77 protein-coding genes and 1 pseudogene (2 of these 78 cut by a window edge) are annotated in these 51398 nt (G+C 40.6%); 52 read left to right on the top strand and 26 right to left on the bottom strand.

What is annotated here, in order from left to right:
• The 6 genes from LNM86_RS00695 to LNM86_RS00670 all read left to right on the top strand — a co-directional run.
• Positions 1 to 662, top strand: partial view of a phage tail protein gene (locus LNM86_RS00695; RefSeq protein ID WP_241438010.1) — the 3' portion only. It extends 445 nt beyond the left edge of the window; only the last 662 of its 1107 coding nucleotides appear in the window; its start codon lies off the left edge, out of view; the stop codon is at positions 660 to 662.
• Position 663: 1 nt separating this feature from the next.
• Positions 664 to 3807 (top strand): DUF4815 domain-containing protein, encoded by a 3144-nt coding sequence (locus LNM86_RS00690; RefSeq protein WP_241438009.1) that lies wholly within the window; start codon positions 664 to 666, stop codon positions 3805 to 3807.
• Positions 3808 to 3883: 76 nt separating this feature from the next.
• Complete coding sequence (locus LNM86_RS00685; RefSeq protein ID WP_241438008.1) at positions 3884 to 5200, top strand: Bgr_08870 family protein; 1317 nt, start codon at positions 3884 to 3886, stop codon at positions 5198 to 5200.
• Positions 5201 to 5208: 8 nt separating this feature from the next.
• Entirely contained in the window at positions 5209 to 5457 is a 249-nt protein-coding gene (locus LNM86_RS00680; protein WP_241438007.1) for a hypothetical protein, read from the top strand.
• Between the two features lie 101 nt (positions 5458 to 5558).
• On the top strand, positions 5559 to 5837 hold the full coding sequence (locus tag LNM86_RS00675) for a type II toxin-antitoxin system RelE/ParE family toxin (protein WP_241438006.1): 279 nt from the start codon (positions 5559 to 5561) through the stop codon (positions 5835 to 5837).
• A gap of 10 nt (positions 5838 to 5847) precedes the next feature.
• Positions 5848 to 6189 (top strand): HigA family addiction module antitoxin, encoded by a 342-nt coding sequence (locus LNM86_RS00670; protein ID WP_241438005.1) that lies wholly within the window; start codon positions 5848 to 5850, stop codon positions 6187 to 6189.
• Between the two features lie 66 nt (positions 6190 to 6255).
• On the opposite strand, the gene LNM86_RS00665 is transcribed toward LNM86_RS00670, so the two are convergent.
• Together LNM86_RS00665 and LNM86_RS00660 are read right to left on the bottom strand one after the other, a co-directional pair.
• Entirely contained in the window at positions 6256 to 6777 is a 522-nt protein-coding gene (locus LNM86_RS00665; RefSeq protein WP_241438004.1) for a Rha family transcriptional regulator, read from the bottom strand.
• Positions 6778 to 7105: 328 nt separating this feature from the next.
• The gene (locus LNM86_RS00660) at positions 7106 to 7291 is read right to left on the bottom strand and encodes a Rha family transcriptional regulator (RefSeq protein ID WP_241438003.1); all 186 of its coding nucleotides are present in this window, start codon (positions 7289 to 7291) and stop codon (positions 7106 to 7108) included.
• A 37-nt stretch (positions 7292 to 7328) separates the two neighbouring features.
• On the opposite strand from LNM86_RS00660, the gene LNM86_RS00655 reads away from it, so the two are divergent.
• From LNM86_RS00655 to LNM86_RS00620, 8 genes are read left to right on the top strand one after another with little or no spacing between them, the layout of a single operon-like run.
• Positions 7329 to 8720, top strand: a complete 1392-nt coding sequence (locus LNM86_RS00655; protein ID WP_241438002.1) for a phage tail sheath subtilisin-like domain-containing protein — start codon at positions 7329 to 7331, stop codon at positions 8718 to 8720.
• Entirely contained in the window at positions 8720 to 9226 is a 507-nt protein-coding gene (locus tag LNM86_RS00650; RefSeq protein WP_241438001.1) for a phage major tail tube protein, read from the top strand. The genes LNM86_RS00655 and LNM86_RS00650 overlap by 1 nt, the downstream gene beginning before the upstream one ends.
• Positions 9227 to 9228: 2 nt before the next feature.
• The gene (locus LNM86_RS00645) at positions 9229 to 9513 is read left to right on the top strand and encodes a phage tail assembly protein (protein WP_241438000.1); all 285 of its coding nucleotides are present in this window, start codon (positions 9229 to 9231) and stop codon (positions 9511 to 9513) included.
• Positions 9438 to 9626 carry a GpE family phage tail protein gene (locus LNM86_RS12895; protein WP_372712459.1) on the top strand — a complete coding sequence of 63 codons (189 nt, stop codon included), beginning with the start codon at positions 9438 to 9440 and terminating at the stop codon, positions 9624 to 9626. Before LNM86_RS00645 ends, LNM86_RS12895 begins: the two co-directional genes overlap by 76 nt.
• The gene (locus LNM86_RS00635; RefSeq protein WP_241438051.1) at positions 9623 to 11758 is read left to right on the top strand and encodes a phage tail tape measure protein; all 2136 of its coding nucleotides are present in this window, start codon (positions 9623 to 9625) and stop codon (positions 11756 to 11758) included. The genes LNM86_RS12895 and LNM86_RS00635 overlap by 4 nt, the downstream gene beginning before the upstream one ends.
• A 5-nt stretch (positions 11759 to 11763) precedes the next feature.
• Positions 11764 to 12144, top strand: a complete 381-nt coding sequence (locus LNM86_RS00630) for a phage tail protein (RefSeq protein ID WP_241437999.1) — start codon at positions 11764 to 11766, stop codon at positions 12142 to 12144.
• Positions 12141 to 12365, top strand: a complete 225-nt coding sequence (locus LNM86_RS00625; RefSeq protein WP_241437998.1) for a tail protein X — start codon at positions 12141 to 12143, stop codon at positions 12363 to 12365. Before LNM86_RS00630 ends, LNM86_RS00625 begins: the two co-directional genes overlap by 4 nt.
• Positions 12362 to 13672 carry a phage late control D family protein gene (locus tag LNM86_RS00620; protein WP_241437997.1) on the top strand — a complete coding sequence of 437 codons (1311 nt, stop codon included), beginning with the start codon at positions 12362 to 12364 and terminating at the stop codon, positions 13670 to 13672. The genes LNM86_RS00625 and LNM86_RS00620 overlap by 4 nt, the downstream gene beginning before the upstream one ends.
• 38 nt (positions 13673 to 13710) lie before the next feature.
• Here LNM86_RS00620 and LNM86_RS00615 read toward each other — a convergent pair whose 3' ends face one another.
• Positions 13711 to 14031, bottom strand: a complete 321-nt coding sequence (locus LNM86_RS00615) for an addiction module antidote protein (RefSeq protein ID WP_241437996.1) — start codon at positions 14029 to 14031, stop codon at positions 13711 to 13713.
• Positions 14012 to 14320: a type II toxin-antitoxin system RelE/ParE family toxin gene (locus tag LNM86_RS00610; RefSeq protein ID WP_241437995.1), complete on the bottom strand. Its 309-nt coding sequence runs from the start codon at positions 14318 to 14320 to the stop codon at positions 14012 to 14014. The genes LNM86_RS00615 and LNM86_RS00610 overlap by 20 nt, the downstream gene beginning before the upstream one ends.
• Before the next feature lie 159 nt (positions 14321 to 14479).
• On the opposite strand from LNM86_RS00610, the gene bgtA (LNM86_RS00605) reads away from it, so the two are divergent.
• Genes bgtA (LNM86_RS00605) through LNM86_RS00590 form a run of 4 tightly spaced genes read left to right on the top strand, consistent with a single transcriptional unit; the run spans position 14480 to position 15716 of the window.
• On the top strand, positions 14480 to 15142 hold the full coding sequence (gene bgtA, locus LNM86_RS00605; protein WP_241437994.1) for a gene transfer agent endolysin BgtA: 663 nt from the start codon (positions 14480 to 14482) through the stop codon (positions 15140 to 15142).
• Positions 15139 to 15366 carry a hypothetical protein gene (locus tag LNM86_RS00600; protein WP_241437987.1) on the top strand — a complete coding sequence of 76 codons (228 nt, stop codon included), beginning with the start codon at positions 15139 to 15141 and terminating at the stop codon, positions 15364 to 15366. Before bgtA (LNM86_RS00605) ends, LNM86_RS00600 begins: the two co-directional genes overlap by 4 nt.
• Positions 15299 to 15505 (top strand): hypothetical protein, encoded by a 207-nt coding sequence (locus LNM86_RS00595; RefSeq protein WP_241437986.1) that lies wholly within the window; start codon positions 15299 to 15301, stop codon positions 15503 to 15505. The genes LNM86_RS00600 and LNM86_RS00595 overlap by 68 nt, the downstream gene beginning before the upstream one ends.
• Positions 15498 to 15716 carry a hypothetical protein gene (locus tag LNM86_RS00590; RefSeq protein WP_241437985.1) on the top strand — a complete coding sequence of 73 codons (219 nt, stop codon included), beginning with the start codon at positions 15498 to 15500 and terminating at the stop codon, positions 15714 to 15716. Before LNM86_RS00595 ends, LNM86_RS00590 begins: the two co-directional genes overlap by 8 nt.
• A gap of 48 nt (positions 15717 to 15764) precedes the next feature.
• Here the strand turns inward: LNM86_RS00590 and LNM86_RS00585 are convergent, their stop codons facing one another.
• From LNM86_RS00585 to LNM86_RS00575, 3 genes are all read right to left on the bottom strand, one after another.
• Positions 15765 to 16043 (bottom strand): hypothetical protein, encoded by a 279-nt coding sequence (locus LNM86_RS00585; protein WP_241437993.1) that lies wholly within the window; start codon positions 16041 to 16043, stop codon positions 15765 to 15767.
• Positions 16040 to 16780 (bottom strand): antA/AntB antirepressor family protein, encoded by a 741-nt coding sequence (locus tag LNM86_RS00580; protein WP_241437992.1) that lies wholly within the window; start codon positions 16778 to 16780, stop codon positions 16040 to 16042. The genes LNM86_RS00585 and LNM86_RS00580 overlap by 4 nt, the downstream gene beginning before the upstream one ends.
• A 272-nt stretch (positions 16781 to 17052) precedes the next feature.
• Complete coding sequence (locus LNM86_RS00575; RefSeq protein ID WP_241437991.1) at positions 17053 to 18210, bottom strand: tyrosine-type recombinase/integrase; 1158 nt, start codon at positions 18208 to 18210, stop codon at positions 17053 to 17055.
• A 198-nt stretch (positions 18211 to 18408) separates the two neighbouring features.
• Between LNM86_RS00575 and LNM86_RS00570 the strand changes: the two are divergent.
• A pseudogene (locus LNM86_RS00570) lies at positions 18409 to 19422 on the top strand (contractile injection system protein, VgrG/Pvc8 family); the annotation flags it as partial.
• 38 nt (positions 19423 to 19460) lie between these two features.
• Here LNM86_RS00570 and LNM86_RS00565 read toward each other — a convergent pair.
• Positions 19461 to 19781, bottom strand: a complete 321-nt coding sequence (locus LNM86_RS00565) for an addiction module antidote protein (RefSeq protein ID WP_241437990.1) — start codon at positions 19779 to 19781, stop codon at positions 19461 to 19463.
• Positions 19762 to 20070, bottom strand: coding sequence for a type II toxin-antitoxin system RelE/ParE family toxin (locus LNM86_RS00560; protein WP_241437989.1), 309 nt, complete (start codon positions 20068 to 20070; stop codon positions 19762 to 19764). Before LNM86_RS00560 ends, LNM86_RS00565 begins: the two co-directional genes overlap by 20 nt.
• 159 nt (positions 20071 to 20229) lie before the next feature.
• Between LNM86_RS00560 and bgtA (LNM86_RS00555) the strand changes: the two genes are divergently transcribed.
• Genes bgtA (LNM86_RS00555) through LNM86_RS00540 form a run of 4 tightly spaced genes read left to right on the top strand, consistent with a single transcriptional unit; the run spans position 20230 to position 21466 of the window.
• Positions 20230 to 20892, top strand: coding sequence for a gene transfer agent endolysin BgtA (gene bgtA, locus LNM86_RS00555; RefSeq protein WP_241437988.1), 663 nt, complete (start codon positions 20230 to 20232; stop codon positions 20890 to 20892).
• Positions 20889 to 21116 (top strand): hypothetical protein, encoded by a 228-nt coding sequence (locus LNM86_RS00550; RefSeq protein WP_241437987.1) that lies wholly within the window; start codon positions 20889 to 20891, stop codon positions 21114 to 21116. Before bgtA (LNM86_RS00555) ends, LNM86_RS00550 begins: the two co-directional genes overlap by 4 nt.
• Positions 21049 to 21255 (top strand): hypothetical protein, encoded by a 207-nt coding sequence (locus LNM86_RS00545; RefSeq protein WP_241437986.1) that lies wholly within the window; start codon positions 21049 to 21051, stop codon positions 21253 to 21255. The genes LNM86_RS00550 and LNM86_RS00545 overlap by 68 nt, the downstream gene beginning before the upstream one ends.
• Positions 21248 to 21466: a hypothetical protein gene (locus LNM86_RS00540; protein ID WP_241437985.1), complete on the top strand. Its 219-nt coding sequence runs from the start codon at positions 21248 to 21250 to the stop codon at positions 21464 to 21466. Before LNM86_RS00545 ends, LNM86_RS00540 begins: the two co-directional genes overlap by 8 nt.
• Positions 21467 to 21516: 50 nt before the next feature.
• On the opposite strand, the gene LNM86_RS00535 is transcribed toward LNM86_RS00540, so the two are convergent.
• The 11 genes from LNM86_RS00535 to LNM86_RS00485 all read right to left on the bottom strand — a co-directional run bounded on the left by LNM86_RS00535 (position 21517) and on the right by LNM86_RS00485 (position 29223).
• Positions 21517 to 21795 (bottom strand): hypothetical protein, encoded by a 279-nt coding sequence (locus LNM86_RS00535; protein ID WP_241437984.1) that lies wholly within the window; start codon positions 21793 to 21795, stop codon positions 21517 to 21519.
• Complete coding sequence (locus LNM86_RS00530; protein WP_241437983.1) at positions 21792 to 22523, bottom strand: Rha family transcriptional regulator; 732 nt, start codon at positions 22521 to 22523, stop codon at positions 21792 to 21794. Before LNM86_RS00530 ends, LNM86_RS00535 begins: the two co-directional genes overlap by 4 nt.
• Positions 22524 to 23257: 734 nt before the next feature.
• Positions 23258 to 24301 carry a tyrosine-type recombinase/integrase gene (locus LNM86_RS00525; RefSeq protein ID WP_241438050.1) on the bottom strand — a complete coding sequence of 348 codons (1044 nt, stop codon included), beginning with the start codon at positions 24299 to 24301 and terminating at the stop codon, positions 23258 to 23260.
• Between the two features lie 2 nt (positions 24302 to 24303).
• Entirely contained in the window at positions 24304 to 24546 is a 243-nt protein-coding gene (locus LNM86_RS00520; protein ID WP_241438049.1) for a hypothetical protein, read from the bottom strand.
• Between the two features lie 110 nt (positions 24547 to 24656).
• A complete protein-coding gene (locus LNM86_RS00515) occupies positions 24657 to 25280 on the bottom strand; it encodes a lambda exonuclease family protein (RefSeq protein WP_241438048.1) in 624 nt (207 codons plus the stop codon).
• Position 25281: 1 nt separating this feature from the next.
• Positions 25282 to 26037: an ERF family protein gene (locus LNM86_RS00510; protein ID WP_241438047.1), complete on the bottom strand. Its 756-nt coding sequence runs from the start codon at positions 26035 to 26037 to the stop codon at positions 25282 to 25284.
• Positions 26038 to 26109: 72 nt separating this feature from the next.
• Positions 26110 to 26589 (bottom strand): hypothetical protein, encoded by a 480-nt coding sequence (locus tag LNM86_RS00505; protein WP_241438046.1) that lies wholly within the window; start codon positions 26587 to 26589, stop codon positions 26110 to 26112.
• Entirely contained in the window at positions 26586 to 27257 is a 672-nt protein-coding gene (locus LNM86_RS00500) for a hypothetical protein (RefSeq protein ID WP_241438045.1), read from the bottom strand. Before LNM86_RS00500 ends, LNM86_RS00505 begins: the two co-directional genes overlap by 4 nt.
• A 12-nt stretch (positions 27258 to 27269) precedes the next feature.
• Complete coding sequence (locus LNM86_RS00495; RefSeq protein ID WP_241438044.1) at positions 27270 to 27998, bottom strand: Rha family transcriptional regulator; 729 nt, start codon at positions 27996 to 27998, stop codon at positions 27270 to 27272.
• A 62-nt stretch (positions 27999 to 28060) separates the two neighbouring features.
• Positions 28061 to 28450 (bottom strand): hypothetical protein, encoded by a 390-nt coding sequence (locus LNM86_RS00490; RefSeq protein ID WP_241438043.1) that lies wholly within the window; start codon positions 28448 to 28450, stop codon positions 28061 to 28063.
• 170 nt (positions 28451 to 28620) lie between these two features.
• Positions 28621 to 29223 carry an XRE family transcriptional regulator gene (locus LNM86_RS00485; RefSeq protein ID WP_241438042.1) on the bottom strand — a complete coding sequence of 201 codons (603 nt, stop codon included), beginning with the start codon at positions 29221 to 29223 and terminating at the stop codon, positions 28621 to 28623.
• A gap of 99 nt (positions 29224 to 29322) precedes the next feature.
• On the opposite strand from LNM86_RS00485, the gene LNM86_RS00480 reads away from it, so the two are divergent.
• The 10 genes from LNM86_RS00480 to LNM86_RS00435 all read left to right on the top strand — a co-directional run bounded on the left by LNM86_RS00480 (position 29323) and on the right by LNM86_RS00435 (position 34565).
• Positions 29323 to 29568, top strand: a complete 246-nt coding sequence (locus tag LNM86_RS00480) for a helix-turn-helix transcriptional regulator (RefSeq protein WP_241438041.1) — start codon at positions 29323 to 29325, stop codon at positions 29566 to 29568.
• Positions 29569 to 29585: 17 nt separating this feature from the next.
• Positions 29586 to 30008: a hypothetical protein gene (locus tag LNM86_RS00475; RefSeq protein ID WP_241438040.1), complete on the top strand. Its 423-nt coding sequence runs from the start codon at positions 29586 to 29588 to the stop codon at positions 30006 to 30008.
• A gap of 91 nt (positions 30009 to 30099) precedes the next feature.
• A complete protein-coding gene (locus LNM86_RS00470; protein ID WP_241438039.1) occupies positions 30100 to 30567 on the top strand; it encodes a crossover junction endodeoxyribonuclease RuvC in 468 nt (155 codons plus the stop codon).
• Between the two features lie 3 nt (positions 30568 to 30570).
• Complete coding sequence (locus tag LNM86_RS00465; RefSeq protein ID WP_241438038.1) at positions 30571 to 30864, top strand: DUF1376 domain-containing protein; 294 nt, start codon at positions 30571 to 30573, stop codon at positions 30862 to 30864.
• Between the two features lie 40 nt (positions 30865 to 30904).
• Positions 30905 to 32038 carry a DUF1376 domain-containing protein gene (locus LNM86_RS00460; protein ID WP_241438037.1) on the top strand — a complete coding sequence of 378 codons (1134 nt, stop codon included), beginning with the start codon at positions 30905 to 30907 and terminating at the stop codon, positions 32036 to 32038.
• A 34-nt stretch (positions 32039 to 32072) separates the two neighbouring features.
• On the top strand, positions 32073 to 32444 hold the full coding sequence (locus LNM86_RS00455; protein WP_241438036.1) for a hypothetical protein: 372 nt from the start codon (positions 32073 to 32075) through the stop codon (positions 32442 to 32444).
• Positions 32445 to 32614: 170 nt separating this feature from the next.
• Positions 32615 to 32920 (top strand): hypothetical protein, encoded by a 306-nt coding sequence (locus tag LNM86_RS00450; RefSeq protein WP_241438035.1) that lies wholly within the window; start codon positions 32615 to 32617, stop codon positions 32918 to 32920.
• Positions 32921 to 33070: 150 nt separating this feature from the next.
• A complete protein-coding gene (locus LNM86_RS00445; RefSeq protein ID WP_241438034.1) occupies positions 33071 to 33337 on the top strand; it encodes a hypothetical protein in 267 nt (88 codons plus the stop codon).
• 223 nt (positions 33338 to 33560) lie between these two features.
• Complete coding sequence (gene ssb, locus LNM86_RS00440) at positions 33561 to 34013, top strand: single-stranded DNA-binding protein (protein WP_241438033.1); 453 nt, start codon at positions 33561 to 33563, stop codon at positions 34011 to 34013.
• Positions 34014 to 34022: 9 nt separating this feature from the next.
• Positions 34023 to 34565 (top strand): hypothetical protein, encoded by a 543-nt coding sequence (locus LNM86_RS00435; RefSeq protein WP_241438032.1) that lies wholly within the window; start codon positions 34023 to 34025, stop codon positions 34563 to 34565.
• Between the two features lie 3 nt (positions 34566 to 34568).
• On the opposite strand, the gene LNM86_RS00430 is transcribed toward LNM86_RS00435, so the two are convergent.
• Positions 34569 to 34991 (bottom strand): type II toxin-antitoxin system HicB family antitoxin, encoded by a 423-nt coding sequence (locus LNM86_RS00430; RefSeq protein ID WP_241438031.1) that lies wholly within the window; start codon positions 34989 to 34991, stop codon positions 34569 to 34571.
• 20 nt (positions 34992 to 35011) lie between these two features.
• Entirely contained in the window at positions 35012 to 35194 is a 183-nt protein-coding gene (locus LNM86_RS00425; protein WP_241438030.1) for a type II toxin-antitoxin system HicA family toxin, read from the bottom strand.
• A gap of 349 nt (positions 35195 to 35543) precedes the next feature.
• Here LNM86_RS00425 and LNM86_RS00420 point away from each other — a divergent pair, with 349 nt between their 5' ends.
• The 4 genes from LNM86_RS00420 (at position 35544) to LNM86_RS00405 (ending at position 38000) form a co-directional block, all read left to right on the top strand.
• Positions 35544 to 35864, top strand: coding sequence for a hypothetical protein (locus LNM86_RS00420; RefSeq protein ID WP_241439032.1), 321 nt, complete (start codon positions 35544 to 35546; stop codon positions 35862 to 35864).
• A 3-nt stretch (positions 35865 to 35867) separates the two neighbouring features.
• On the top strand, positions 35868 to 36449 hold the full coding sequence (locus LNM86_RS00415) for a hypothetical protein (RefSeq protein WP_241438029.1): 582 nt from the start codon (positions 35868 to 35870) through the stop codon (positions 36447 to 36449).
• A gap of 556 nt (positions 36450 to 37005) precedes the next feature.
• Complete coding sequence (locus LNM86_RS00410) at positions 37006 to 37725, top strand: Rha family transcriptional regulator (protein ID WP_241438028.1); 720 nt, start codon at positions 37006 to 37008, stop codon at positions 37723 to 37725.
• Entirely contained in the window at positions 37722 to 38000 is a 279-nt protein-coding gene (locus LNM86_RS00405) for a hypothetical protein (RefSeq protein WP_241438027.1), read from the top strand. The genes LNM86_RS00410 and LNM86_RS00405 overlap by 4 nt, the downstream gene beginning before the upstream one ends.
• Before the next feature lie 56 nt (positions 38001 to 38056).
• On the opposite strand, the gene LNM86_RS00400 is transcribed toward LNM86_RS00405, so the two are convergent.
• Positions 38057 to 39103: a Fic family protein gene (locus tag LNM86_RS00400; RefSeq protein WP_241438026.1), complete on the bottom strand. Its 1047-nt coding sequence runs from the start codon at positions 39101 to 39103 to the stop codon at positions 38057 to 38059.
• Between the two features lie 93 nt (positions 39104 to 39196).
• Between LNM86_RS00400 and LNM86_RS00395 the strand changes: the two genes are divergently transcribed.
• The 11 genes from LNM86_RS00395 to LNM86_RS00345 all read left to right on the top strand — a co-directional run bounded on the left by LNM86_RS00395 (position 39197) and on the right by LNM86_RS00345 (position 48205).
• Positions 39197 to 39757: a hypothetical protein gene (locus tag LNM86_RS00395; RefSeq protein WP_241438025.1), complete on the top strand. Its 561-nt coding sequence runs from the start codon at positions 39197 to 39199 to the stop codon at positions 39755 to 39757.
• On the top strand, positions 39750 to 41678 hold the full coding sequence (locus tag LNM86_RS00390; protein ID WP_241438024.1) for a phage terminase large subunit family protein: 1929 nt from the start codon (positions 39750 to 39752) through the stop codon (positions 41676 to 41678). Before LNM86_RS00395 ends, LNM86_RS00390 begins: the two co-directional genes overlap by 8 nt.
• Positions 41679 to 41681: 3 nt before the next feature.
• Positions 41682 to 41930, top strand: coding sequence for a phage head-tail joining protein (locus tag LNM86_RS00385; RefSeq protein ID WP_241438023.1), 249 nt, complete (start codon positions 41682 to 41684; stop codon positions 41928 to 41930).
• The gene (locus tag LNM86_RS00380; protein WP_241438022.1) at positions 41930 to 43483 is read left to right on the top strand and encodes a phage portal protein; all 1554 of its coding nucleotides are present in this window, start codon (positions 41930 to 41932) and stop codon (positions 43481 to 43483) included. Before LNM86_RS00385 ends, LNM86_RS00380 begins: the two co-directional genes overlap by 1 nt.
• On the top strand, positions 43476 to 44543 hold the full coding sequence (locus LNM86_RS00375; protein ID WP_241438021.1) for a S49 family peptidase: 1068 nt from the start codon (positions 43476 to 43478) through the stop codon (positions 44541 to 44543). The genes LNM86_RS00380 and LNM86_RS00375 overlap by 8 nt, the downstream gene beginning before the upstream one ends.
• Positions 44426 to 44806, top strand: a complete 381-nt coding sequence (locus tag LNM86_RS00370) for a hypothetical protein (RefSeq protein WP_241438927.1) — start codon at positions 44426 to 44428, stop codon at positions 44804 to 44806. Before LNM86_RS00375 ends, LNM86_RS00370 begins: the two co-directional genes overlap by 118 nt.
• A complete protein-coding gene (locus LNM86_RS00365; protein ID WP_241438183.1) occupies positions 44803 to 45171 on the top strand; it encodes a head decoration protein in 369 nt (122 codons plus the stop codon). The genes LNM86_RS00370 and LNM86_RS00365 overlap by 4 nt, the downstream gene beginning before the upstream one ends.
• A 12-nt stretch (positions 45172 to 45183) precedes the next feature.
• Positions 45184 to 46260 carry a major capsid protein gene (locus tag LNM86_RS00360; protein ID WP_241438020.1) on the top strand — a complete coding sequence of 359 codons (1077 nt, stop codon included), beginning with the start codon at positions 45184 to 45186 and terminating at the stop codon, positions 46258 to 46260.
• 1 nt (position 46261) lies between these two features.
• The gene (locus tag LNM86_RS00355) at positions 46262 to 46612 is read left to right on the top strand and encodes a head-tail joining protein (protein ID WP_241438019.1); all 351 of its coding nucleotides are present in this window, start codon (positions 46262 to 46264) and stop codon (positions 46610 to 46612) included.
• A gap of 586 nt (positions 46613 to 47198) precedes the next feature.
• Complete coding sequence (locus LNM86_RS00350; RefSeq protein WP_241438018.1) at positions 47199 to 47930, top strand: antA/AntB antirepressor family protein; 732 nt, start codon at positions 47199 to 47201, stop codon at positions 47928 to 47930.
• Positions 47927 to 48205, top strand: coding sequence for a hypothetical protein (locus LNM86_RS00345; protein ID WP_241438017.1), 279 nt, complete (start codon positions 47927 to 47929; stop codon positions 48203 to 48205). The genes LNM86_RS00350 and LNM86_RS00345 overlap by 4 nt, the downstream gene beginning before the upstream one ends.
• A gap of 42 nt (positions 48206 to 48247) precedes the next feature.
• Here LNM86_RS00345 and LNM86_RS00340 read toward each other — a convergent pair whose 3' ends face one another.
• From LNM86_RS00340 to LNM86_RS00330, 3 genes are read right to left on the bottom strand one after another with little or no spacing between them, the layout of a single operon-like run.
• Positions 48248 to 48370 (bottom strand): CopG family antitoxin, encoded by a 123-nt coding sequence (locus LNM86_RS00340; RefSeq protein WP_241438016.1) that lies wholly within the window; start codon positions 48368 to 48370, stop codon positions 48248 to 48250.
• A gap of 58 nt (positions 48371 to 48428) precedes the next feature.
• Entirely contained in the window at positions 48429 to 48746 is a 318-nt protein-coding gene (locus tag LNM86_RS00335; RefSeq protein WP_241438015.1) for a type II toxin-antitoxin system HicB family antitoxin, read from the bottom strand.
• Positions 48736 to 49008, bottom strand: a complete 273-nt coding sequence (locus LNM86_RS00330) for a toxin HicA (protein WP_241438014.1) — start codon at positions 49006 to 49008, stop codon at positions 48736 to 48738. Before LNM86_RS00330 ends, LNM86_RS00335 begins: the two co-directional genes overlap by 11 nt.
• A 59-nt stretch (positions 49009 to 49067) precedes the next feature.
• Here LNM86_RS00330 and LNM86_RS00325 point away from each other — a divergent pair, with 59 nt between their 5' ends.
• The 4 genes in view from LNM86_RS00325 to LNM86_RS00310 are tightly spaced (each overlapping or abutting the next) and all read left to right on the top strand, a layout consistent with a single transcriptional unit that may run on beyond the window.
• Positions 49068 to 49616, top strand: coding sequence for a hypothetical protein (locus LNM86_RS00325; RefSeq protein WP_241438013.1), 549 nt, complete (start codon positions 49068 to 49070; stop codon positions 49614 to 49616).
• Complete coding sequence (locus LNM86_RS00320) at positions 49597 to 50286, top strand: phage baseplate assembly protein V (protein WP_241439031.1); 690 nt, start codon at positions 49597 to 49599, stop codon at positions 50284 to 50286. Before LNM86_RS00325 ends, LNM86_RS00320 begins: the two co-directional genes overlap by 20 nt.
• Complete coding sequence (locus tag LNM86_RS00315; protein ID WP_241438012.1) at positions 50283 to 50624, top strand: GPW/gp25 family protein; 342 nt, start codon at positions 50283 to 50285, stop codon at positions 50622 to 50624. Before LNM86_RS00320 ends, LNM86_RS00315 begins: the two co-directional genes overlap by 4 nt.
• Positions 50621 to 51398 carry the 5' portion of a baseplate J/gp47 family protein gene (locus tag LNM86_RS00310; protein ID WP_241438011.1) on the top strand. The gene runs 50 nt beyond the window's last position, so 778 of the gene's 828 nt are visible here — the first part of the coding sequence; it begins with the start codon at positions 50621 to 50623; its stop codon lies off the right edge, out of view. The genes LNM86_RS00315 and LNM86_RS00310 overlap by 4 nt, the downstream gene beginning before the upstream one ends.

Below are 51398 nucleotides of genomic sequence, written 5' to 3'. Positions count from 1 at the left end.
ATGACGTGCAAGCTATGGAAGGCAATATGTCACGCCTTGATGACAGTCTGCTGGACTATGAGAGCGGTGTGCGCTTAACAGCGAGGGACACACTGTTTTCCTTTGGTCGCACAACAGAAATCAAGCACAGGCTGACAAAAGAAGAAGGCACACTAATTGGCAATTGGATGGATGACGGGGATGGGGAATTAAGTTGGGAGCAGATTGATTATCCATGGGATATGGCAAATTTCCCTTGGTGTTCTGTTAAAAAACATGAACGCGATATTTTGATGGCAGAGTGGTTTTGCAACCGTACCCTTTATCTCGTGTTAAAAGACAGTGAGGATGATGTCATTGGGTATCGCAGATGCAATATTGTCCAGCCGGTAGAACAGAATTTAGCGGGTGTGTATCACCATTTGGGCGATTGTTATCACCCCTCCTCGAGGGGCACAGCAGTTCTTATTGCAGCACGCACGGATTTTCAAGATGTTGACGGTAGAAAAGCTGCTTCTATTGCTGTTTTGGTTCATGCAACCCCCAAACAACACGTTCCTTTGGGTAAACTTTGGTGTGAGTGCAATGAACTGATTGGCGGGGTGGAGATCATCAAAACACCCGTTACTATTCCTTTGCGCGGTGATGTTCGCGAGCAATTCAAGATTTTATTGAGGTTTTAACATGAAGCATGAAAGTGGTTTACCCTTTGCAATTGACAGATCTTGCGGCAAAGACGAACAACAAAGCGTTGTCTTTTATGGGCAACGTCCCTTTATCCAAAGTGGTGAACTCAATGAGATGCAAACCATCATCAGGGGGCGCCATGACCGTTTGGGGCGCTTGGTCGCCAAAGAAGGAGACCGTGTTGAACGAGCCGATGCCTTTGTCAATAAAGACACAAAGACCGTTACTTTAACGGAAGGAAAAATCTATATCGCAGGCGATATCTTTCCGGTCTCACAAGCGGTTCTGAATGCTGTTTCTATGGTTGGGCGCCTTGAAATCGGTGTAAAGTTGCAAAAAACATGGATTACCCATGAGGATGATCCAGAACTGTTGGGACAAGTTCCCGGTACCTTGGCACAAGGAGAGCCCGGTGCGGCACGCGAAACGGCAAAGCTTGTTTGGGCACTCAAAGAGGATGGGCAGCAAGGCACGTTCTTTCCCGTTTATATCTTACAAGATGGCATTTTGATTGATCAAAAGTCCCCCTCACTGCTGGAACCCGCCATGCAAGCCATTGCGACTTATGACCGTGCCCATGGTCATTATATCGTGAGTGGATGCAGGGTGACAGCTCTGGGACCAAACAATGGTTGCCAAGTGTTTAGCATTCAAGAAGGAGAAGCCAATATCAATGGCTTTAAGCGCAAGCGCCTTGCTGCTTTGCGCCATGAAGAGAAAGAAGAGTTTTCGACAAGCGTTGTGCCTAGTGAAACCCATATTTTTGCCCCTCAAAAAGGCAAAACAAGCTTTACCTTTAAAAGCTATTATGCTCCCATTGCCGATATTCACTCTCTTTTGTTGACAAAAGAAAAAACCGTCACTGTCACCCGCGGTGCGGTCGTTGCTGGGCGTGATGGTGTTCCCGATAAAAGCATCACCTCTTTTCTCAAAGTCACACAAGGCAACAAGGAATTCAAAGAAGGAACGGATTTTAAAAAGACCGGTGATACCATTGACTGGGCACCGGTGGGAGATGAACCGCGTCCTGGCAGCAGTTACACGGTAACCTATCGCTATCGTGCACAAGTGACCGCCGATAAGGTCACGGCACAGGAAATCACTGTCTCAGGGGGTGCGCAAGGAGGGGATATCATTGTCAGTTACACCTACAAATTGCCCCGTATTGACCGTATAGGGCTTAATACACAAGGCACGGTTGTCTATATCAAAGGAATCTCCGCTGATCATCCCATGGCGCCCAGCGTTCCTGAGGATGTGTTGTCCCTTGCCACCATCACCAACAGTTGGTTGGATACCCCGCTTGTGGTCAATGATGGCACGCGTGTTGCCCCCTATGATGAGATGTGGCGTTATTTTCAACGGGTGCTCTCCCTTGATCGCTTGATGCAATTAGAGCGCATTAAAAGCAATGTTGACTCTAAAGAGCCCGTTGCCAAAAAAGGCATGTTTGCTGACCCGTTCCTTGATGATACTTACAGAGATGAAGGGTTCACGCAAACAGGGGCTGTCGGCAATGGCATTTTACAGCTGGCTATTGATCCAACCTTTTACACCGCCCCTTTAAAGGCTCCTGTCACCCTTGACTGGACCAATGAAGTGATCATTGCCCAAGAATTGACAACCGCTTGCGAAAAAATCAACCCCTATCAAAACTTTGCTCCTCTGACTGGTAGAGTAACTCTCACACCCGCAACAGATTTTTGGCATGTCCAGCGCACCGATTGGCTCTCAAGTGTCACCAATCAACTAAACATGGGATGGAACCGTGGTAGCACTATCCGTAACACAGAAGTGCGTGATGATCTCATCAATACGCATCAAGAACAAATCGATTTCTTAAGACAAATTACCCTTGGCTTTAAAATTGAAGGTTTTGGCAAGGGAGAAATTTTAGACAGTCTCACCTTTGATGGTGTAAGTGTCATGCCAGCGAACCGCCTTGCTGCCAATAGCACTGGCATTTTGGAAGGCACTTTCAAAATCCCTGAAAATATTCCTGCCGGCACCAAAAATGTTGTAGCACGAGGCAAAGGGGGAACAGTGGCGACAGGTCTCTTTACCGGGCAAGGTGTTATTGATGTGAAAGTGATGCGACACACCACAACAGTCAAGATCTGGACGCAAGTGGACCCGCAAGCGCAAGTCTTTACACCGGAAGAAACACGACAAATCACCGGTATTGACTTTCATCTTTGCAAAATCGGCAATCCCAATCATGATCTGGTCATTGATTTGGTCACAACCGAAAACGGCTATCCCACCGCCGATATCCAAGCCCAAAGCTTTTATTCCATGAAGGGGGCAAAAACCGGATGGGCACAGGCACGCTATGATGTCCCACTCCTCGTGCCCAATGACCGCTTAACGGCTTTTGTCATTAAGACCGATGATGCCGATCATTCTCTCTCCTTGGCAAAGCTTGGGGGGTTTGATGAAGAACAGCAAAGATTTGTCTCAAGCCACCCCTATGTGACCGGTCCTCGTTTTTCCTCTGTCAATGCGCAAACATGGAGTGCTCATCAAGATGAAGCTTTAGCTTTTCGTGTCTTGGCAGCACGCTACAGACAAACAACAAAAACCATTGATCTTGGCACCTTTGACCTTGTTGATTGTTCTGATTTGCAAATCCGTGCCGCGGTTGAATTGCCTTCTAGTGATTGTTCGGTGATCTTTGAAATTGAAAGAAACAATGGCACAATTTATCAACTCTTACCCTTTCAATTGTTAAGCCTTACCGAATATATCAGTGAGACAGTTCAATTACGTGCCATTCTTAAAGGCACGGAGAAACTCTCACCGGTTCTGTTTGCTCCTGTTCAGTTGATTGCCGGCAAGATCCATAACACAGCAACCTATATTACCCGTGCTTTTGCCTTTGGTGAGAAGGCAAGATTGACCAGCTATATCAAGACCTTTTTACCAGGCGGCTCCACATTCACCCTCGAGATGCAACTGGATGATGGTGCTTTTACCCCCCTCACCTTAGAGGAAACAGAACAACTTACGGAACCGCTTTGGACAGAGCGAAAATTTATCAGTCACGACCAAACAGCAAAGCAAGCGCGCTTGAAACTCACACTCACCGGTGGACCTTCGGCACGTTCAATGCTGCGTGATTTTGGTGCCGGTATTTTGTGATCCCTCCTCGCTTTGAAAGATGGAATTTGGGGGAAAGATGGGATGTTGGACCGCTTTAGAGACTTGGAGAATGGAAATGACAAAAACCAAAAAGCTTGCAATGGAATTGCCTAAAGAAGGGCGTTTTATCAGTTCTGAATTCCCTATTTTGCGTGAGAACTTGACAAAACTTGATCAAGCCATAATGGAAGTTGAGGAAAAGCTAGACGAAAAAGCCCCTGCAAAACACACACATAGCATAGGGGATGTTGCAGATCTTGAAACAGCCCTTAAAGGCAAAATGGCAGCAGACAAAACCTTCACCTTTGCTGATTTGGGCGATATCGAGGGCGCTAAGGATGCCGCCAACAATTATGTTCTCTACAAAGCTAGCAACAATCATTTTACCTTTGGCAGTGCTGTCTCGCTTCTTGGAGCACACCAACACAAAATTGAAGATATTGTCGGTCTTGATGCGTTTAGAGCCAAGATTAACGAAGATCTGACAAGCTATGGGCACTTAGCACAAGCCAATGAATGGCAAAATTACAATAAGTTTACCAGCAAAGTCACCATTGGTGATAGCTTAGAGCTTTTAGGCAACTCATCCCTGAACCTCATCCACAATGGTGAAGTGGTAACAAATTTAACTGCAACAGGAAGCACGCTTAAAGGACCACTAAAAGTTGATGGTGAAGCTGTTTATACGAAAAGTGAAATAGATAAATTGGTGGCTTCATTAACCAAAAAACCTGTCGAAATCCTCATGACAGAAAGCGGCACTATTCCGTTTCCTGAAGGTATGACCGATAACACAGAAATCGAAATATGGGCATGGGGTGCTGGTGGTAGTGGAGGGACTGGAGGCTGGTTAAAAAATACTTATAACGGTCGTGCCACGTATACCTACTACGGTGGCGGTGGAGGCGGTGGGGGAGAATGTGTACGCATTCAAATTAAAGGATCTCAACTTAGAAAATCAAGAAATATTCAAATTGGTTGTGGTGGTAAAAATGGTAATGGTGGGGCAACGATTATTAAAGATCTTCTCGTTGCAAATGGTGGAAATAGAGGCTCTGACGGTAGCGGAGTTACCAAAACAGTAGGGAGCGGAGGAAGAGGAGGTTACTCAAGTATTAAAAACTTTATTTTTTCTGGCGGTGATGGTGGAGATGGCGGAAGCTATAACGGTGGAAGCTCTATTTTTGGTGGTGCTGGTGGTGGTGGCGGATCTAGTAATGGCGGCGGTGGTTCTGGTGGTGAAAGTGATAAAGGTGGGAAAGGTGGCAGAGGCGGTAAAAACCAAGCTGATGCTGGCGGTGGTGGCGGTGGCTATTTTTCTGGAAAAGATGGAGAGAACTACAACAGCGGTGATGGTGGAGATGGAGCAATCTTGTTTAGATTTTTTATATAGGAGTTTTTATGGAATACGCAGTTGTTGAAAAGGGTGTGGTAACAAATATTATTGTGGCGCCAGAAGATTATGTCCATGCTTTTGATGGAGAGGCAATCGCCTCAAGTGAAGCGCAAATTGGTTGGACTTATAAAGATGGGGTGTTCTCTCCTCCCATTATTGATGAAGAAAATAATTCTTTGTCTTCTGAAAGGGTTGAGACAGACGCAGCGGTAGAATCTATGAAAGAACCGCAAGAGAAAGATGAACAAGTCTAATCTATCAGGCTTTCNAATAGGATATTTATGTTTTTTCCATTTTAATATTTATATTGTAAGCTATTTGTTGACACAAGTGGTTTTTTACGCTATATAAGGTAATGATTAAAACGTTTAAAAGCAAAACACTAGCAGAATTATTCAAAACGGGAAAATCATCTAAGATTGATAAAAGACTTATAAAACGTATCATTATTCGTCTTGATCGTTTAGATATTTGTGAAAGACCAGAAGATATGAATCTTCCAGGGTTTAACTTTCATTCTTTAATCGGATATTCACCTACCCGTTACACTGTTCACGTTAATGGACCATGGTGTATCACTTTTGAATTTGACTCGTGTAATGCTTACCGTGTTGATCTTGAACAATACCACTAAGGATACAGTTATGAATGACATTCCTGCGCAAAGAGACAAAAACCGTTGTCCTACTCATCCAGGAGAAATTTTAGCGGAAATTATTCCAGAGACTGGCAAAACAAAGTCAGAAATTGCACAGATGCTCGGTATATCACGCCAACATCTCTATGATATCCTGAATACAAAAAAGCCTGTCTCTCCTTCTATTTCTGCTTGTCTTGGCAAAATGTTTGGTGATGGAGCTTCCATATGGTTACGTATGCAAGCCAATTATGACGCTTGGCATGCCGAGCGTGATATTGATGTTTCTTCTATTCCAACACTAGAAGCTAGTAAAAAAGTCAATGTACAAATGGACCATAGTTGTTAATAAAATAGCTAGAGCTTTTATCATCTCCCCGCCTTTAAAGACGAGGAGATGATATTATGTTTTAATCTAAACTACTTTTGCAACAGGATTTGCTAAAACACGTTTGGCTTCTTCAATAAGCGTTTTATAATGTTTACTCTCTTCTGCTAATGTGAAGGCTTTAACAAGATGCATGTGGAGAGGTCCGTAAATGTAAACAGCCTTTTCAGTAGGTCCCATTTCATCCCAGTTGCTTGGAAAAGCAAATCGTGTATCACGGTCATTATCAATTAACTGGTTTTTTAAATCATAAAAAGCTTTAACAAGTGCTTTTTTAAATGCACGCACCATATCATTGTTACGCATATAGGTCATGAGTAAAGTTGCTTGTGGTTCGTTGAGGATTGCAACTTCTCTTTTTTGACCGCCTTTACCGTCTCTTTTACTCACTTGGATTTCAAATCCAAGTGAACCAAATTCTTCAAAATCCTTACGATTATTGCGTACAAGTTTGATGACAGTCGCATGGCTATTCCCCACACCCTCTGCAATTTTCAAAGAGGTTGTGACGGCAACACCAGCACTGTCGATGGTTACTAAATTGTTCATGATTAACTCCTAATGGTTTTAATGTCTCTATTGACACCCCTAAGGGTGCCGGGCGTTAGAAACACGGCCATTAGTCCGTCGCTATGCCTTCCCCTCGTGAGAAGGTATTGTATAGCATAGCTACACCCGACAAAATCGTTATATGCCAATAATAGCATAAAAGACAATCAGTATTTAAATGCATGGGAGAGATCTTACGTGACCTATCCGCTAATGGTTTAGTGTTTCTAGCACTTGTGATTCGAATAACATGAGGGTTTATTAGTGTCAATATGCTTTTAAAAAATTATTTCACATACTGCTATTCCAAAGGGTCGCATTTGAAATGCTACCCTTTTCTACTCACTCGCATTTCAAATGCGAGTGAACCAAATTCTTCAAAGTCTTTAATATTTTGACGAACCAGCTGCATAACTGTTTTATGAGTATGCCTCACCCCCTCTGCAATTTTCAAAGAGGTTGTAACAGCAATATTCGTTCTCAAAAACGGTTTTTTATCTCTCATTTTTTCCATTCATTTTTATTCACCAACCATGCAAAGGAGCATCATAATGACAACAGGTTTTTTACACGGTGTTGAAGTTGTCGAGGTGGACGATGGAACGCGTCCCCTTCGTGCAGTTCAATCGGCAGTTATCGGCATTGTCGGCACAGCACCCGATGCCGATGAACAGGCTTTTCCCCTCAATACGCCGGTGTTGGTTACCGGTTCACTTTCACAAGCAGCAAAACTGGATAAAACAGGAAAACGTCAAGGTACCCTACCCAATGCTCTTGATCTCATTTTCAAGCAAGTGGGTGCTATTGTTGTTGTCGTGCGTGTGCAAGAAGGCGACAATGAAAGTGCAACATTGACCAATGTTTTAGGCGGTGTGAATACAAATGGTGCTTATGAAGGTGTGCATGCTTTGATTGGAGCGCAATCCCTTCTTGGACAAACACCACGCATTCTGATTGCTCCAGGCTTTACCCATAAACGCCCTATTAGCCTTAGCAAGATTGAGGTTACCAACAAAGGGAGTGGTTATACTCAAGCAACTGTTAAAATTGCCGGTGGTGCAAAAGCAGAAGCAATCCTAGATAATGGACAAGTAACCTCGATTATTCTCAAGGACAATGGTTTTGATTATCAAACCGCCCCCAATGTAACGATTGAAGGTGATGGCATTGGTGCAACAGCAAAAGCCGAAATCAGTGTAACCTCTAATCCTGTAGCAGCAGAGTTGATTGGTATTGCCGAGCGGCTACGCGCTATTGTGATCATTGACGCACCAAACACAACCGATGAAGCAGCTCTTGATGCAGCAAAGGATTTTGATTCAAAACGCGCGCTTATTGTTGATCCTTTTGTAAAGGTAAATCGTAATGGAGAAATCCTAGAACAGCCGGCAAGTGCAGCAGTTGCTGGTGTCATTGCCAAAACAGATTTCACACATGGTTTTTGGCATTCCCCTTCAAACAAAGTGATCAATGGCATTGTAGGAATTACCCGCCCGATTGATTTTTCCATTGGTGACAGATCAAGCCGTGCCAACCTTCTCAATGAACAAAACATCACAACAATTATTCGTGAGAATGGTTATCGTCTTTGGGGCAATCGTACCCTTTCAAGCGATACAAAATTCGCTTTCTTATCCGTTGTGAGAACCGCGGATATGATTAATGACGCCATCTTGCGTGGGCATATGTGGGCGGTCGACCGCAATATCAAAAAAACCTACATGAGTGATGTGAGTGAAAGCGTCAATGCCTATTTGCGTGATTTAAAAGCGCAAGGTGCCATTCTCGGTGGGCAGTGCACGCCTGATCCAGAGTTGAATACAGCAAGCGCTATTGAGAGCGGCAGAGTCTATTTCAATGTTGAATTTACACCAACAACACCAGCAGAACATATCACATTCCGTTCACGCATCATCAATGACTACCTAGAGGAGATCTTTTAATGACTGTACCCGTTTTACCGAGAGTTCTAAAATATTTTAACATTTTTGTTGATGGTATTCCCTATCAGGCAAAATGCGAAAGCGTGACGCTGCCAAATTTAAGTTTGGTTGTTGAAGGCTATCGCGGTGGTGGCATGGATAGCTCTCTTGAGATTGATCTTGGGCTTGAAACACTCATCCTCACTATGACCATTTCTGATTGCTCTCCAGAACTGATGGCACTGTTAGGGCGCTCTGATGTAAACATTTCATTGCGAAGTTCAATGCAAGCACAAGGCACACCAGCAGAAGGTGTTGTCATTACCATGAGGGGGCTTTGCAAAGGCTTTGAAATGGCAGAATGGCAACCGGGAAGCAAAGCAACATCTACTGCTACATTTACATTACAGTATTTCAAATATGTTCAGAAGGATGTTGAAATTGTTGAGATAGATGTCCTCAACTTAATCAGAAAATTCAATGGTGTTAATCAATTAGCAGAACATAAAAACTTTTTAGGAATATAAAAATGACCGTACAATCAAGCATGACGCATCAATTGCTTATCCCTGTGACCTTTGAAGGAAAAGAGCATACTACAATTACCTTACAGCGCCCCAAAACAAAAGATGTGCAAGCAATCGACAAAAAGGAAGGTGTTGAACAAACAATTGCTATGGTTGCCCGCCTTTCTGGATGGCCCCATGAAGCTGTTGGAGAACTCGATATTAGTGACTTATCGAGCATTGGAGAAATTTTAGAGTCTTTTATCAAGCGGCGGGATACCTCGACTGGGAAACCGCCGCTCAACTGATAGCGGATATTGCCATCGTTTTTCATTGGTCCCTTGCAGACATGATGGAAATGGAACCGCAAGAATTAATCTTCTGGCGAAAACAAGCAGCGGAAAGGTATAAATCAAAATGAGTGAAAAAGTTGCTGATGCAAAGGTAAAATTGTCTCTTGAAGACAAACTTACCGCACCTCTTAAACATCTTCAAAAAAGATTTGATACATTGTCAAAGACACTCTCCCATAGATTGAGTATCCCTCGCTTTTCTGCTGCGGTAAAAAATATGACATCACGTTTGCAAGGCGTTCAAAGTGCTCTTGGTACAGCGGCAAGCCGTGCTTCGCTCTTTACCGGTGCTTTAGGGCTTGCCGGTGGAGGTCTTATCGCAAGTGTCACCGCCGTCACCATGAAAACCATGCATCTTGAGGATAGTCTTCATCACGCATCACGGCATTTGGGAATGAGTGTCACAGCGCTTCAGTTATGGGGTGATGCGGCAGACAATTCAGGATACTCTTCTGAACTTTTTCAACAATCCTTAGCAACTTTAAATAGGCGTTCGGCACAAGCATATGCCGGACAAAAAAGAGGCATTATGGGGTTTGAGGCGCTTGGCATTTCTGTCAAAGATGCCTCTGGAAAACTCAAATCAAACTCTACCTTGTTAGAAGAAATTACCGATAAGATGAGTAAGATGAACAACCAAGCGCAAAGACAGCATATTGCTGCTCTGCTGTTTGGTGGCGATGGCAAAGAAATGGCAGCCATGCTTGCGCAAGGGATGGCTCCCATCAAAGAGCTGTTTGCAAAAGCACGGAAAGGAAAATGGTTAATTGGTGCCGATGTTGCACGCTATGCCGCAGATTTAAGTGATAAGCTTGGTGCTTTTAAGAAAAAAATAGGCGGTATCGCGAGCTTTATTGGCGCACGCTTTATGCCCATTCTCAACGATATGATTGACGCTTTTGAAAAACTGATTGACGAAAACCGTGATCTCATAAAAACAACCGTTTCTGGATGGGCTAAAACCTTAAAAAAAGTCTTTCATGATTTGCTTGATCCTACCTCTGATTTGAGAAAAGGCATCAGCGATCTTACCGAGAGGATTAAAGGCTGGTTTTTCTGGATGAAACCGCTTGTTGGTGAAATAACCCTGTTAAAAGTAGGTCTTATAGCGCTTGGTTCCTTTATTTTTGGTCCACTCATTGCTGCATTAGCTGCCGTGGGCGCATCTTTTGTCACGCTTGGCTATACAATCATGACAACACCTATTGGTTGGCTCATTGGGGGTATTGCGGCACTTGTTGCACTCTATAAATATTGGGACAAACTCAATGGTTGGGTCGCAGCATCTTTAGCCGCAGTTGGAGCAGTTCTTACCGGAGCATTCCTTGCGGCAATGGCACCAGCAGCTTATGCAGTTGCCGGTCTTGCTGTAACTCTTGTCACTTCACTTATTCCAGCAATAACTGCCGTTGGTTCTGCTTTTATATCACTTGGTGTCGCAATCATGACCACTCCTATCGGTTGGATAATCGGAGGCATTGCGGCGCTTGTCACAGCTGGATATCTGCTCTACAAAAACTGGAATACAGTCGTAAATTTCATAAGCAAGTTATGGGATTCTTTTGCCAGTTTGTTCAGTAACACTTTCAGTAAACTCTTTACTCTCTTTAAAAAGTTTTCACCACTCTACTGGATAGCAAAAAAAATCAACGCATTGATTGATTGGTTGTTTGGCGTCAATTTAATGGATGCAGGGGCTAATCTCATTGGCAGCTTGTGGGACGGCATCAAAAGCCAATGGACCGCTCTATGCAATTGGTTTAGCGGCATGATAAGCAAATTAACCAGTTGGATGCCTAACTGGATGAAAGAAAAACTTGGTTTCAATGTTTCAATCAATAAAACTTCAACAGAAACGATTAAAACCTTTACCGATGAAACCAATGCACGTGCAAAAAGAATAATGGATACCGCTGTTGTCACCAAGTCCCCCTTTGGAAAAAGCAACAGTGGTTTTAATCTAGGGTCACTTGAAACAAGGCATATAGAAACTCCCAATGCAAAAGCAGATGCCTTCAAAGCTCCCAAACCAATTACGGTTCATAAAGATGTTGAAGTAGATGCCCGTGTAACCATTACAAATTTAAATATTTCAGTGCCAAATGGTCTCAAAGACGAAATCAGAGACGCTGTCAATCAAGCTCTTGAACGCTATGCCAAACAGCAACGTTTGGCGATAGCCTCTAGCCTTTCGGATTAAAGACCATGATGCTTGCTTTGGGTAGTTTTATTTTTTCGATTGAAACAGCAGCCTATCAAACTCTTGATCTGTCTTATGGTATACCATGGGTCGAGCAAGGACGATTGGGACGAAAAGCCGCTCTTCAATTGCCTGCTGTTGCAAATGCGGAATTTTCCTTAACGGGTGTGATCTATCCAGACTTCAAAGGTGGGCATGGACAACTCGAATATTTGCGGCAAATTGCCCATCAGGGACCTCACATTCTTGTAACAGGGCAAGGCAAAATTTTAGGGAAGTTTGTCATCCTTTCTGTAGAAGAAAAGCAAAGCGTTTTTCATTATAACGGTGCCCCCAAAAAACAAGAATTTACAGTAAAACTGAGAGAGTATGGTGGAGACCTATGAGTGATCTTTATAGGACCAAAGAAGGCGATATGGTTGATGCCATTTGTTGGAAATATTATGCTAAAGGTCAACAATCGCTTGCTGTCGAACGTGTCTATGCAGCAAATTTAGGGCTTGCAGACTATGGACCCATTTTGACAGCAGGCATCACAATCATTTTGCCCTCCCTCCCCTATCCCAAAGCCACACCGGTGATTAGAATTTGGGGCAGCAAATCATGAAACCTTTTTGCATGGTTATGGCAAATGGACAAGACATCACCAAAACTCTCATAGATTATGTTTTATCAATTGAAATAACCGATGAGGCAGAAGACAAAAGCGACCGTATCACCATAGAGCTTGATGACCGTGCACGCAACAGTGATAATGGCTTTCTTGATATACCCCTCATCGGAACAGTTCTTTCCGTAACACTTGGCTATGAGGGCGACAAAATACGCGATATGGGAGCCTATCTGATAGATGAAATCTCTGTAAGCAGTCCACCACAAAGCTTAACTGTTACAGGACGTGCTGCGGCGATGAACACGTCTTATAGAACACCAAAAAGCCAATCTTATCACCAGCAAACACTTGGCCATATTGTTCAAGAGATCGCACAGCGTAATGGTTATACCGCAAAGGTTGACCCTTCTCTTGCGAAAATTGTTGTGCGTCATATTGATCAAACATCTGAAAGTGATATGGCTTTTGCCGCCCGCCTTGCAGAGGAATATGACGCGGTAGCAAAGCCTGTTGATGGTAAGCTAGTCCTTGCCAAACGGGGGGAAGGTAAAGCCATCACCGGCGAGACACTCCCCGTAGTGGTTCTTCATGAGAAACATTGCACCTCTTGGGATTTTAAATACAGCGCACGGGATGAAGCAGGTGCAGCCAATGGTCTAGAAATGGATGGTGGTGAGGACCAAAAAGCCGCAGCGGATGCTCGTGCACCAGAAGAGATAGAGGAGGATGAAAACGCCATCCATATGGATGAAAATGATCTACCAGAACCATCTGAACCAGAGAAAGGAGAAAAAACAGAAAAAGAAGCGGAGAAGCAAGAACAAGAGAAAAAAGGCGGCGTTATCGCAACCTATTATGATCTACGCAGTGGTGAAAAGAAAGAAGTCAAATCCGGTCATCCACCGTTTCATGAACTCAAATATACCTATCATAATCAATCAGAGGCTGTTGCAGCCATTGCCGCTTATCGTAACAAATCATCACGGGGCAAATCTTCTTTCTCCTGTGATATTGGTGGTGATCCCTTTGTGCAAGCAGAGGCAAAGCTTGTTCAAGAGCCCCCTTTCCGTCCTTATATACCAGCAGAATGGCGCATCAAAAGCGTCAAGCACAAGCTTGATAAAATGGGTGGTTACACCACAAAAATAGAGTGCGAACTTTTTGATGAAGGACAAGAAGATGCAGCTGGAAATGTTGCAAACACAACGCCAGACAAGGATGATACTCTTGATCCAAACGCTCCACAAAATGCATATGAGGAAGGTGAAGGCGTCATCCATATGGATGAGGGAGATATATAAGTCAAATTAGCAAAAATATTAAAAAAGTGAAGAAAAGATTAAGATGCTTCTTCTAACACTGTTTGTTTCTCAGAATTATTTTGAACAGGAGTTAAACTGATTTGCAAATCTAAAGCACTCAAAACACTGAGAAAAGTAGAAAGCCGTGGGTCACCTTTATCACTTAGAGAACGATAAAGGGACTCTCTTGATAGCCCTGTATTTTGAGCAATTTTACTCATCCCTTGGTTTTTTGCTATTATGCCAAGAGCATGTGCAAGATATTTACTATCTTTGCTTTCAAGAGCATCTTGTAAAAGAATTTTCTGCGTTTCAGGCGTTTTGAAATATTCGCTTGTATCAAATTTGGTGATTTCCATTTTTTATTTCCTTTACTAATTGAAGAGCTTTTTCAATATCTTTTTGCTGAGTAGATTTATCGCCACCATTAAGTAATAAAATGATCTCTTTTCCTTGTTTGAAAAAATAAACACGATAGCCTGGTCCGTGATTTATTTTTAATTCTCCAATCCCACGGAAAAATTTTGCATTACCAAGAAACCCTGTTTCTATTCTTGCAATCCGTGTAACAACATGTGCCTGCGCAATCTCGTCTTTTAAAGAATCTAACCATTTCATAAAGTATTTTGTTTTATGCACTGTAAACATTTGTAACTTATAAGATACACAACAGACAATGTCAAATATATTCTTATGTTCCAGTGAAAAAACTACATAACTTTTAATAAGCCGTCTTTTCGAAGGGGAAAGAGATTCACTTTTAAATCCAGCTCTGCCTTGTGCGGAGCTTTTTTTATGGAGAAACCTATGAGAAAAATATCATCAGAAGGATTAGCACTGATTAAACAATGGGAAGGCTTGCGTCTAAACGCCTATAAAGATGCCATTGGTATATGGACCATTGGTTATGGGCATACAAATTCTGCTGGAAAACCCTTTGTTCATAAGGGCATGATAATCACTGAAGAACAAGCAGAAGAGTTTCTTTGCCATGATTTGCAACAATTTGAGAATGCTGTTGAACACGCTGTTCAAGTTTCCTTAACAGACGAACAATTCGCGGCACTCGTATCCTTTTGTTATAATGTAGGAACAACAGCCTTTTGCAATTCAACACTGTTAAAAAAACTCAATCAAGGTGAATATGAAGCAGTGCCCTCTGAATTACAGAAATGGACCAAAGCGGGTGGAAAGCGCCTTCAAGGTCTTGTACATCGGCGTACAGCAGAAGCAGGCTTATGGGCAAAAGGAGCTTATGTTTCCTCCAATTATCAACCAGTAGAAACCAAACAGCCAATGGGGATTTTCAAAGCAGAAGCCCTTGCCCCAATCATTGGTTCTTTCTCAGGACTTGGAGGCTTGTTAGCGGGCAATGGTCCTATCCAATGGGCATTAGCAACCATTATGGTCTTAGCCGCCTGTGCCGGTCTTTTCTGTGTCGCCAAACGCTTTCAGGAGCACAAATTATGATCTTATGGATGAAAAAAAATCTGATGCTAACAGGTGCGGCTTTAGCCGCTTTTTTTATGATTGTAGCAAAAGCTTTTGTTCTTGGCAAAAAAACTGAACAGCAAAAGCAAACAGAGAAGGCTTTAAAGACTGCAACAACACGGCTTGAGGTGGAAAATGAAATTAATCAAAAAAGTGATGCTGATGTGCGTACTGATCTCTCTCACTGGTTGCGCGACAAATAAAGTTGCTTCTTCTTGTGTGGGTTGGTTGCCGATATATTTGCAGCGCCAAGATTTAAACGCCATCAGTTCAAACTTAGCAAGAGAGATCTTAAAGCATAACAAGCAAGGTGAATATTTGTGTGGGTGGAAACATGGCTAGAAAAAACACTAAAAAAACTGCCGCGCTTACAGAAGCAGAAAAAGAAATGCTTCAAGAAATGATCATCACCTATCAAAATGTAAAAATGATGTCTCGTTTTATGAAGTGGATAGCCTTCTTTCTCTTTTTACTCATCCTTGACTTTGCTCGGATTATGGATGCAATAGACAATGTTTTTGCACACTTAAAACAGTGGTTTTCAAAGAACTAAAAGCCTTATCCCCTCCCCACTTTTGAAGTGGGAAGGGATATGTTTTACTTAAGCAGCTTTCACAATAGGATTTTCTAAACTTGGAGCATAAGCTTGCAATAATGGATTCATGATATGCGGTAATTCTGAAGTTCCAAAACCTGTAAGGACTGCTAAAATTTTTGTAATATTTGGCACGTCATCCTGAAGTTTTAAAATCAAAGCTTTTTCTACAATGCCCATGACTTCAACCAGTGCGCTACAGTCTTTATCTTTAATATCTTCACAATTGACAAACTGAAACAAATCCATCCACAAATCACATAAAAAATTGGTATCTACCTTCATTGCACACCTCCATGGATTTGTTCTCTCAAGCAAGCCAATCCTCTAGATGTGATTTTTGTTGAAGGGAGCACTTTTTCTGTACCATCCGGTCTTTGAATTGTGATAGCAGGGCAATCCATGAGACCTTTTTTGATTTTATCCTGATAGGGTAACAAAGGAGCACCCGGAGCCCGTCGATAGACCCAATCATGTTTACGCAAATAATCGGTTAGATCTTTTGGTCGTACTTCTAACATTTTTGCAGATTCAATAAGACCAAACAAGCCATCAGAACGTTTTAAACCATCAAGCGCCTTTGCCTTAGGCTCTAGCTCAGCAATTACATGATCTTTCTGCTCGATTTGGCTTTGTAAGTGGTTCAAGAAACCAATCATAGCTTGTGGACTTGAATAATCAATCTTCGGTAAGACTGCCTGCTTTGCAAGTTTTTCGCATTCGATAAAGTACAAACGAGCTTCTCTGCCTTTCTGATTGTTCTCAAGCATAGAAAGTTCTTTGGCGACATTTAGTATGAGGTAATATTCTTTTAATACTACATTTTGACGTTCGCCAATTTTGGCGAGCGTTAAAATATAATCTCTTCCCTCTTTTAAATCGTATTTGTTTATGCGATCTTTAATCCAATTGGAAAAATCTCGTTTTACTTCCAAAAATGCATGTAACTCACGTGCGTTAACGGTTTGAACTAATTCACCATCAATTTCAGTTTGATTTATATTAATTAAATATTGCGCCATAATTCGGCTCCTATGCAGTTAGACGTTTGTTAATGACACTCAAAAAGAGTGCCGGGCGCTAACAAACACGGTGCATAGTCCGTCGTTATGCTTTCCCCATAAGGGTATTGTATAGCATAACTACACCCGACGGGATCATTATATGCGTGTAACATATAATGAGTCAAAGCTTTTAATTGGCGGAAAAAGATTGTTTCGGCAACCAATCCGCTATGCATTTAAGGTGTTTGTTAGGCACCTGATTCGACAATAGACACATTGGGTCTATATTGTCAAGCACTTCTTGATACAAAAGATGCCCATTGCTCCAAAAGAACACGCCGTTGCTCTAAGAAGTCTGTTCGCATGTAAGCTTTTGTCACTGAATTACCAACTGAATGCGCAAGAACAGATTCTGCAATTTCAAATGGTGTTGATGTTGTCTCCGCTATCCAGTCACGAAGACTCGATCTAAAACCATGAGGTCTATAATCAAAGCCTTTGTCTTTCATGAATTTAGAAAGCGTTGCATCAGAAATTGGTTTTCCTTTAAGCCCCGCAAATAGAAAGCCCTTTTTTTCAAAAGGCAGAGTTTTTTCAATCACTTTCATAGCTTCACTACTCAGTGGCACACGAAAGTCTGAAACTTTTCCTACAATACCTTTCATATTTTCTTTGGGTATGGTCCATATATTTTTATCAATCTGCTCAAGACGCAAATAGCGCAATGGATATGATCGAGCACCTGTCAAAATTAGTAATTTTAGTGCTAAATTTGAAAGGATATTATCCTCTAAGTTGTGATAAAAATCTGGAAGTTCTTGCCAAGGCATAGCAGGAATATTCGTCGATGTCGCACGTGATTTTCCTAAAAGAGCTCGTGCTTTCATACAAGCCTGTAGGTCAACATCTAAGCCAAGAGCAGCAGCATATTTCAAGCAAATATTGATACGATTCAGTGCTTTTCGCGCTGTATCTGCTTTTTCATGCCAAAGTGGAGCAAGAACATTGCGAATGATATTGGCTGTCAATTTTTCTATAGATAATTTGCCTATGTGTGGAATAACGTGCAACTCTAATGGAGAAAACCAACGACCATTTTTCCCTTCATTTTTCAACTCTGCTTTTTTGCTTTCAAAAGCCGCTTGCGCAACTTCTTGAAAGATATTGCTTTGCTGTTTTAAAATAGTCTGTTCTCTAAAAACAATAGGATCATTACCTTCTTTAAGAATATCACTATAATGCCTAGCAAGTTCGCGCGCTTCTTTTAAAGAAAGCTTTGTAACAGGACCAAGCCCCATTTCACGGCGCTTATTGTGGTGCGTATAGCGAAAAAACCAAGAACGCGTATTGTCTTTTCGAACATTTAACCATAGCCCCGCCCCATCACAATACTTACCCTGTGGAGACGTCTTTACGAATGATGCTGATAACCGGTGAATCGCCCTCACTTAACACCCCCTCTCGTCCACCTTTTCAGGCATTGCCCCTCCACCTTTTTTGGTCCACCTTTTAGACCACCTTTAATTTCTGATTTGAGATTTTTTCTTTAATACTTATTTTTTTTATTGGAACATAAAAAATTATATACATCAATATGGTCTTGCACATCTTTATACTATTTGATTCTTGCTAATAAAGCCTGCTCTGCCGCGGCAATGAACACATCTTATAGAACACCCAAAAGCCAATCTTATCACCAGCAAACACTTGGCAATATTGTTCAAGAAATCGCACAGCGTAATGGTTATACCGCAAAGGTTGACCCTTCTCTTGCGAAAATTGTTGTGCGTCATATTGATCAAACAGCTGAAAGTGATATGGCTTTTGCCGCCCGCCTTGCAGAGGAATATGATGCGGTAGCAAAGCCTGTTGATGGTAAGCTTGTCCTTGCCAAACGGGGGGAAGGCAAAGCCATCACCGGCGAGACACTTCCCGTAGTGGTTCTTCATGAGAAACAGTGCACATCTTGGGATTTTAAATACAGCGCACGGGATGAAGCAGGTGCAGCCAATGGTCTAGAAACCGATGGTGGTGAGGACCAAAAAGCCGCAGCAGATGCACGTGCACCAGAAGAGATAGAGGAGGATGAAAATACCATCCATATGGATGAAAATGATCTACCAGAACCATCTGAAGCAGAGAGAGGAGAAAAAACAGAAAAAGAAGCGGAGAAGCAAAAACAAGAGAAAAAAGGCGGCGTTATCGCAACCTATTATGATATCCGCAGTGGTGAAAAGAAAGAAGTCAAATCCGGTCATTCACCGTTTCATGAACTCAAATATACCTACCATAATCAATCAGAGGCTGTTGCAGCTATTGCTGCTTATCGTAACAAATCGTCACGGGGTAAATCTTCTTTCTCCTGTGATATTGGTGGTGATCCCTTTGTGCAAGCAGAGGCAAAGCTTGTTCAAGAGCCCCCTTTCCGTCCTTATATACCAGCAGAATGGCGTATCAAAAGCGTCAAGCACAAGCTTGATAAAACGGGTGGTTACACCACAAAAATAGAGTGCGAACTTTTTGATGAAGGACAAGAAGACGCCGCTGGAAATGTTGCAAACACAACGCCAGATAAGGATGATACTCTTGATCCAAATGCTCCACAAAATACATATGATGAAGGCGAAGGCGTCATCCATATGGATGAAGGAGATATATAAGTCAAATTAGCAAAAATATTAAAAAAGTGAGGAGAAGATCAAGATGCTTCTTCTAACACTGTTTGTTTCTCAGAATCATTTTGAACAGGAGTTAAACTGATTTGCAAATCTAAAGCACTCAAAACACTGAGAAAAGTAGAAAGCCGTGGGTCACCTTTGTCACTTAAAGAACGATAAAGGGACTCTCTTGATAGCCCTGTATTTTGAGCAATTTTACTCATCCCTTGGTTTTTTGCTATTATGCCAAGAGCATGTGCAAGATATTTACTATCCTTGCTTTCAAGAGCATCTTGTAAAAGAATTTTCTGCGTTTCAGGCGTTTTGAAATATTCGCTTGTATCAAATTTGGTGATTTCCATTTTTTATTTCCTTTACTAATTGAAGAGCTTTTTCAATATCTTTTTGCTGAGTAGATTTATCGCCACCATTAAGTAATAAAATGATCTCTTTTCCTTGTTTGAAAAAATAAACACGATAGCCTGGTCCGTGATTTATTTTTAATTCTCCAATCCCACGGAAAAATTTTGCATTACCAAGAAACCCTGTTTCTATTCTTGCAATCCGTGTAACAACATGTGCCTGCGCAATCTTGTCTTTTAAAGAATCTAGCCATTTCATAAAGTATTTTGTTTTATGCACTGTAAACATTTGTAACTTATAAGATACATAACAGACAATGTCAAATATATTCTTATGTTCCAGTGAAAAAGCTACATAAGTTTTAATAAGCCGTCTTTTCGAAGAGGAAAAAGATTCACTTTTTAATCCAGCTCTGCCTTGTGCGGAGCTTTTTTTATGGAGAAACCTATGAGAAAAATATCATCAGAAGGATTAGCACTGATTAAACAATGGGAAGGCTTGCGTCTAAACGCCTATAAAGATGCCATTGGTATATGGACCATTGGTTATGGACATACAAATTCTGCTGGAAAACCCTTTGTTCATAAGGGCATGACAATCACTGAAGAGCAAGCAGAAGAGTTTCTTTGCCATGATTTGCAACAATTTGAGAATACTGTTGAACGAGTCGTTCAAGTTTCCTTAACAGACGAACAATTCGCGGCACTCGTGTCCTTTTGTTATAATGTAGGAACAGCAGCCTTTTGCAATTCGACACTGTTAAAAAAACTCAATCAAGGTGAATATGAAGCAGTGCCCTTTGAATTACAAAAATGGACCAAAGCGGGTGGAAAGCGCCTTCAAGGTCTCGTACACCGACGTACAGCAGAAGCAGGCTTATGGGCAAAAGGCGCTTATGTTTCCTCCAATTATCAACCAGTAGAAACCAAACAGCCAATGGGGATTTTCAAAGCAGAAGCCCTTGCCCCAATCATTGGTTCTTTCTCAGGACTTGGAGGCTTGTTAGCGGGCAATGGTCCTATCCAATGGGCATTAGCAACCATTATGGTCTTAGCCGCCTGTGCCGGTCTTTTCTGTGTCGCCAAACGCTTTCAGGAGCACAAATTATGATCTTATGGATGAAAAAAAATCTGATGCTAACAGGTGCGGCTTTAGCCGCTTTTTTTATGATTGTAGCAAAAGCTTTTGTTCTTGGCAAAAAAACTGAACAGCAAAAGCAAACAGAGAAGGCTTTAAAGACTGCAACAACACGGCTTGAGGTGGAAAATGAAATTAATCAAAAAAGTGATGCTGATGTGCGTACTGATCTCTCTCACTGGTTGCGCGACAAATAAAGTTGCTTCTTCTTGTGTGGGTTGGTTGCCGATATATTTGCAGCGCCAAGATTTAAACGCCATCAGTTCAAACTTAGCAAGAGAGATCTTAAAGCATAACAAGCAAGGTGAATATTTGTGTGGGTGGAAACATGGCTAGAAAAAACACTAAAAAAACTGCCGCGCTTACAGAAGCAGAAAAAGAAATGCTTCAAGAAATGATCATCACCTATCAAAATGTAAAAATGATGTCTCGTTTTATGAAGTGGATAGCCTTCTTTCTCTTTTTACTCATCCTTGACTTTGCTCGGATTATGGATGCAATAGACAATGTTTTTGCACACTTAAAACAGTGGTTTTCGAAAAACTAAAAGCTTTATTCCCTCCCCATTTTTGGAAGTGGGAAGGGATATGTTTTTGTTTAAGCGGCTTTCACAATAGGATTTTCTAAATTTGGAGCATAAGCTTTTAAAAAAGGATCTATAGCCGTAGGAAACTCTGAAGCTCCAAAGTCTGTAAGAACTGCTAGAATCTTTGTAATATTTGGCACGTCATCTTGAAGTTTCAAAATCAAAGCTTTTTCTACAATGCCCATGACTTCAACCAATGCCTTACAGTCTTTATCTCCAATGCCTTGATGGTTAGAAAATTGAGATAGCGCCATCCACAAATCACATAAAAAATCGATACTGGTATTCATTGCACATCTCCATGGATTTGTTCTCTCAAGCAAGCCAATCCTCTGGATGTGATTTTGGTTGAAGGAAGCACCTTTTCTGTGCCATCGGGTCTTTGAATAGTAATAGCAGGGCAATCCATCAAACCTTTCTTGATCTTATCCTGATAGGGTAACAAAGGACCACTTGGAGCTCTTCGATAGACCCAATCATGTTTACGCAAGTAATCGGTTAAGTCCTTAGGTCGTACTTCAAGCATCTTTGCGGCTTCAATCAAACCAAACAGACCATCAGAGCGTTTTAAACCATCAAGCGCCTTTGCTTTGGGTTCTAACTTAGCAATTACATGATCTTTCTGCTCGATTTGACTTTGTAAGTGATTCAAGAAACCAATCATTGCTTGAGGACTTGAGTAGTCAATCTGAGATGTTGTAATCTGCTTTTCCAATTCTTGCCAACGGTCAATAATTTTTGCTCGTAAAGCAGTGCTGTAACCTGAGACGAGGATTAAACACTCACGCTTGGGGAGATGGTAGCAAGGACGACTTTCACCTTTTGCATCAACGTAACTACCGATAAAATCAACCACCCCAAATTTGGGGGCGTTAATTTCTTCAAGCATTTGCTTAATATCGCGCATAACATGATCATGTCTTTTGTTACATAATTCGGCGATTTCACGACTAGACATAGTCTGAACCGCTGCACTACTATTAGCAGTGTTTCCCACAGTTTCTATAAAAGTATTCATGATAACTCCTATCGATTAAAGGTTTTTCATTGACACTCTATAAAGAGCGCCGGGTGCTGAAAAACACGGTCGATAGTCCGTCGTTACGCTTTCCCCGTAAGAGTATTGTATAGCGCAACCACACCCGACGAGAGCATTATATGCGTGTAACATATAATGAGTCAAAGCTTTTAATTGGCGGAAAAAGATTGTTTCGGCAATCTGTCCGCTATCGATTTAAGGCGTTTTTCAGGCACCTGATTCGATACTAGACACATTGATGCCATATTGTCAAGCAACAAAATAAATAAATTACGCAAATAATCTGTTGCCTTGGGCTTTAGTTCTGTAATCAGTAGCCGCTCATTTAAGGAGAGAAGCGGATGTTTGTCGCGGTAGTTTTATCATCAAATCTTCTAATCCGTTGTGTGGTGAAACTGTTGGTATGTTTACGAGACTTTTAAAGGTTTTTTCACAACAGGATTTAGAAGTATTCAAAGAAATGTTAGAAGCGATTATAGAGAAGAAAAGCCAAAAAAATATTCGTGTTGCGGAGGAATGTTAGAAAATCCTATTCCCTAACCTTTATTCACGTATCCCGCACCTTAAAAAAACATATGGAAAATCAATAAGTTATGTATACTTAAAGATTGAATGGCGGAGAGAGAGGGTGCGCCATATATTAATAAAATCAAGGTGTTATAGAGAAATTAGGGAATTTTGAATCCTTTGATTCTTTTAACTTATTTTCCTATCTATCCCGAACCTTTTTGAAGCTTTTTGATGGCTTCTATTGCTAGTCGTTTTCTATCCGCCGTTTTCGTATAGAGTGATGCCATTTTATCTTCTGTCCAGCCAAAAAGCGCTTTCATTTGTGAAACTGTAGCACCAGCATTAGCAGCGCGTGTTGCTGCTAACTTTCTTAAGCCATGGGCTGATTTTTTAATTCCTGCAGCGTTACATGCCTCACGAAACAGGTTACCAAAACTTTCTTTGACAAGCTTATTTCCGCTTTTTCCGCAAATAAACGTTTCATTTCCAATAGGACCAATTTTAAGAGTTTCTGCTAATTCAGGCAAAATGGGTAGAAAAACATCTGTTTTAAATTGGCTCTTTTCTGTTTTTAAGTGAATGATATTCTCTTTAACATCTTTCCAACCAATGCGAACAGCATCACCACGACGCAAGCCGGTGTACAGAAGAACGTCAATCCAAACACGTTCATGCGTTCCTAATTTCCAGCGATGATAGTATTTCTCAATATCTTCTTCTAACCATGGCGCTAATCCCTCTGTATTAAAAGCTTTTGGTGCTTTAACACTCAAGGCAGGATTTATATTTAAAAGAGCATTATCAACCGCCCAATTAAAAAGACCATTTAGAGCCGTTAAAAAATGCTTAGCCGCGGCTGGGGTCTCTCGTCTTCTGTCTACGGCATCAAGGATATGTTGTTTTGCTATACTTTTATAAGAACGGTCGCCAATATATTTAGAAACATTTTTCAGAATTCTATACTTAACTTTTTTGGTTGATTCTGATTGATTATGCCATTGCATGCTTTGTAAATATTGATGCAACAACCAATCAAAAGAGCCTTCTGTGAGTCTAGTGCGCTTCATAGTTTTTGACGAGCCGCTTTGTGCTTGTTTAATAGCAACTGTATAATTGTCAACAAACTCTTGCGTTCCGTAGGTTCCTTCAATGCGAAACCGTGGTCCATGACCAATCCGAACATACCATATGATTTTACCATGGCGCGTTCGTTCACGAACAAGATGTGGTGGACGACGTTTTGGCATGGCTAAAACTTTATATCGTCGACAGGGCGACAAATTTTCTTAGTACTAGCTTCTTCATTTTCAAGCGGAGGAAAATCATCAATGCTATAAGCATTATCCATGTTTGTTGGAGGTGTGATTTTATTGATATGAATAAGCACTTCACCGGTAGGTTTTATTTCTACGATCTCTGCTCCTTGTTTTTTTGCTTCTCTTAAAGCACGCGCAATAGCAGGTTGTGTTATAGTAGGTGGACGGTGTCCCATGTTTATTCCCCTTAATTTAGGTACAATTTGCCTGTGGCGTGAAGCACGCATTTCTTGAAAGTTGTTGTGAGAGGGCGGGGGTGCTGGGAGGAGAGAGCACCCCCATAGGGTTATGCAGCTTTTGTCAAGATCTGCTCCATGTCTTGCTCTATTTCTGCTAAAAAGACCTCGACTGCTTTAGTAAGCTGTTCAATTTGTTCATCATCACGGTGGATGCGTTTGACTTTCATCCTCAAACCAGTAGATCTGCCTACAAATTGTGGATTATAGCTAATGAAATGACACCATTTGCGCCCTGTACAAGCCATTTGGAATTGCATCTGCGCTATATATTCAGGTTTAATCTCGTCATACATAAAAAAACGAAGATGCGTCGTTGACTGTGGACATTTGACTTCAACTAAACCGTCTTCACCAATCAAGCCATCAGGACTAGCCCCCGCCATTTCTATGGTAGGATGTGGTATAAAACCGCATTTTATGACATCGGCATCATAAATGAATTCATATTCTTTCAGGGCGTCCTCTTCATGTTCAATCCCCCATTGCATAGATGGGGTTATATAAGATTGGCTTATTTCCCCTGTTAAGCGTTCTGTCATGAGTTTGATTTTGTAGTCTTCATATTTGCTTGTCGGCAATCCTTTAGCTGTTTTACTGAGGATGTTGTAAACATTAGAAGCGGTGACTTTTCCTAATCTTGCTTGAAACCATTCTGCTGTTCTTTGTTCCATATCACACCGCCGTTTGTTGTTGTGTTGATGCCATTTGCTTATTTTGTTTATCTTTTAAAAGGTGCAAAATGGTTTGCGCGCTCTGATCAGAGATATCGTCAAGCTTTTCGACATTTGCATAAGAAAGTATCTTTTTTTCTTCTGCCTTTGTTTGTATCATCAGTCTTCTGATTTCATTGATCTGCTCCGGAAAAGCCGGTTTTTCAGGCATATTCCCATCTTTATCGTCTTCTTTGCTTGCGACATTAAGAAGCATGCCTAACAGATATCTGCGTGCATAGGTAATCGTAGAACCAAGAGATTGAATATTATTTTTGCTTCCTTGTCCATCAATTGGAAATGTTCCTTCTGTTGAGATTTGATTTCCTGAAGGATGAGACAGAGTTATTTCTATGGTAATGTTTTTTTCTGTTTGATTTTTAATATGAGAAAACAAAGCGAAGCGGTGTTTTGCAAGAGTGTCCTTTACAGCGTCAATATACTGATCAAGGGTTGCATATGCACTCTTAGTATGGTTGTTTTTAGCATTTTTGGTGATTGTTTGATATTCGATTTGCATAGCCGAAAGATCATGAATAAAGCTCTGATGGTTCTGTCTTTTTATTTCTTTTTCTCTTAAATCAAGAAGACGTTCTAAGCGGTCCATGTCGACGTCACTTTCTAATGCTTTATTTAAAATGCGTTCCATAGCAGTTTGTTCGACGTCTAAATGTTGCGTTTTTTCAACTTCTGTTAAGCTCGTATTTTGTTCATTCATCTTGTTTTCCTCCATTAGCGTGCAACTCACCCGTTGCGTGAATCACGCTTGTGTTAAAAGGGTTGTTTGTTGCTAAATTTTTATGTCTTGAGGAATTCTCGTGTTTCCGCAAATGAGAGCCAATCCACAAACCTTAGCATTTCTAAAAATCTTGACTTCGTCATAAATGCAAGCACTATCATAAACTTGTGCATCTCCAAAAATCTCAACACTTTTCAAAAAAGCGCCTGCTACAGTAGCATGATCATAAACTTGTGCATTTTGATAAATGTGCGCACTCCCTGTAACTTTTGCACTACCATAAACCTTGGCATTGCCATAAACATAGGTATCGCCGCTAACATCGGCATCACCATAAATCTGAGCATCACCATAAACCTTAGCATCGCCTCCAACCCAACAATTACCTTCGTGACTGAGGTTCTTTTCCTTTTCTATCCAACCGCCTAAATCTCCTTTTTTTACATCACCAAAGTCTTGCAATGCACGGACACGGCGAAGAGTTCTACTAGAAACCTCTATTGTTTCACCAGTAAATTCGTATTTTTTCATATGGTTTTTTCTCCAGTTGAGATGGACTGATTGCCGCCAATACATGCGTTCCAACAAACACATGCATCTCCATAAATCTTTCCAAGAGCGTAAACCTCTGCCCTACCCTTAACTTTTGCATTTTCATAAACTTCTGCATTATTATAGACACGTGCTTTCTCATAAACCTTGGCTTGACCGTAAACACGTGCTTTGCCATAAATCTTAGCTTGGTCGTGAACGCGTGCTTTGTTGTAAACTTGTGCATAACCATAAATATGAGACTTGCCACAAACTACCGCATTACCGAAAACTTGTGCATTATCGCAAACCATAGCATTATCAAAGACTTCTGCTTTTCCGTAAACTTTTGCTTTATTTAAAATACACGCTTCAGATTCAATACAAGCATTTCCAAAAACATTTGCATTGTCACTAATATATGCTCTGTCTGCAATGCGTGCTTTTTCAAATACTCTTGCATTACCGCAAACTTTAGCACTATGAGAAACACAAGCATTGTCCCCAACCCAACAATCCCCCTCATGGCTTAAATTGCCTTCATGCTCTATAAAACCGCCTAAATCACCAGCTTTAATATCACCAAAGTTTTTCAATGCACGAATACGGCGAACCTTACGCCTATAAACTATATCGATTGCATCAGTGAATTCGTATTTCTTTTCCATGATGGTCACCCCTTAATGCATGCTTTGTCTTTTGATTTCTTGAGAAAGCACACCAATGCCTTTTGTTGTGATTTTTGCCGAAGGAATGACTTTATTTATTCCGCCAGAAGTTTGAATCGTGATGGTAGGACAATCCATCAGACCTTTTTGGATTTTGTCTTGATAAGGCAACAGATGCCCATTTGCCATGCGTCGATAGACCCAACCTTTTTGCTGTAAGAAGAGAATGAACTGTTTTGGTTGCATTTCGAGTATTTTAGCAGTCTCGGTAAGACCAAAGAGCCCATCATGGCGCTGTAAACTTTCAAGAGCCATTGCCTTTGGTTTTAATTCTGCAATCATATTGTCTTTTTGTTCATTCTCATTTTTGAGATAATTTAAAACCCCTAACATGACTTGTGGACTAGAGTAATCGATTTGCGGTGCCATTACTTGCTGTTCTAATTGTTGCCAACGATCTATGATCTTTGCTCGTAATGCTGTGCTGTAACCTGAGACGAGGATTAAACATTCGCGCTTGGGAAGATTATAACAATTTTGAGGTCTACCTTGCGTGTCTAAATAGGTCGATCCAAATTTGGATTGACCCCCTTCAGGGTACAATTCTCCTAACATTTGTCGAATATCACGCATAATATGTGCATGCTGTTTACCACACAATTCTGCAATTTCACGACTCGACATGGTTTGAATAGCTTCGTTCTTAAAAGTACTTTCTGCTGTTGTGACAAGATTATGCATGCCTGTATTCCATTTGTGATAATATTTGAAAGAAAGAAAAGGAGGCGTTTTTAAAAACGCCCTTAATAGTTTGGATAATTTGGAATAACATCCCAAAAAGTCAGGCGGTGCTGCTCTTCATAAGTACCGTAGACTTCATCATTATATTTTTCGTCTGCAATTTCTTCTAAAAGACTATCGTAGGCAGCGCTTTCACCTACATAATAATGAACTTTACTGTCCTCATCGAGAAATTCTCTGTTTTCTTTTATGTATATTTCTGCAATTTCTTCAGAAATATCTTCACAACTGTTTTCAGAAGGATTTATGCGAAAGATTTTTATGGCATTATCTGCCTCGTCAATCATTTCTAAAACTTGACTTTCATCAAGTGGACCCGAATGCCCAATGTGTTCATCATCACATACAACTAATAAAATTTCATTGGAATTAATAAGAATTGGCTTATCCATAATTTCCCCTCCCTGATGCCTCTTGGCAATCTCTTGTGTTTGGTTTATATAATTACTTATACGCAAATGTATAAATATAAGCAAGCAAAAAATTACATATATTTCATTTTTTTTGCATTTTCACTTAAATGCTATCTTCAAAAACAATAGAATCAAAAGCTTTACTGGGATTATTTCATAAGTGGACGATAGGATTTGCGAGGTAGTATTGCAACTATTTCTCCAACCCATTTTATCTTAACATTTTTAATAGGTAGCGCATTCCATGATTTAAGTACAATGCCCTCTGAAGAACGGGTAATTTGTTTGATAAATCGTCTATTATCTTCTGTTAGCACAACAACTTCATCACCGTAATAATCACTCACTGGTTTTGTTTGCAAATGTTTAACTACGATTAAATCACCATCTTTATATACAGGATACATAGAATCTCCACGAACCATGAATCCTATTGTTTCAAAAGGCAAATCAAATGGTATTTCGATTGTTTCAAGCCCATCTTCTGGGATTTGCTCAACATCAGTGTCAATCTCTAACCCCGCTCCTACATACCCCATAATAGGAACAAGTGTAGTAACTTGATTATAACCCTTTAAGCTCTTATAAAGTTCTAAAATTGCGTCTCTGTGTGAACCTCTGGGATCAGATTCGCTTCCTAACCATCTTGATACAGTTGCTTGGGTTACATTTAGTCTATCAGCAAGATCTTTCTGATTAAGACCAAACTCAGATTGCAATACTTGCAATGTCGCAATGATATTTTTCGTCATAATTAGTTACTTATGATTTTTAAATTAAAAAAATCTATTGTTTTTTTTATTATATACTATACAATTGCGTATATGGTTAAAATAAAGGACTTAACTCAAATGGACACAGAGGGAAAATTTAAGGTTAAATCTATCCGAAAGTGTTTATCGCTAACACAAAAGGAATTAGCAGATATTTTAGGTGTTAAGCAAGCTTCTGTTTGTCGTTGGGAACAAGGCAAAGGACTATCTTTAAAGAGTTATTTAAAATTGCAACAATTGAAAGACAGCTCTGTTTCTAGTTCTGCTTTTATTGCCGCTCCTTTATCTGACAACAAACACCACCAGCCCAATTCACACTCTTAAAGAAGAAAGATTAAGAGATGATAGATGAACCACATATCACTATAAGTAAAGTCCAGTTGATTGATCTTGTTAATAATATTGGAGAGGCAACCATATATTATGGTGTCCGTTCGCCTCAAGATGCACGTTTTGAAACAAGAATAGATCCCTCATCAACAGGTTATTTTGTCTATATGCTGTATAGTATCTTTGCGCGTGATGATAGAAATTATTTTCCGTTATTGCCATACAATGATTTTAATCAATGGTTTTCATCTGTTTTTATGCAAGCTTTTACAACTTGGTTTGATAATTATTTTTCTCAAGAGTTGTTATCTTTTTATCGCTTAAATGATCTGATCTTGTTTATGATCTTAGTCAAAGATAAGCTTGATATCTTAAAGCTTGATCTTTTAAGGGATGAAGTCATCAAAAAAAGAAATCAAATCAATAAATCGTAGCATAAAAACGTTTGCCTAAGTGAGTTAATCCACTCATTACGCGCTCTGTCATGGCAAATATATAATACACAACAGCCTTAAGGGGGGGAATATGATCACTAACACACCAACCATTCTTTGTCTTGATCTAGGTACCACAACGGGATGGGCGATACGTGGTGCTGATGGTCACATATTCAGTGGCACGGTCAATTTTCAACCACGCCGTTTTGAAGGTGGGGGGATGCGTTATTTGCGCTTTAAACAATGGCTTACAGAAATGAAGGCAACAGCCGGTGGTATTGATGCCGTGTATTTTGAAGAGGTGCGCCGTCATGTTGGTACTGATGCGGCGCATGTTTACGGTGGTTTTCTAGGTCATTTAACAGCTTGGTGTGAACATCATCAGATACCTTATGAAGGCATCCCTGTTGGCACAATTAAGAAGGCAACGACAGGAAAAGGAAATGCCTCAAAAGAAGAGATAATACAGGCGATATGTGCAAAGGGACACAAGCCTAAGGATGATAATGAAGCAGATGCTTTAGCAATTTTATATTTAATGAAAGAAGGGGAATAAGTAATGTCTGAAAAAACATCTTGGATAAAAATTAATGTAGAAAAATGGCTTCTTGATCTCGCTGCTTTACCCCCTACTGAAGGCAATATTTACATGAGGTTGCGATTAAGAATGCTACATACTGGCAAACCTCTTACGAACAATTTACGAGCATTGGCTTCATTAGCACGCTGTTCAATTGACGAGCTTAATGATGCATTTGATCTCTTATCTGAAACTGGACACATCTTCCTTTTGGATGACGAACATATCTGGAGTGTAGATGTTGAAGAAGAGCTAAAAAATAACACGCAATAATCAGAAGCCATATGGCATAAGCACAAGAAAGAACAAGAGAATGGCTAATCAATTACCTTGGGTCCGTAATTTTTATCAAGATTGGATTATGGACTTTGCTGGTACTGATGCAGCAGAGAAAGCTACTTATAGTACACTCACTGCTCTCATGTATCGAGCCTGTGAACCGATTTATGATGACACTTCTGCTTTAGCACGCATTGTTGGTTGTTCAGTGCAAACGTTTAAAAAATCATTAGAAAAACTCATTCGAAAAAAATTAATTCTTCAATTAGAAGATGGAAATTTGTGGAGTACACAAGTCGAAGAAGAGTTAAAAAATTGTAATGAGAATTTAAACAGGCTTTCGGAAAAAGCTATCAAAGCTGCAAACACTAGGAAAAATAAGCAGAAAGATAATGCATCAAAAGAATATGATGCGTCTATCATGACATCATCACAAGATCATCATGAAGTCATGACGAGTTCATCACGAGATCATGATGACATCATCATGACCTCATCACGACAACACATTAACAATAACAATAACAGTTATAATAAAAAAACTAACACTATCGTGTTAGCAAAAAAAGAAATTGATTTTGAAGATTTAGAAACAAACGAACAGGTTGACGAGCCTTCAGAAGACCATGATTGCGAAAAGCAAGCAGATGCAATCGAAACGGTGGCAGAGGATAAACCTGCTGTTCACGAGCAAGAAAACGTTCCCAAAAAAGCCAAGCGCTCTAAAGCCAATCGAGGCTGTCGATTACCAGACGATTTCGAGCCGGATTACGATTTCGCAATTACAGAGGGCTTGCCTCCAGAGCGTGTGAAAATCGAAATTGCAAAGTTTCGAGATTATTGGAAAGCCAAGACAGGCAAGGATGCAACCAAAATCGATTGGCAAGCAACGTGGCGCAATTGGATTAGAAACTCAAAAGATCATAAAATTAATCAAATAGGTGGTAATTATGGAAAATTCACTCCGAAAACTTTCACAAAACAACTTGCAGAAGGCTTTAGCGAACTCAGAAATCATCTCTCATCTAGAGAAGATTATCGAAATGATCAATCCGGGGTATCCATTGATGCTGAAAGCTGGGAATACATTGACGAAACAGGAGGAGGAAAAAACCTTAGATGCTTGCAATCGTCTAGAAACCTTGCTCTCTGTGAAAGCTTCGGTTGAACAGATTGAAAAAGCTTCTTTTCTGCTTTCAAGTATGCGGGTACCTGCGAATACAGATGCCAAAGCCGTCGTTCTATCCTATGGCATGTTGCTGGACCGCATTTCGTCATATGCCCTGAAAAAGGGCGTTGAAGATATCGTAATTGGTCAAGCAAATGGGGTATCAAAAACATTTATGCCAACTTGCGGAGAGCTATTAGCTTATTGCCAAAGCATAGAAAACACCCTTCTTTCAAAAGCCGGCAGTGTACGTAGAGCGATTGAAAATACACGTGAAAAAGCAGCGAAAGAAAAAACAGCGAGAGATTATTTTAGACCCCTAACTCTTGTTCACAAGCAAGAGCTTGAAAGAGCTTTTAGTGGCATAGGGGATGTTATGAAAAAGGTTGATGATATAGCAAAATAGTGAAAAGTGCTGATCATTTTGCGATTAGATATGTGTTTAAATCGACAAAAAGAGACCGTACAAAACGATTTAAAGATTTTTTGATAAACAACCGCATAAAAATTAAAAAACGCTCTGTACGGTCATTTTTGAGGCAAATAGACCAAGTGGTAAAATTATGGACTAAAAGCATGGGAATTTTTAGAGATTTGTTCTTAACAAGGCGTAAACAACCGCAAAAAAAGTTTGTTGCAACAGCAAGAGGGCATGCCCCATGGGGATTAGGGGTTACAGAGTATTTTTATAACCTTTATGAATACGAAGATGGCGCAAGAGAATATGAGGAATTTGATGGTGGGCAATATCATGAAATACCAGAAAACGCAGATTACAGTACCAAAGCGCAAGTGAAAGCATGGCTATATGGTGGTGCTGTGCCTAGAAGCGTTCTCAACATTGAGCCCCTCATAGATGAAATTAACAGGAGCATTCAGTGAACAAATTAACACCTCAATCGGGTGGAAATACTAACTTTCTCCTTGATATGTTTGATGTCCATCTGAAAAAAAATAATGGTTTTATAAAAACTGATTGAATCCATTATAATCGTAAATATCGAACAACCAACAGAAAATGAAATAGACCCAATGGATAAAAGCCCAGTTACGCATGTTTTTGATTATTTAGAAAAAGTTCGTAAAGGTGAGGCTTTCACAGTGGATGGATGTCCAATACCACCATCTCAAAATGTTCCTGGATTTTGCTATATTGTCTGCGATTTAACTGAAAGTATGAGAAGATCTTGCAGGTTTTTGGATTTAACTAAAACAAACGATGGTATGCGATATTTTGGTTACCATAAGAACTACAAAACCTATATAGAAGTTTTGTCTTTTGAAAAGCTTAAAAACTAGAGAAGCTAAGTGGGGTTTAGGACAGAGTAGATATTAACTCTTAGAACTTGATACTATACACCATGCACCTGTATCAATCGATCTTTATTTTAAAGAGTGCTATAAAACATAATTTAATATGTTAAAAAACAATAATATCCTTTTGAATTGATTGAAAAAAAATATACAAATCATGTTAAAATTTTATATGTATAAAAAAGGTGCAAATTTAAGGTAAAAAAACATGCTGAATAAAGTGATCTTAATTGGGCATTTGGGGGCTGATCCCGAAAGCAAAACAATGAATAATGGTACTGAGGTGGTCAATTTTCGTATGGCTACTTCTGAGAGCTATACTGATAAGGCAACCAATAAAAGAGTCGACAAAACGGAATGGCATTCTGTTGTGGTTTTTAATCCACATCTGGCAAAAATTGCTCTTCAATATCTCAATAAAGGTTCAAAGGTCTATGTAGAAGGTAAATTACAAACCCGCAAATGGAAAGATAGAAATGGTGGTGAACATCTTGCAACAGAGATTGTCTTGCCACAATTCAAAGGTGAATTGTATTTACTTGATGCAAAGAAAGACCAACCTGCATCCCCTACCCCTTTACCGGTCACTGCTCAAAGTTATGCTGCTACTTCAGGAGCTGCTGATTATGGAAAACCTGTCAATGATGCTATTCCATTCTGATTGAAAAATATGACAAAGAAAAAGAAACGAGCAAAACGTGGGCGTCCCCGAATTAAGGGATGTGTAAGAGAACCAAATGGACGCATCTCAAGAGCAAAAACACCGCGTGAACCTGTTGATCAATTGGCAATAGAAATGCGTGCTAAACGCTTTGGTTTGTCCATAGAAGATGCCAAAAATCCACTTGCTGGTACCTATATCGGGCGGCTTTATTTACAAGGTCAACTTACTCAAGATCAGTATGAGGCTGCACAAAAATATCTTGAAGTGAAAAACAATTACCTCTGTGCAAAAGCGTTACCTAATGCTGTTTATGATGAAATGCCTACAACTTCTGATGATGGTGCAAGAGAAAAATGGGTAAAACTTACTACAGAGCGGTTTTTAAATATGCAAGAGGCAATAAAAGAAGCACAATATCTATATCGCCAACACAATTTTTATGCCGCATTACAATATCTTGTTATAGAAGATCAAATGCTACCGCATCTTGTTAATTCACTCTGTATTGTACTTGATGCACTTCACAAACATTTTGTGCAAAACCGGTAGTTGTCAAGCGGCATCTTGAATATGAATGGTAACTTCTTTTCCAAGAGTAAGAAGAGTGGATTCTAAAGCGTCTAACTTTGTTGCGTGATTTAAATCCAACAATCGATCAATTTGTATTGGGTGAAGTTCTAAAAGACGTACAAGATCAGCTTTACGTAAGTTTTTTTCAATCATAGCGTTATGTATTGCAATTTTTAAAGTCACTAATGAAGAGACTTCAACAAAAGGATAGATAGCATCATACGCTCCCAAAGGAACAACTTCACGATCTTGGAAACGCCCCATAATAACTGTTAAAAGGGCATTTTTAGCCTGTTCTAAAGCTTCTTTTTCGTCGTTACCGTAGGTAATAAATTCCTGAAAATCTTTAGAGATGACAAGAAGAGTATCATTGTCATCTTTGATAAATTTTATTGCATATTTCATTTGCACCTCCATATTCAAGCTTATTTTAGACCAAGATCTTTAAGAATCTTCTGAACTAATCCTGTTCCTAATTCTTTACGTGTACCATGCATAGGTAAAACAGACTTTTTAGAACCGCGCTTTACAAGCAAATGTCCACCCTTCCCTGCAGTAAAACTACAACCATGCTTTGTAAGATATCTTTTCAATTCTTGACTGTTCATTATAATAATATAACATCTAAAATGTTTTAACACAACACAAATGTTGTATTTAAGGAAAATAAATAACGCTTTCTAAAAACACCAGATTTTGATCAAAAAAATAAAAAAATACTAGATGATGATTTTTTCTGTTGACATCGTGTAAAAAATCCTATTTAATGACAATACTGCACTAGTCGTATTGCGTCTAAAATTCAAAAATATTCCCCAAAAAGTTAGTAAAATATATACCTGAAACATGGCTAAAGAGCCCGGTTTTCTTGGTAATTCTGGCTTGTCCATTTTTCACAGTGTAAACATCAATATTTGACGCATGATGTCATTAAATCATTCCTCAAAAGGAGCAATAATGAAAGCTGTCATCACTAAACCAATCTGTGTCGTTGGCGACAATAAAAGCACCGTTCGTTTTGAACCTTCTACACAAAATACCCCTTTTGTTGAAATTTCTAATCAGGTCTATGCTCGTCTTAAGCGTGCCAATGCTGCAAAACCTTTTGTTGAAAGCAAAACAAATGCAAAGCCTGATAAGACAAGTGAAAAGGTTGAGAAAGAAGAAAATGAAAATGTCCAAACATCAACTGAACCAGTGGTAGAGGAAACCACACCCAAACAAACCAAAACATCTAAAGTTTCTAAGACAGCAACATCTACTCCAAAAAAGGCTTAGAAGTTGAAATTAATTATTCACCAAAAATGGTATCTTCAACAAGCAAAGGATACCTTTACAAGTCTTCAAGCACCACGCCTTAATTGGGCTTTGCGTAATGCTGTAAATACCGCAGCAAAACAAGTGGAGCGCTTTGCCGAAAAGAAAGTTTCTGAACTTACATCAGCAAAATCAAAGCGTATCAAGAAAGGTATTTATATTAAAGGCAAGGCTACAGCACAGCTTCTCGAGACAGATATCATTGGCTCTGGAACACCGATACCTCTTAAATTTTTTAAAGCAAGAGAAACAAAACATGGTGTGACCTACACAATGTTTGGCAAAAAAGAAATCTTACCTCATGCTTTTATTCGAGGTGGGAGTTTTCCAAAGCGTGTTGAATTAAAAATGGGCAATAATGTTTTTCAAAGAGCCGATGGTGATCAATTCCCCATTGCAAAACAAGAAGGACCCTCAATTGCTAGAGTAATGTCCAAGCCAGAAATTGCAAATACTATTACACAATATGCGAATGAGAGGTTAATCAAAAATATCCAGAGACAACTTGACCGTCAAGAATATGCCGCTAATAAGAAAAAGAAATAATGTTCTTAAGCTATGTAAACACACTACTCACTTTAATTGTAATTTTTAAAGCAAATTATCACTTATATTTTGGTTTTTCCAGAAAAAATACAATAAAATCAATGCAAAAGGTACTTTCCAGCGGGTTGGGAGTGTTGCGGGGCAGGACAGCGCGAACTATCGCTAGCGTTAGAACTTTTCAAATTGACTGTACATTGTACACATAACACATTGATAAATAACGATTTCAATATGTACACTGTACAATATATGATTATTTAAAGACAAAAATTATCGAAAGAGACTTGACATTATTTCTGTAACATATATCTTCGAATCAGGTGCCTAAGAAACACCTTAAATGTACAGCGGATAGATTGCCGAAACAGTCTCTTCTCCGCCAATTAAAAGCTTTGACTCATTATATGTTACACGCATATAATGACCTCGTCGGGTGTGGTTATGCTATACAATACCCTCGCGGGGAAAGCATAACGACGGACTGTACGCCGTGTTTCTTAGCACCCGGCACTCTTTGAGAGCGTCATTAAGAAACATCTAATCGTACGGAGTTCATATGAACACTCTTATAGAAATTAAAGAAAGCACTGTTAATAGTGCTACCACTCAGACTATGTCTAGTCATGAGATTGCTGAGTTATGTGGTAAAAAGCATAAGAATGTAATGAGGGATATTAAGCAAATATTTAACGAGCTCAAATTTGAGCCGGTTGATTTTATCGGTACTTACGTTGATGCAAAAGGTGAAAACCGTCCTTGTTACCACCTGCCCAAACGCGAATGTTTAATTCTCGTCTCAGGTTACAGCACAGCGTTACGAGCTAAAATCATAGATCGTTGGCAAGCATTGGAAGCACAGGCAGTCTCACCGAAGATTGATTATTCAAGTCCACAAGTGATGTTAGGTGTCTTAACACATCTAAAAAACGAAAATGAACGTAAAGACATCATAATCGCAGAGTTAAAACCCAAGGCAAAAGCACTTGATGGTTTAAAACGCTCTGATGGTCTGTTTGGTTTGATTGAATCTGCAAAGATGTTAGAAATACGACCAAAGGACTTAACTGATTACTTGCGTAAACATGATTGGGTCTATCGAAGGGCTCCAGGTGCTCCTTTGTTACCCTATCAGGATAAGATCAAGAAAGGTTTGATGGATTGCCCTGCTATCACTATTCAAAGACCGGATGGTACAGAAAAGGTGCTTCCTTCAACAAAAATCACATCTAGAGGATTGGCTTGCTTGAGAGAACAAATCCATGGAGGTGTGCAATGAAGGTAGATACCAATTTTTTATGTGATTTGTGGATGGATTTGTTTCAGTTTGTCAATTGTGAAGACATTAAAGATAAAGACTGTAGCGCACTGGTTGAAGTCATGGGCATTGTAGAAAAAGCTTTGATTTTAAAACTTCAGGATGACGTGCCAAATATTACAAAAATTTTAGCAGTCCTTACAGGTTTTGGAACTTCAGAATTACCGCATATCATGAATCCATTATTGCAAGCTTATGCTCCAAGTTTAGAAAATCCTGTTGTGAAAGCTGCTTAAGTAAAACATATCCCTTCCCACTTCAAAAGTGGGGAGGTATCAATAAGGTAATAAAATTAAGGTAAGCTATACCAAGTTGATCGTCCACCACCATGACGTATCAAAAGACCTTTTTCAACTAGTGATGTAAAGGTTGCTTTAAGTGTGTTTGGGCTTGCACCAATTTCACGCACCATATCACGGGTTGTAACGCGTCCATGATCACGGACATAATCAAGAATATTAAGAGCCAATTCAGATAAGGAAAAAAGAGCATTTTTTTCACTTTCTATTTTCATAGCTAATTGGCGTTTTTGTTGTTGTAAAGCACGTAAAAAAAAGAGTATCCAAGGCTGCCAATTAGGTGTTTTAGTATAAATTGTTTTTTGAGTTTGATTCAAAGCTAAGTAATAATTTTCTTTATTATTCTCAATAATACTTTCAAGTGACGAATATGGTACATAAACATAACCTTTTTGTAACAAAAGTAGAGTGGTTAAGATACGACTTAAACGTCCGTTTCCGTCCTGAAAAGGATGGATAGCTAAAAAAGTGACATTAAAAATACCAATCGTAAGTAAAGGGTGAAGATTTTTCAATTCATTGGTTTTATTAAACCAAGCAATAAGCTCTTGCATTCGATATGGCGTATCAAATGGTGTGGCTGTTTCAAAAACAATACCAACCATTTTTCCTTGAGAATTAAATGCTGCTACATCATTGCGCAAAACCTTATATTCACCTCGATGTCGTTCATCTTTATCGCTATGGCATAAAAGATCACGATGAAGTTGTTTTATATGATTTTCTGTAATAGGAATATCATTCCAAGATTGGAAGATTGTCTCCATAACCTTGGCATAGCCTATAACTTCTTGTTCATCGCGACTCTTAAAGTGTTGAATTTCTAAATTTACCAAAAGCTGTTCAATTTCACGGTCTGTTAATTTGCTGCCTTCAATGCGCGTAGAAGATCCAATACTTTCAACAGTAGCAATATGACGAAGAGCGTTCAATCGCTCAGGTGCAAGAGTACCAAGAGCGCGCCATGCACCTTTAAATTCATCAATCTCAGTAATGAGATTCAATAATTCTTGTGTAATTTGAAGTGTGTCTGTTTGCATACCGGAATATATACCCGATTATACCTGATTGTCAATTACTCATAACGCCGTCTTACTTCTTAGGGCATAGAAGAAGGCAAGGAGAAATTTTGAATGAACAAAAAGCATCGTGAGGGTCTCTCGGTTCGCGCTTTTGCCAAGAAGATGGGCGTGTCGCATAATGCGGTGGTTTCTCGAATAAAAACAGGCAAATTTGATGCTGCTCTTTTTGAAGATGGTTCTGTCAATGAAGCTCTTGCAACAGCGATATGGAATGAGAATCCTACTAAGAAAACTCATCAGAAATCTACACGAATTAAACAGGATTCCGCAAAAGCAGCCAATGAATTTGAGATCAAATTGGAGCGAATGCAAGTTGCGCTTGAAAGAGAGAAGATTGCTCTAGAAAAGTTACGCGAAACAACGGTTGACCGTGAAGAAATGAAAAAGGCGGCACGTGAATTTGGAAGAGCACACCGTGATGCCATGTTGAAGTTTTCTCACCGTTTCGGTGCAAGCATTGCAGCACAAATTGGATGTGATGCGGCTAGCCTTATTGGTGCCATTGATTATTACATGAGAACAGCTTTGCTTGAAGCAGTTAACATTCCAGTGCCTTTTCATGATCCTCATTCTCCTGAGTTAGAAAACTTGCAAGAAACGAATAATGGATGAAAATGCAATCGAAGAATTTTTCGCCAATGCCAATGACGCACGACAACCAGATCCACCATACACGGTTTCGCAATGGGCGGATAAGAATAGATACCTTAGCACCGTAGCAAGTGCAGAGCCTGGATTATGGAGGACAAAGCGTACCCCTTATTTGCGCGAAATCATGGATAACCTTTCCTCTTACATGCCAATTGAAACAACAATTGTCATGAAAGGAGCGCAAATTGGAATGTCTGAAGCAGGATTGAACTTCTGCGGTTATGCTATTCACTATAGTCCGGGACCCGCTCTTTATGTAATGCCTACTGTCGAGACCGCGAAGAAACTGTCAAAAACGCGTCTTGATCCAATGATTATGGCAAGCCCTGTTTTAAGTGAACGCATTGCCCCTGCCCGTGCACGTGACAGCGGAAATACAATGTTTTCGAAAGAATTTGATGGGGGAGCATTGATGCTTACAGGAGCAAACAGTGCTGCTGGTTTGCGTTCCATGCCTATTCGTTATCTGATTTTGGATGAAGTTGATGCCTATCCTCTCAGTGTGGATAACGAAGGTGATCCTGTGATGATTGCCGAAAAGCGTACCTCAACCTTTGTGCAGAGAAAGATTTTTAAATTGTCCACGCCAACACACCGTGACACAAGCCGTATTGCCAAAGATTTCGTGCTTGGTGATCAAAGATATTACAATGTCCCTTGTGATAAGTGTGGGGTTCTACAGCCCATTGTTTGGTCGCAAATCAAGTGGCCGAAAGGAGCCCCCGAAAAAGCTGTTTTTGTTTGTGCCCATTGTGGTCATGAACATGCCGAGCACAGAAAAACCGATCTTATGAGTGAGGAAAGAGGCGCGTGCTGGGTTCCTACGAGTGAATCAACGAGACCGAATTTACGCTCTTATCATATTTCGGCACTCTATTCACCTTGGCTAACGTGGGGAGAATGCGCAAGAGAGTTTTTAGAAGCGAAAGATGATCCAGCGCTTTTGCAACCTTTTGTTAATACAGTGCTTGGAGAGCCATGGGAGGACAGAACAGGTGAAGTTGTTGATCCTGATAGCCTCTATGCAAAACGCGAAGATTATCCCATTGCACCGCCGCAAGCCGTGTTATTGACCGCCGGCATCGATGTGCAAAACGACCGCTTAGAGCTTGAAGTGGTTGGATGGGGGCGTGGTGAAGAAAGCTGGCACATTGATTATCACATCATTCCTGGTGATCCGTCTTCTTTTGAAGTCTGGGACCAACTGGATGAATATCTGGCAAGACGTTGGTCACACCCTGGTTACAAAGATGGCATCAGAATAACAGCGGCTTGTATTGATACCGGTGGTGGACATACACAAGCCGTTTACAATTATGTACGCCCCCGTGAAGGACGACGCATCTGGGGGATTAAGGGACAGGCGGGATGGCGTGCGGTATGGCCACGCCGTCCAAGCAGAAACAATAAAGGACAGATTAATCTCTATATTGTTGGTGTTGATGCGGCAAAAGATATTATCACGGCACGATTAAAAAAATCCGGTCCTGAAGCATCGGGGGCTGGTGCAACACACTTTCATAAAAGCCTTGATCGAGAATATTTTGACCAGCTCACGGCTGAAAGAAAAGTCATCAAATATTTTAAAGGCTTCAAGCGCATTGAATGGCAAAAAAGTGAGAAAGCAAGAAACGAGGCTTTGGATTGTAGGGTTTATGCTTATGCCGCTTTACAGGGGCTAATTTCGGCAGGAATAAACCTTAACCTGGAAGTCGATATCTTAGAAGAGCGTTTGGAAAAACTTAAAGTTGACGCTTCTTTAGAGCAGCCAACATCAGGGATTTCTTCATCCACTTCTCCCAAAAGAACGCAGACAGCACAACCTCAAAGGAAGCAATTCAGAACGATAATAAATCCTTATATGCGAGGAGATTGGAGGTAATTTGTGGATGAAGAATTGAAGCAAATAAACAGCAAAACTGAGAGACTTGAAAGTTTAAAAAGGCGACGCGAACAAATTGAAGAGGCTCTTTATTCGGGAGCGCAATCCGTGCGCCATGGCGATAAGCAAGTAAGCAACCGTTCTGTTGAGGAACTTCGCAGAGCACTTGAGATGCTGAACACACAAATAGAAAACCTTGAAGGACGCAAGCGTTCACGTGTTTTCTATTTTAATATATCACGAGGCTATTAATGGCTGGCTTTATCAATAAAGTTGCGGACTTTTTTAAAATTTCTCGTCAACACAATCCGCCTTTTGAGGCTGCAAGCAAAAGCCGTCGCATGGGTGGATTTGACCCCGCAAAAAAACACATCAATAAAGCAATTGAAGAATGCGGTGATACCATTACTGCTCGTTCAAGATGGCTTTATGACAATGAATCTCTTTATGGCTCGGCAACAGAAGAATGGGTTTCCGCAGCTGTGAGTGATGGGATTAAACCCTATCCTCGTATTGAAGGCTTTCAAGAACAAAAGAAAAAGCTTTTAGACTTATGGTGGCAATGGGTTGATGAGGCAGATTATGATGAAGATGCGAGCTTTTATGGTCTGCAAGCAACAATTGCACGAGAAGTCTTTTTAACCGGTGAATGTTTTGTAAGACTGCATTATGTTGACCTTTATGGACGCTCTGGGGTGCCTCTTCAATTACAAATCTATCCAACCGAAATGCTGGACCTCACTTACAATGGACCTGCGGAAATTGAAGGCAATTACATTCGTATGGGTATTGAATTTGATGCCAGTGGCAAGCGTGTTGCTTACCATTTTTGGCAACACCATCCTTATGACAATTGCCCTTCAAATACAGTATTTGAGAGCCAAGAGCGCGTGCGTGTACCCGCAAGAATGGTTCTGCATATCAAAGAGCGCCGTATTGCCGGACAATTGCGCGGTTCTCCTAAAATAACACGCTGTATGACAAAGATCTTTCAATTGGAATCCTATGATGATGCGGAACTTGATCGAAAAAGAACAGCAGCTCTTTTTGCGGTGTTTATTACAGGCGAAAAATCTCATGAGGCGGAGTTAGAGGAAAATCGTGAACAAACGAAGCCGCAAAAGAAAATTGAAGAGGCACCAGAGGAGCATGAAGTTCACCCTGGCTCGGTTAACATAGTGGATGGCGACAAACAAATTACATTTTCAAATCCTGTTGAGGTTGGTGGTTCCTATGAAGCCTTTCAATTTCGCAATATTATGAGAATTTGCTCGGCTCTCAATATGCCTTATGCCGTTGTCACTGGAGACGTTACGCGGGGTAATTTTTCCAATGTGCGCACCTCCATTATTCAGTTTAGACGTCACGTCAAACAATGGCGCGAACATATCATTGCCTTTCAATTCAACCGCATTGTCTGGGAGCGCTTTGTGGAAATGGCTGTCCTTGCTGGATGCGTAGAATTACCAGGATGGGAAGAAAATCCCTTGCCATGGCTTCAATGTGAAAGCTTTGCACCCCCGCTTGAAATGATTGATCCAAACAAAGATATCTCGGCGGAAAAAGAAGAAATTCGCGCCGGTTTAAAAACACGAAGAATGGCACTTGCCGAACGGGGTTTTGATATCGACAGCATCCATGCCGAACTTGAGGAAGAACACACCGATGCTCGTGCACGGGGGTTATCTTTTGATACCGATATGGCGGCACCTTCTGGTGAAAACCAAACGACGAATTTCACAGATTCAGATCCGTCTGAGACTTATGAAAGCAACCAAGGCAGTGAGGCGCACAAAAATGACTAATAATCTTGACATGCCGTTTTTAGTATCACGGCTTTTTGGTGTTCCACATATGCTTGCCTCGACAAAGCTTGATGTCATTCTTAATGCTCTTGCACCGCGTCTTTTTGCAGGAGAAAAGTTTGCCCCTCAGGCTTTCTTGCAAGGGGATAGCGCATCTTTCAAACCACCTGAGAGTTACATGGTGCGCAATAATGTTGCCATCCTACCGGTTCATGGCACACTGGTGCGCCGCGGTGCATGGCTTGGTGCGCTCTCAGGATTAACCTCTTATGAAGGCTTAAGCGCCTCTTTTCGTGAAGCCATTAAACAGCCTGATGTCCGAGCTGTTTTACTCGATATTGACAGTGGTGGTGGAGAAGCCGGTGGGGTGTTTGATTTGGTTGAAGAATTCCAAGCACTCTCAAAACACCATCAGAAACCAATTTGGGCGCATGCCAATGAATTTGCCTGCTCTGCTGCTTATGCCATTGCCTGTTCCGCTTCACAAATATGGGTAGCTCGCACAGGCGTTGTCGGTTCAATTGGGGTGGTTTGTGCGCATCTTGACCAATCAAGCGCGGATGAAAAACAGGGGTTTAAATGGACCTTTGTCTTTGAAGGTGACCACAAGGTTCATGGTAATCCTCACGAGCCATTGGCTGATACTGCGCTTAACAAAATGCAAGCAGATTGCGCCCTGCTCTACGAGATGTTTGTCGATTGGGTAGCACAAAACAGACCCCTGAATACTGATGCAATCCGTGACACAAAGGCAGAAACTTTTATAGGCACCCAAGCTATCACGCTTGGATTAGCAGATGCGCAAGGCACGCTTGCGCAAGCTTTGGAATCCTTAACGGATTTCATCTCACAAACCCCAACTGTAACAGCAAAAGAAGGACAAAACACATGGCACGCACACAATACCGCGCCCAACAAGAAGAAGATGAAGAGATTGTCGACATCCGCGATGAAGAAGAGGATGAAAATGATCACGACATCGATAAAAACGCCGAAATCTTTGACGACAACGAAGACGAAGAGGAGGATGAAGACAATGAGGACAAACGCGAAAACCTAAAAGCCATCCTTGAACAAGAAAGAAAGCGCGCTCAAGCACTGACAACCCTTGAAAGGCAAGCAAAGCGCTTAGGGGTTTCTTTTGATGCCGCAAAGGCTATTCAAAACGGTATGAGTATCGAGAAAGCACGCCAGTGCGTCTTGACGGAGGCTAGCTCGCAAAGCGCCTCTTTAAAACTATCGCCTTATGTTCCTCATACTGATGGAGAAAGCAAGGCAAAAATTCATGCAAAATGGCAATCAATTTGGAAGGCAATGAAATGAGTCATATTATTTATGAAGATGTTCGCAATGGCGCTTATCTTGGGCGCTACGACCCTGACATGTCAAATGAACAAGTGGTGTTTGCATCAGGAGCCTTCATTGAGGCTGGGACTGTCATGGGAAAGATAACAAAAACGGGAAAATATGTCCCTCTTAATCCGGCAGCATCTGATGGCAGTGCGGTGCCCGCAGGGATTTCTTATGCCACTGTTGATGCAACAGGTGAAGAACAACGTGCCGTCATTACAGCGCGTTTGAGTACTGTAAAAGCTTCGGAACTGATATGGCCCGATGCAATACTGGAGCAAGAAAAAATGGCAGCTATCCAGTCTTTAGAAGACAACAATAAAATTCTGTTGCGATAGGAGAATACGCACATGGATATGAATTTTTTTAAACATGATGCTTTCTCAAGCATTACAATGATGAAAGCCATTGAAAACTATGAGTTTCAACCGGGTCTTGTAAGCTCTCTCAATCTTTTTGAAGAAGTTGAAACCAGCACCACAGTGGTTGGTATTGAACGGCGTGATAATACATTTTCGCTTATTCAAACCAGCGAACGCGGAGCCCCTTTAGCAGAAGGTGACAGAGACAGTCGTAATCTTCGGTTTTTCAAAACAACCCGTATTGCCAAAAGTGATACTGTGAAATCAGAAGAAATCCAAAACCGGCGTGAATTTGGCACAGAAGATCAGTTAGAGACGGCAATGAAATATATTGCCAGAAAACAAAAGAAACTGATTTCTGAAATCGAATTGACATGGGAAAACATGCAGCTTGGTGCTGTTCAAGGTGTTGTCCTTGATGCTGATGGTTCGGTGATTGTCGATTGGTATAAGGAATGGGAAATTACCCCACCAAAGCCAATTGACTTTAAACTGGAGAATGAAACAACCAATGTTGCTGATAATGTTGATCAGGTCATTATGCGAATGATTGAAGCTTCAAAAGGAGCATTCTCTGACCGTTCACGGATTATTGGACTTTGTGGGAATGAATTCTTTTCCAAACTAAAAAACCATAAAACCATTCGTGAAACCTATTTAAACACAGCCTTAGCTCAGACACTCAATAGCGCAGGAGGCGTTGCAACACCAAGTGCTCTTGGCTCAGGGAGCTTTGGTAGTTTTGACTTTGCGGGTGTGACCTTTATCAATTATCGCAGTATTCATAACTATAATGTGAGTGCAAAGGCTGGAACAAAGCGTGCGATAGGAATTAAGCCTGATGAATGTCAATTCTTTCCTGTTAATGCGCCTGGTGTATTCCAGAAAACCTTTGCACCTGGTGAAAGCTTAGATTTTGCCAACACGGTGGGAAAACCTCTCTACACGATGCTAATCGTCGATCATGACCGTAATGCATGGGTAAAGCCTGAAGTTTACAGCTATCCGCTTTACATTTGCACACGTCCTGAAATGCTGTTCAAAGCCGTCATTGGAGGGAAATAACATGCGATGGCACGGGCTGCTTAACAAAATGGTAAAAGAGGTACGCAACACCTTTGGGCAGCCCGTCATCTATACGCGAAAGGATAACCAGCAATCTTTTCGGATTACAGCGATTTACGGCATCAAACATTCTGAATCGGATGCTGGTGGCAGAATACCAACAACAATTCCAAGAAAAGAACTTGATCTTTGTATCAATGATATTGGCGGATTGCCACCAAAAGCTGAGGATAATGTCGTGGTGCTCGCCCCTGAAAACACTGAAGAGACAACTCAAGAGCGCTTCATTGTCACAGATGTCCAAGCCTCTGAATCCGGTATGTATAAGCTTATTTTAAGGGAGGTAAAATAAAGAACCCTCTTATCATTTTTAAAAAATCTTATATTACTGCTTGACAAGATTATGGGAATATGAATAATCGAATCAGGTGCCTAACAAACACCTTAAATACACAGCGGATGGATTGCCGAAACAATCTTTTCTCCGCCAATTAAAAGCTTTGACTCGTTATATGTTGCACGCATATAATGGCTTGTCGGGTGTAGTTATGCTATACAATACCCTTGCGGGGAAAGCATAACGACGGACTGTACGCCGTGTTTTTGAGCGCCCGGCATCAAAGATCAAATTAGCAAAAAATATTAAAAAATTATCGAAAGATACTTGACATTATTTCTGTAATATATATTTTCGAATCAGGTGCCTCAAAAACACCTTAAAACATCAAGCGGATTGGTTGCCGAAATAATCAGTCTTCCGCAATTTAAAAGCTTTGACTCATTATATGCTACACGCATATAATAGCTTTGTCGGGTGTGGTTATGCTATACAATACCCTTAGGGGGAAAGCATAACGACGGACTTGATGCCGTGTTTTTGAGCACCCGGCGCTCTTTTAGAGTGTCAATCAAAAACGTCTAACATCAAGGAATTCATTATGAATACACTTATAGAGATTAAAGAACAAACCATTGATCAGGAAACTGTTCAAACGGTCAACGCACGTGAGTTGCATGCATTTTTAAACATCACATCAAAGTTTGCAGACTGGATTAAAAATCGCATAAAAGAATGTAAGTTTCGAGAAAACAAAGACTTTGTAACGCTTTCTAAAAATTTAGAAAACGGTGGAAAAGTAAAAGAGTACTACCTAACTTTAGACATGGCTAAACATCTTTCGATGATCGAGCGTAATGACAAAGGGCACCAAGCAAGAGAGTATTTTATCGAATGTGAAAAACTTGCAAAGCAAGTAGCAACACCACAGATTGATTATTCAAGTCCACAAGCAATGATTGGTTTCTTGAATCACTTACAAAGCCAAATCGAGCAGAAAGACCATGTGATTGCCGAGTTAGAGCCTAAAGCCAAGGCACTTGATGGCTTGAAACGCTCTGATGGTCTGTTTGGTCTTATTGAATCTGCAAAAATGTTAGAAATACGACCAAAGGACTTAACCGATTATTTGCGTAAACATGATTGGGTCTATCGACGGGCTCCGAGTGCTCCTTTATTACCTTATCAAGATAAAATCAAAAAAGGTTTGATGGATTGCCCTGCTATTACTATTCAAAGACCGGATGGTACAGAAAAGGTGCTCCCTTCAACAAAAATCACATCTAGAGGATTGGCTTGCTTAAGAGAACAAATCCATGGAGGTGTACAATGAAAGTAGATACCAATTTTTTATGTGATTTGTGGATAGCGTTGTCTCAATTTTCTAACCATAAAGGCATTGGAGATAAAGATTGTAAGGCACTGGTTGAGGTTATGGGCATTGTAGAAAAAGCTTTGATTTTGAAACTTCAAGATGACGTGCCAAATATTACAAAGATTCTAGCAGTTCTTACAGATTTTGGAGCTTCAGAGTTTCCCGCAACGATAGATCCTTTTTTAAAAGCTTACCAGCCGAATTGGGAAAACCCTATTAAAAAGGTTGCTTAAGTAAAACATATCCCCTCCCCGTTCTCAAAAATGGGGAGGTGGTTAAGAGGCTTTTTTAGGGAAGGATTCAAAATGAACGGGCTTAAAATCAGTTAAGTCATAATCCGTGAGATCAGCAGTATCAACAAAGTTTTCTGCTTCTTCATCTGTTTTAAAAACAGGCATTTGTTTTAATTGAGAGGTTTTCATAAAAATTATTTTTCTTTTAGTACGTATAAATTTTTCAAAGTTTAGAAGAAATATATCTGTTTAAACTCACACCATTTTCAGCAGCTTGAATTGCAAGCTTCCTATGGAGTTCTGGTGGTATTCTTAATTGGAACTTACCACTGTATTTACCATGTGACAAAGGCACAGGAATTTCTTCTCCATTGTGTTGCATGTCCTCAATAACTTCTGAAACGAGATCCATAATACCTTTTAAAGCTTTCTCTGCTTGAACATCTAACCATGAAAGGGATGGGAATTCTGCACACAAACCAACATATTCCTTATCTTCTTGCGACCACAAAACACGATATGTATAATGATTATTGTTCATGTTTTATCCTTTCTATCGCTTGTAAGACTTGCTTGACCTGATAAGCTTTTGCTTTGTTGCCAGTATCTTTTTGAATATTCACACGGGGGTCCCCAAGCCACGGCGTTTTAAAAACAAAGTGACTTGTACCATTGTTCCGCGGTTCTCCAAAAAAATGCACACACACAGCTAACAAATCTGAAAACTTGATGTTCTTTGGTGAGGCTTTCATCAAGCTGATTATTTTTTCAACTTTATTGTTCATAACCGATAATAGTATCATTATTAATCCTAGTCAACCATTTTTAAAATAAAAATGGCATCAATTAAACAGGAACTTTTATGCATCCGAGAGAGACGATAAGAGAAAGCTTTGTTGCATTGATCAAAGCAGCAAAGACAACGGCTGGTGACAATGTGTTTAATATGCGTGATTTCAACTTTTCCGCTGAGAACACACCGGCAATTAATATCTCAACACAAAGCGAAACAATTGAAGATGGCTATGATAATGCAGTAAGGCGGCGTGTCTTAACCGTAGATGTTGAATGTTATGCGACACAAGAAGATGGTGCGCGTTTTGTCGACCAATTAGCATGGGAAGTTGAAGAGATCTTCTACGCCAATCCCAATCTCAATAACACCGTAGAAACATGCCACCTGCAAAATATCGCTTTTGCCTTTGGCGATAATGGTGCTCTAGCACTCCATGGGGCAATTTTAACCTTTGAGGTCACTTATGTGACCAATATCCCCTCCCCTGAAACACAAGAAGATGGTGCAAGCGCAAAACTTGTTGAACCTTTCCTAGGTTTTACACCACAAACAGGTGTGGGCAATGAAGACAAATATCATAAAATCGAGGTCCCCCATGTTAGAGCGGCGCGATAAAGACATCACCGATTTAAAAAGACGTCTCGCAAATATGGTTATGGTAGGCACAATTAGCCATATCGACCATAAAAATGCACGCTATCGGGTAAAAAGTGGCAATCTTATCAGTGACTGGATTCCAGATACCCAAGCCCGCGCCGGTAAAACATGCTCTTATGAAGGACGGGATGTTGGAGAACAAGTGGTGGTGGTGGCATCATCAGGGGATTTAGCGCAAGGGGTGATTGTTGGTTCCATCCATACCGATGCTAATCAAGCAGCCGATAAAGGCAGTATTCACAGAACAATTTATCCCGATGGCACCATCCTTGAATATGATGATGAACAAAACAGCTATAGCATTCAGATCACATCAGGCGGAAAGTTCATTCTCACAATTGCGGATGGCGTGTCTCTTAAAGGTGATGGTGGCAAGCTAGAACTTACCGCACCAGAAGGCATAAAAATTGTTTCACAAAGCGATATCACTTTCAATGCAAAGGGCAATATTTCTTTACAGGCTGGTGGTGGTGTTTCACTTCATTCCAATGAGAGTCTCTCTCTTCATTCTGCTAACAATGTTGCCGTGAATTCAAGTGGTTTGACCCATAACGGCACCAATGTAGGAGCAACCCATGTTCACGGGGGTGTTGTTCCTGGTGGCTCCATGACAGGAGGTCCCAATTGAACACAGGAATGGACCGTAGCACAGGAAAGCCCTTGACCGGCATTGAACATTTGCGCCAATCAATCCTTGATATTTTATCAACACGCATTGGTACGCGTGTAATGCGTCGTGATTATGGTTCACACGTTGCGGATATTATTGATGTACCGGTCAATGACGCCTTCGCTGTTCGTATTTATGCCGCTATTGCCGAGGCTTTAGACAAGTGGGAACCACGTTTTAAACTGAACAAGATTGATTGTAAATGGAATGAGAATGGGCAAGTTTCCTTGTCCTTTGAAGGTCTTTATTTGCCCTCAGGCAAGCCCATCACCATGGAAGGATTGCTGATAAAATGAATGGAGCACTTGCAAAACCAGAAATCATTACAGAAATTTCCTTTGAAGAAATACGAGCAGCAGCTCTTGACCGTTTAAAAGAACTGTTGCCTGGATATAGTGTTCTTGAAAGTGATCCAGCCGTCAAAGTCATTGAAGCCTTTAGCTATCGAGAACTGCTTTTAAGGCAACGTATTAACGAAGCCGCTCGCAACAATATTCTTGATTTTGCAACCGGTGAATCTCTTGACGCTTTGGGTAACTGGCATGGAATTGCCCGCATGGAGGGTGAAAGTGATGAGAGATATCGCGAACGCATAAGACTTCATGCCCGTGGTGGCAAGGGCAGCGGAACAGAACCCTATTACAAACTTATAGCCATGTCCGCAGATAGCCGTGTTAAGGATGCCATTATTTACCGTAAAGGCAAAAATCCAACCATCTATGTTGCGCTTTTTGGCAATAATGAAGAAGGCACAGCATCTGAAGATCTCATACAAACAGTCTCACAAGCCCTTCACAGAAAGAATATCATCATGACCAATGATACAATCATTGTGCACGCTGCTGTTAAAAAAGTGGTGGATTTACAAGCCGATGTTTGGCTGTTACCCGAAACATCCTTGAAAATTCTCACGACAATGGAAACCAATTTAAGAGCAGCATGGCGAAAAGAACAAGCCATTGGTCGTGAATTAAGCCTTTCATGGTGGGTTTCTAAACTGATGATTGCGGGTGTCCAGAAAGTGATTGCCATTACACCAACACAAGACAGAGCCGTCGGTGATGAAGAGG

It is taken from the genome of Bartonella machadoae, assembly GCF_022559585.1.
Classification (GTDB): Bacteria; Pseudomonadota; Alphaproteobacteria; order Rhizobiales; family Rhizobiaceae; genus Bartonella; species Bartonella machadoae.
The sequence above is the reverse complement of the archived record's forward strand: the minus strand, read 5'-3'. Positions and strand labels throughout refer to the sequence as shown.

Excerpts from the sequence above, each read along its gene's own strand:
- LNM86_RS00690 (WP_241438009.1), top strand. The coding sequence starts at position 664 with ATGAAGCATGAAAGTGGTTTACCCTTTGCAATTGACAGATCTTGCGGC.
- LNM86_RS00685 (WP_241438008.1), top strand. The coding sequence starts at position 3,884 with ATGACAAAAACCAAAAAGCTTGCAATGGAATTGCCTAAAGAAGGGCGT.
- LNM86_RS00680 (WP_241438007.1), top strand. The coding sequence starts at position 5,209 with ATGGAATACGCAGTTGTTGAAAAGGGTGTGGTAACAAATATTATTGTG.
- LNM86_RS00675 (WP_241438006.1), top strand. The coding sequence starts at position 5,559 with ATGATTAAAACGTTTAAAAGCAAAACACTAGCAGAATTATTCAAAACG.
- LNM86_RS00670 (WP_241438005.1), top strand. The coding sequence starts at position 5,848 with ATGAATGACATTCCTGCGCAAAGAGACAAAAACCGTTGTCCTACTCAT.
- LNM86_RS00665 (WP_241438004.1), bottom strand. The coding sequence starts at position 6,777 with ATGAACAATTTAGTAACCATCGACAGTGCTGGTGTTGCCGTCACAACC.
- LNM86_RS00660 (WP_241438003.1), bottom strand. The coding sequence starts at position 7,291 with ATGGAAAAAATGAGAGATAAAAAACCGTTTTTGAGAACGAATATTGCT.
- LNM86_RS00655 (WP_241438002.1), top strand. The coding sequence starts at position 7,329 with ATGACAACAGGTTTTTTACACGGTGTTGAAGTTGTCGAGGTGGACGAT.
- LNM86_RS00650 (WP_241438001.1), top strand. The coding sequence starts at position 8,720 with ATGACTGTACCCGTTTTACCGAGAGTTCTAAAATATTTTAACATTTTT.
- LNM86_RS00645 (WP_241438000.1), top strand. The coding sequence starts at position 9,229 with ATGACCGTACAATCAAGCATGACGCATCAATTGCTTATCCCTGTGACC.
- LNM86_RS00635 (WP_241438051.1), top strand. The coding sequence starts at position 9,623 with ATGAGTGAAAAAGTTGCTGATGCAAAGGTAAAATTGTCTCTTGAAGAC.
- LNM86_RS00630 (WP_241437999.1), top strand. The coding sequence starts at position 11,764 with ATGATGCTTGCTTTGGGTAGTTTTATTTTTTCGATTGAAACAGCAGCC.
- LNM86_RS00625 (WP_241437998.1), top strand. The coding sequence starts at position 12,141 with ATGAGTGATCTTTATAGGACCAAAGAAGGCGATATGGTTGATGCCATT.
- LNM86_RS00620 (WP_241437997.1), top strand. The coding sequence starts at position 12,362 with ATGAAACCTTTTTGCATGGTTATGGCAAATGGACAAGACATCACCAAA.
- LNM86_RS00615 (WP_241437996.1), bottom strand. The coding sequence starts at position 14,031 with ATGGAAATCACCAAATTTGATACAAGCGAATATTTCAAAACGCCTGAA.
- LNM86_RS00610 (WP_241437995.1), bottom strand. The coding sequence starts at position 14,320 with ATGTTTACAGTGCATAAAACAAAATACTTTATGAAATGGTTAGATTCT.
- bgtA (WP_241437994.1), top strand. The coding sequence starts at position 14,480 with ATGAGAAAAATATCATCAGAAGGATTAGCACTGATTAAACAATGGGAA.
- LNM86_RS00600 (WP_241437987.1), top strand. The coding sequence starts at position 15,139 with ATGATCTTATGGATGAAAAAAAATCTGATGCTAACAGGTGCGGCTTTA.
- LNM86_RS00595 (WP_241437986.1), top strand. The coding sequence starts at position 15,299 with ATGAAATTAATCAAAAAAGTGATGCTGATGTGCGTACTGATCTCTCTC.
- LNM86_RS00590 (WP_241437985.1), top strand. The coding sequence starts at position 15,498 with ATGGCTAGAAAAAACACTAAAAAAACTGCCGCGCTTACAGAAGCAGAA.
- LNM86_RS00585 (WP_241437993.1), bottom strand. The coding sequence starts at position 16,043 with ATGAAGGTAGATACCAATTTTTTATGTGATTTGTGGATGGATTTGTTT.
- LNM86_RS00580 (WP_241437992.1), bottom strand. The coding sequence starts at position 16,780 with ATGGCGCAATATTTAATTAATATAAATCAAACTGAAATTGATGGTGAA.
- LNM86_RS00565 (WP_241437990.1), bottom strand. The coding sequence starts at position 19,781 with ATGGAAATCACCAAATTTGATACAAGCGAATATTTCAAAACGCCTGAA.
- LNM86_RS00560 (WP_241437989.1), bottom strand. The coding sequence starts at position 20,070 with ATGTTTACAGTGCATAAAACAAAATACTTTATGAAATGGCTAGATTCT.
- bgtA (WP_241437988.1), top strand. The coding sequence starts at position 20,230 with ATGAGAAAAATATCATCAGAAGGATTAGCACTGATTAAACAATGGGAA.
- LNM86_RS00550 (WP_241437987.1), top strand. The coding sequence starts at position 20,889 with ATGATCTTATGGATGAAAAAAAATCTGATGCTAACAGGTGCGGCTTTA.
- LNM86_RS00545 (WP_241437986.1), top strand. The coding sequence starts at position 21,049 with ATGAAATTAATCAAAAAAGTGATGCTGATGTGCGTACTGATCTCTCTC.
- LNM86_RS00540 (WP_241437985.1), top strand. The coding sequence starts at position 21,248 with ATGGCTAGAAAAAACACTAAAAAAACTGCCGCGCTTACAGAAGCAGAA.
- LNM86_RS00535 (WP_241437984.1), bottom strand. The coding sequence starts at position 21,795 with ATGAATACCAGTATCGATTTTTTATGTGATTTGTGGATGGCGCTATCT.
- LNM86_RS00530 (WP_241437983.1), bottom strand. The coding sequence starts at position 22,523 with ATGAATACTTTTATAGAAACTGTGGGAAACACTGCTAATAGTAGTGCA.
- LNM86_RS00525 (WP_241438050.1), bottom strand. The coding sequence starts at position 24,301 with ATGCCAAAACGTCGTCCACCACATCTTGTTCGTGAACGAACGCGCCAT.
- LNM86_RS00520 (WP_241438049.1), bottom strand. The coding sequence starts at position 24,546 with ATGGGACACCGTCCACCTACTATAACACAACCTGCTATTGCGCGTGCT.
- LNM86_RS00515 (WP_241438048.1), bottom strand. The coding sequence starts at position 25,280 with ATGGAACAAAGAACAGCAGAATGGTTTCAAGCAAGATTAGGAAAAGTC.
- LNM86_RS00510 (WP_241438047.1), bottom strand. The coding sequence starts at position 26,037 with ATGAATGAACAAAATACGAGCTTAACAGAAGTTGAAAAAACGCAACAT.
- LNM86_RS00505 (WP_241438046.1), bottom strand. The coding sequence starts at position 26,589 with ATGAAAAAATACGAATTTACTGGTGAAACAATAGAGGTTTCTAGTAGA.
- LNM86_RS00500 (WP_241438045.1), bottom strand. The coding sequence starts at position 27,257 with ATGGAAAAGAAATACGAATTCACTGATGCAATCGATATAGTTTATAGG.
- LNM86_RS00495 (WP_241438044.1), bottom strand. The coding sequence starts at position 27,998 with ATGCATAATCTTGTCACAACAGCAGAAAGTACTTTTAAGAACGAAGCT.
- LNM86_RS00490 (WP_241438043.1), bottom strand. The coding sequence starts at position 28,450 with ATGGATAAGCCAATTCTTATTAATTCCAATGAAATTTTATTAGTTGTA.
- LNM86_RS00485 (WP_241438042.1), bottom strand. The coding sequence starts at position 29,223 with ATGACGAAAAATATCATTGCGACATTGCAAGTATTGCAATCTGAGTTT.
- LNM86_RS00480 (WP_241438041.1), top strand. The coding sequence starts at position 29,323 with ATGGACACAGAGGGAAAATTTAAGGTTAAATCTATCCGAAAGTGTTTA.
- LNM86_RS00475 (WP_241438040.1), top strand. The coding sequence starts at position 29,586 with ATGATAGATGAACCACATATCACTATAAGTAAAGTCCAGTTGATTGAT.
- LNM86_RS00470 (WP_241438039.1), top strand. The coding sequence starts at position 30,100 with ATGATCACTAACACACCAACCATTCTTTGTCTTGATCTAGGTACCACA.
- LNM86_RS00465 (WP_241438038.1), top strand. The coding sequence starts at position 30,571 with ATGTCTGAAAAAACATCTTGGATAAAAATTAATGTAGAAAAATGGCTT.
- LNM86_RS00460 (WP_241438037.1), top strand. The coding sequence starts at position 30,905 with ATGGCTAATCAATTACCTTGGGTCCGTAATTTTTATCAAGATTGGATT.
- LNM86_RS00455 (WP_241438036.1), top strand. The coding sequence starts at position 32,073 with ATGCGGGTACCTGCGAATACAGATGCCAAAGCCGTCGTTCTATCCTAT.
- LNM86_RS00450 (WP_241438035.1), top strand. The coding sequence starts at position 32,615 with ATGGGAATTTTTAGAGATTTGTTCTTAACAAGGCGTAAACAACCGCAA.
- LNM86_RS00445 (WP_241438034.1), top strand. The coding sequence starts at position 33,071 with ATGGATAAAAGCCCAGTTACGCATGTTTTTGATTATTTAGAAAAAGTT.
- ssb (WP_241438033.1), top strand. The coding sequence starts at position 33,561 with ATGCTGAATAAAGTGATCTTAATTGGGCATTTGGGGGCTGATCCCGAA.
- LNM86_RS00435 (WP_241438032.1), top strand. The coding sequence starts at position 34,023 with ATGACAAAGAAAAAGAAACGAGCAAAACGTGGGCGTCCCCGAATTAAG.
- LNM86_RS00430 (WP_241438031.1), bottom strand. The coding sequence starts at position 34,991 with ATGAAATATGCAATAAAATTTATCAAAGATGACAATGATACTCTTCTT.
- LNM86_RS00425 (WP_241438030.1), bottom strand. The coding sequence starts at position 35,194 with ATGAACAGTCAAGAATTGAAAAGATATCTTACAAAGCATGGTTGTAGT.
- LNM86_RS00420 (WP_241439032.1), top strand. The coding sequence starts at position 35,544 with ATGAAAGCTGTCATCACTAAACCAATCTGTGTCGTTGGCGACAATAAA.
- LNM86_RS00410 (WP_241438028.1), top strand. The coding sequence starts at position 37,006 with ATGAACACTCTTATAGAAATTAAAGAAAGCACTGTTAATAGTGCTACC.
- LNM86_RS00405 (WP_241438027.1), top strand. The coding sequence starts at position 37,722 with ATGAAGGTAGATACCAATTTTTTATGTGATTTGTGGATGGATTTGTTT.
- LNM86_RS00400 (WP_241438026.1), bottom strand. The coding sequence starts at position 39,103 with ATGCAAACAGACACACTTCAAATTACACAAGAATTATTGAATCTCATT.
- LNM86_RS00395 (WP_241438025.1), top strand. The coding sequence starts at position 39,197 with ATGAACAAAAAGCATCGTGAGGGTCTCTCGGTTCGCGCTTTTGCCAAG.
- LNM86_RS00390 (WP_241438024.1), top strand. The coding sequence starts at position 39,750 with ATGGATGAAAATGCAATCGAAGAATTTTTCGCCAATGCCAATGACGCA.
- LNM86_RS00380 (WP_241438022.1), top strand. The coding sequence starts at position 41,930 with ATGGCTGGCTTTATCAATAAAGTTGCGGACTTTTTTAAAATTTCTCGT.
- LNM86_RS00375 (WP_241438021.1), top strand. The coding sequence starts at position 43,476 with ATGACTAATAATCTTGACATGCCGTTTTTAGTATCACGGCTTTTTGGT.
- LNM86_RS00365 (WP_241438183.1), top strand. The coding sequence starts at position 44,803 with ATGAGTCATATTATTTATGAAGATGTTCGCAATGGCGCTTATCTTGGG.
- LNM86_RS00360 (WP_241438020.1), top strand. The coding sequence starts at position 45,184 with ATGGATATGAATTTTTTTAAACATGATGCTTTCTCAAGCATTACAATG.
- LNM86_RS00355 (WP_241438019.1), top strand. The coding sequence starts at position 46,262 with ATGCGATGGCACGGGCTGCTTAACAAAATGGTAAAAGAGGTACGCAAC.
- LNM86_RS00350 (WP_241438018.1), top strand. The coding sequence starts at position 47,199 with ATGAATACACTTATAGAGATTAAAGAACAAACCATTGATCAGGAAACT.
- LNM86_RS00345 (WP_241438017.1), top strand. The coding sequence starts at position 47,927 with ATGAAAGTAGATACCAATTTTTTATGTGATTTGTGGATAGCGTTGTCT.
- LNM86_RS00340 (WP_241438016.1), bottom strand. The coding sequence starts at position 48,370 with ATGCCTGTTTTTAAAACAGATGAAGAAGCAGAAAACTTTGTTGATACT.
- LNM86_RS00335 (WP_241438015.1), bottom strand. The coding sequence starts at position 48,746 with ATGAACAATAATCATTATACATATCGTGTTTTGTGGTCGCAAGAAGAT.
- LNM86_RS00330 (WP_241438014.1), bottom strand. The coding sequence starts at position 49,008 with ATGATACTATTATCGGTTATGAACAATAAAGTTGAAAAAATAATCAGC.
- LNM86_RS00325 (WP_241438013.1), top strand. The coding sequence starts at position 49,068 with ATGCATCCGAGAGAGACGATAAGAGAAAGCTTTGTTGCATTGATCAAA.
- LNM86_RS00320 (WP_241439031.1), top strand. The coding sequence starts at position 49,597 with ATGTTAGAGCGGCGCGATAAAGACATCACCGATTTAAAAAGACGTCTC.